This is a genomic window from Escherichia sp. WS1152, assembly GCF_046487665.1.
GTDB classification, from domain to species: Bacteria; Pseudomonadota; Gammaproteobacteria; order Enterobacterales; family Enterobacteriaceae; genus Escherichia; species Escherichia coli.
The window spans coordinates 288,357-346,027 of record NZ_JBJQJA010000002.1 but is presented as its reverse complement, the minus strand read 5'-3'; the positions used below and the strand labels follow the sequence as shown (position 1 = coordinate 346,027).

Annotated in this window: 54 protein-coding genes and 1 pseudogene (2 of these 55 cut by a window edge); 20 read left to right on the top strand and 35 right to left on the bottom strand. The window is 51.6% G+C overall.

All coding sequences use genetic code 11. The features are described from left to right. Together ACJHW7_RS05565 and ACJHW7_RS05560 are read right to left on the bottom strand one after the other, a co-directional pair. A protein-coding gene (locus tag ACJHW7_RS05565) for a nicotinamide mononucleotide deamidase-related protein YfaY (RefSeq protein WP_021557005.1) crosses the window boundary here: on the bottom strand, positions 1–959 show its 5' portion. 244 nt of this gene lie to the left of the window's left edge; the window shows 959 of its 1,203 coding nt (coding positions 1–959); it begins with the start codon at positions 957–959; its stop codon lies beyond the left edge, outside the window. A 99-nt stretch (positions 960–1,058) separates the two neighbouring features. Then, positions 1,059–1,601 carry a YfaZ family outer membrane protein gene (locus ACJHW7_RS05560; RefSeq protein WP_001301623.1) on the bottom strand — a complete coding sequence of 181 codons (543 nt, stop codon included), beginning with the start codon at positions 1,599–1,601 and terminating at the stop codon, positions 1,059–1,061. 278 nt (positions 1,602–1,879) lie between these two features. Between ACJHW7_RS05560 and nudI the strand changes: the two genes are divergently transcribed. Then, entirely contained in the window at positions 1,880–2,305 is a 426-nt protein-coding gene (gene nudI / locus ACJHW7_RS05555; RefSeq protein ID WP_001249884.1) for a nucleoside triphosphatase NudI, read from the top strand. 38 nt (positions 2,306–2,343) lie between these two features. Here the strand turns inward: nudI and ais are convergent, their stop codons facing one another. Beyond that, positions 2,344–2,946 carry a lipopolysaccharide core heptose(II)-phosphate phosphatase Ais gene (ais, locus tag ACJHW7_RS05550; protein ID WP_001297077.1) on the bottom strand — a complete coding sequence of 201 codons (603 nt, stop codon included), beginning with the start codon at positions 2,944–2,946 and terminating at the stop codon, positions 2,344–2,346. Positions 2,947–3,253: 307 nt separating this feature from the next. On the opposite strand from ais, the gene arnB reads away from it, so the two are divergent. The 7 genes from arnB to arnF are packed head-to-tail and all read left to right on the top strand — an operon-like array spanning position 3,254 to position 10,604. After that, the gene (gene arnB / locus ACJHW7_RS05545; RefSeq protein ID WP_001307305.1) at positions 3,254–4,393 is read left to right on the top strand and encodes a UDP-4-amino-4-deoxy-L-arabinose aminotransferase; all 1,140 of its coding nucleotides are present in this window, start codon (positions 3,254–3,256) and stop codon (positions 4,391–4,393) included. 3 nt (positions 4,394–4,396) lie between these two features. Beyond that, positions 4,397–5,365, top strand: coding sequence for an undecaprenyl-phosphate 4-deoxy-4-formamido-L-arabinose transferase (gene arnC, locus ACJHW7_RS05540; RefSeq protein ID WP_000461657.1), 969 nt, complete (start codon positions 4,397–4,399; stop codon positions 5,363–5,365). Next, on the top strand, positions 5,365–7,347 hold the full coding sequence (gene arnA, locus ACJHW7_RS05535) for a bifunctional UDP-4-amino-4-deoxy-L-arabinose formyltransferase/UDP-glucuronic acid oxidase ArnA (RefSeq protein WP_000860245.1): 1,983 nt from the start codon (positions 5,365–5,367) through the stop codon (positions 7,345–7,347). Before arnC ends, arnA begins: the two co-directional genes overlap by 1 nt. Continuing rightward, on the top strand, positions 7,344–8,234 hold the full coding sequence (gene arnD, locus ACJHW7_RS05530; RefSeq protein WP_000169728.1) for a 4-deoxy-4-formamido-L-arabinose-phosphoundecaprenol deformylase: 891 nt from the start codon (positions 7,344–7,346) through the stop codon (positions 8,232–8,234). Before arnA ends, arnD begins: the two co-directional genes overlap by 4 nt. Beyond that, positions 8,234–9,886, top strand: a complete 1,653-nt coding sequence (gene arnT / locus ACJHW7_RS05525; protein ID WP_000844046.1) for a lipid IV(A) 4-amino-4-deoxy-L-arabinosyltransferase — start codon at positions 8,234–8,236, stop codon at positions 9,884–9,886. The genes arnD and arnT overlap by 1 nt, the downstream gene beginning before the upstream one ends. Then, complete coding sequence (gene arnE / locus ACJHW7_RS05520; RefSeq protein WP_000638031.1) at positions 9,883–10,218, top strand: 4-amino-4-deoxy-L-arabinose-phosphoundecaprenol flippase subunit ArnE; 336 nt, start codon at positions 9,883–9,885, stop codon at positions 10,216–10,218. Before arnT ends, arnE begins: the two co-directional genes overlap by 4 nt. Then, the gene (gene arnF / locus ACJHW7_RS05515) at positions 10,218–10,604 is read left to right on the top strand and encodes a 4-amino-4-deoxy-L-arabinose-phosphoundecaprenol flippase subunit ArnF (protein WP_021557006.1); all 387 of its coding nucleotides are present in this window, start codon (positions 10,218–10,220) and stop codon (positions 10,602–10,604) included. The genes arnE and arnF overlap by 1 nt, the downstream gene beginning before the upstream one ends. Here the strand turns inward: arnF and pmrD are convergent. The 9 genes from pmrD to ACJHW7_RS05470 all read right to left on the bottom strand — a co-directional run bounded on the left by pmrD (position 10,598) and on the right by ACJHW7_RS05470 (position 18,869). After that, on the bottom strand, positions 10,598–10,864 hold the full coding sequence (gene pmrD, locus ACJHW7_RS05510) for a signal transduction protein PmrD (RefSeq protein ID WP_001299500.1): 267 nt from the start codon (positions 10,862–10,864) through the stop codon (positions 10,598–10,600). The genes arnF and pmrD overlap by 7 nt on opposite strands. A 109-nt stretch (positions 10,865–10,973) precedes the next feature. Then, positions 10,974–12,329, bottom strand: coding sequence for an o-succinylbenzoate--CoA ligase (gene menE, locus ACJHW7_RS05505; protein ID WP_021557007.1), 1,356 nt, complete (start codon positions 12,327–12,329; stop codon positions 10,974–10,976). After that, complete coding sequence (menC, locus tag ACJHW7_RS05500; RefSeq protein ID WP_001255621.1) at positions 12,326–13,288, bottom strand: o-succinylbenzoate synthase; 963 nt, start codon at positions 13,286–13,288, stop codon at positions 12,326–12,328. The genes menE and menC overlap by 4 nt, the downstream gene beginning before the upstream one ends. Then, the gene (gene menB, locus ACJHW7_RS05495; protein WP_000640002.1) at positions 13,288–14,145 is read right to left on the bottom strand and encodes a 1,4-dihydroxy-2-naphthoyl-CoA synthase; all 858 of its coding nucleotides are present in this window, start codon (positions 14,143–14,145) and stop codon (positions 13,288–13,290) included. The genes menC and menB overlap by 1 nt, the downstream gene beginning before the upstream one ends. A 14-nt stretch (positions 14,146–14,159) precedes the next feature. Next, positions 14,160–14,918, bottom strand: coding sequence for a 2-succinyl-6-hydroxy-2,4-cyclohexadiene-1-carboxylate synthase (menH, locus tag ACJHW7_RS05490; RefSeq protein ID WP_000600534.1), 759 nt, complete (start codon positions 14,916–14,918; stop codon positions 14,160–14,162). Next, on the bottom strand, positions 14,915–16,585 hold the full coding sequence (menD, locus tag ACJHW7_RS05485) for a 2-succinyl-5-enolpyruvyl-6-hydroxy-3-cyclohexene-1-carboxylic-acid synthase (protein WP_001307912.1): 1,671 nt from the start codon (positions 16,583–16,585) through the stop codon (positions 14,915–14,917). Before menD ends, menH begins: the two co-directional genes overlap by 4 nt. Positions 16,586–16,673: 88 nt before the next feature. Further along, positions 16,674–17,969: an isochorismate synthase MenF gene (gene menF, locus ACJHW7_RS05480; RefSeq protein WP_001191390.1), complete on the bottom strand. Its 1,296-nt coding sequence runs from the start codon at positions 17,967–17,969 to the stop codon at positions 16,674–16,676. A gap of 78 nt (positions 17,970–18,047) precedes the next feature. Then, positions 18,048–18,353 (bottom strand): stress response protein ElaB, encoded by a 306-nt coding sequence (elaB, locus tag ACJHW7_RS05475; RefSeq protein WP_000070621.1) that lies wholly within the window; start codon positions 18,351–18,353, stop codon positions 18,048–18,050. Between the two features lie 54 nt (positions 18,354–18,407). After that, entirely contained in the window at positions 18,408–18,869 is a 462-nt protein-coding gene (locus ACJHW7_RS05470; protein ID WP_000574087.1) for a GNAT family N-acetyltransferase, read from the bottom strand. Positions 18,870–18,933: 64 nt separating this feature from the next. Between ACJHW7_RS05470 and rbn the strand changes: the two genes are divergently transcribed. After that, complete coding sequence (rbn, locus tag ACJHW7_RS05465) at positions 18,934–19,851, top strand: ribonuclease BN (protein ID WP_021557008.1); 918 nt, start codon at positions 18,934–18,936, stop codon at positions 19,849–19,851. Positions 19,852–20,038: 187 nt separating this feature from the next. Further along, positions 20,039–21,262, top strand: a complete 1,224-nt coding sequence (locus ACJHW7_RS05460; RefSeq protein WP_000989828.1) for an ElaD/SseL family deubiquitinase — start codon at positions 20,039–20,041, stop codon at positions 21,260–21,262. A 70-nt stretch (positions 21,263–21,332) separates the two neighbouring features. On the opposite strand, the gene ACJHW7_RS05455 is transcribed toward ACJHW7_RS05460, so the two are convergent. After that, on the bottom strand, positions 21,333–23,060 hold the full coding sequence (locus tag ACJHW7_RS05455) for a vWA domain-containing protein (protein ID WP_001244802.1): 1,728 nt from the start codon (positions 23,058–23,060) through the stop codon (positions 21,333–21,335). A gap of 187 nt (positions 23,061–23,247) precedes the next feature. Here ACJHW7_RS05455 and ACJHW7_RS05450 point away from each other — a divergent pair. Beyond that, positions 23,248–24,167: pseudogene (locus ACJHW7_RS05450) on the top strand (M28 family metallopeptidase). Positions 24,168–24,269: 102 nt separating this feature from the next. Next, complete coding sequence (locus ACJHW7_RS05445) at positions 24,270–24,773, top strand: YfbM family protein (RefSeq protein ID WP_000525361.1); 504 nt, start codon at positions 24,270–24,272, stop codon at positions 24,771–24,773. Positions 24,774–24,839: 66 nt separating this feature from the next. Here ACJHW7_RS05445 and nuoN read toward each other — a convergent pair whose 3' ends face one another. The 14 genes from nuoN to lrhA all read right to left on the bottom strand — a co-directional run bounded on the left by nuoN (position 24,840) and on the right by lrhA (position 41,433). After that, positions 24,840–26,297: an NADH-quinone oxidoreductase subunit NuoN gene (gene nuoN / locus ACJHW7_RS05440; protein WP_000156701.1), complete on the bottom strand. Its 1,458-nt coding sequence runs from the start codon at positions 26,295–26,297 to the stop codon at positions 24,840–24,842. A 6-nt stretch (positions 26,298–26,303) separates the two neighbouring features. Next, a complete protein-coding gene (gene nuoM / locus ACJHW7_RS05435) occupies positions 26,304–27,833 on the bottom strand; it encodes an NADH-quinone oxidoreductase subunit M (RefSeq protein WP_000926441.1) in 1,530 nt (509 codons plus the stop codon). A gap of 163 nt (positions 27,834–27,996) precedes the next feature. Next, positions 27,997–29,838 (bottom strand): NADH-quinone oxidoreductase subunit L, encoded by a 1,842-nt coding sequence (gene nuoL / locus ACJHW7_RS05430; RefSeq protein ID WP_001056618.1) that lies wholly within the window; start codon positions 29,836–29,838, stop codon positions 27,997–27,999. Then, a complete protein-coding gene (gene nuoK, locus ACJHW7_RS05425; RefSeq protein ID WP_000612644.1) occupies positions 29,835–30,137 on the bottom strand; it encodes an NADH-quinone oxidoreductase subunit NuoK in 303 nt (100 codons plus the stop codon). The genes nuoL and nuoK overlap by 4 nt, the downstream gene beginning before the upstream one ends. Then, positions 30,134–30,688: an NADH-quinone oxidoreductase subunit J gene (gene nuoJ, locus ACJHW7_RS05420; protein WP_000393511.1), complete on the bottom strand. Its 555-nt coding sequence runs from the start codon at positions 30,686–30,688 to the stop codon at positions 30,134–30,136. Before nuoJ ends, nuoK begins: the two co-directional genes overlap by 4 nt. An 11-nt stretch (positions 30,689–30,699) precedes the next feature. Further along, entirely contained in the window at positions 30,700–31,242 is a 543-nt protein-coding gene (nuoI, locus tag ACJHW7_RS05415) for an NADH-quinone oxidoreductase subunit NuoI (protein ID WP_000172749.1), read from the bottom strand. Between the two features lie 14 nt (positions 31,243–31,256). Beyond that, on the bottom strand, positions 31,257–32,234 hold the full coding sequence (gene nuoH, locus ACJHW7_RS05410) for an NADH-quinone oxidoreductase subunit NuoH (protein ID WP_000118507.1): 978 nt from the start codon (positions 32,232–32,234) through the stop codon (positions 31,257–31,259). Beyond that, positions 32,231–34,957: an NADH-quinone oxidoreductase subunit NuoG gene (gene nuoG / locus ACJHW7_RS05405; protein WP_001301902.1), complete on the bottom strand. Its 2,727-nt coding sequence runs from the start codon at positions 34,955–34,957 to the stop codon at positions 32,231–32,233. Before nuoG ends, nuoH begins: the two co-directional genes overlap by 4 nt. A gap of 52 nt (positions 34,958–35,009) precedes the next feature. Then, on the bottom strand, positions 35,010–36,347 hold the full coding sequence (gene nuoF / locus ACJHW7_RS05400) for an NADH-quinone oxidoreductase subunit NuoF (protein WP_000789502.1): 1,338 nt from the start codon (positions 36,345–36,347) through the stop codon (positions 35,010–35,012). Further along, positions 36,344–36,844, bottom strand: coding sequence for an NADH-quinone oxidoreductase subunit NuoE (nuoE, locus tag ACJHW7_RS05395; RefSeq protein WP_000545042.1), 501 nt, complete (start codon positions 36,842–36,844; stop codon positions 36,344–36,346). Before nuoE ends, nuoF begins: the two co-directional genes overlap by 4 nt. A gap of 2 nt (positions 36,845–36,846) precedes the next feature. Then, entirely contained in the window at positions 36,847–38,649 is a 1,803-nt protein-coding gene (nuoC, locus tag ACJHW7_RS05390; protein ID WP_000247878.1) for an NADH-quinone oxidoreductase subunit C/D, read from the bottom strand. Between the two features lie 93 nt (positions 38,650–38,742). After that, the gene (gene nuoB, locus ACJHW7_RS05385) at positions 38,743–39,405 is read right to left on the bottom strand and encodes an NADH-quinone oxidoreductase subunit NuoB (RefSeq protein WP_000386733.1); all 663 of its coding nucleotides are present in this window, start codon (positions 39,403–39,405) and stop codon (positions 38,743–38,745) included. A gap of 15 nt (positions 39,406–39,420) precedes the next feature. Further along, on the bottom strand, positions 39,421–39,864 hold the full coding sequence (gene nuoA / locus ACJHW7_RS05380) for an NADH-quinone oxidoreductase subunit NuoA (RefSeq protein ID WP_000062997.1): 444 nt from the start codon (positions 39,862–39,864) through the stop codon (positions 39,421–39,423). 630 nt (positions 39,865–40,494) lie between these two features. Further along, positions 40,495–41,433: a transcriptional regulator LrhA gene (gene lrhA, locus ACJHW7_RS05375; protein WP_000622284.1), complete on the bottom strand. Its 939-nt coding sequence runs from the start codon at positions 41,431–41,433 to the stop codon at positions 40,495–40,497. Positions 41,434–42,352: 919 nt separating this feature from the next. Between lrhA and alaA the strand changes: the two genes are divergently transcribed. Both alaA and yfbR read left to right on the top strand, forming a co-directional pair. Further along, positions 42,353–43,570: an alanine transaminase AlaA gene (alaA, locus tag ACJHW7_RS05370; protein WP_000074527.1), complete on the top strand. Its 1,218-nt coding sequence runs from the start codon at positions 42,353–42,355 to the stop codon at positions 43,568–43,570. An 83-nt stretch (positions 43,571–43,653) separates the two neighbouring features. Then, a complete protein-coding gene (gene yfbR / locus ACJHW7_RS05365) occupies positions 43,654–44,253 on the top strand; it encodes a 5'-deoxynucleotidase (RefSeq protein WP_000813854.1) in 600 nt (199 codons plus the stop codon). A 58-nt stretch (positions 44,254–44,311) separates the two neighbouring features. Here the strand turns inward: yfbR and ACJHW7_RS05360 are convergent, their stop codons facing one another. The 4 genes from ACJHW7_RS05360 to yfbV all read right to left on the bottom strand — a co-directional run bounded on the left by ACJHW7_RS05360 (position 44,312) and on the right by yfbV (position 47,924). Beyond that, entirely contained in the window at positions 44,312–46,144 is a 1,833-nt protein-coding gene (locus ACJHW7_RS05360) for an SLC13 family permease (protein ID WP_001012892.1), read from the bottom strand. Positions 46,145–46,230: 86 nt separating this feature from the next. Then, a complete protein-coding gene (hxpA, locus tag ACJHW7_RS05355; protein ID WP_001203399.1) occupies positions 46,231–46,881 on the bottom strand; it encodes a hexitol phosphatase HxpA in 651 nt (216 codons plus the stop codon). 10 nt (positions 46,882–46,891) lie between these two features. Continuing rightward, entirely contained in the window at positions 46,892–47,386 is a 495-nt protein-coding gene (locus tag ACJHW7_RS05350) for a YfbU family protein (RefSeq protein WP_000426124.1), read from the bottom strand. An 82-nt stretch (positions 47,387–47,468) separates the two neighbouring features. Next, on the bottom strand, positions 47,469–47,924 hold the full coding sequence (gene yfbV, locus ACJHW7_RS05345) for a terminus macrodomain insulation protein YfbV (protein ID WP_000106627.1): 456 nt from the start codon (positions 47,922–47,924) through the stop codon (positions 47,469–47,471). A 337-nt stretch (positions 47,925–48,261) separates the two neighbouring features. Between yfbV and ackA the strand changes: the two genes are divergently transcribed. The 3 genes from ackA to yfcC all read left to right on the top strand — a co-directional run bounded on the left by ackA (position 48,262) and on the right by yfcC (position 53,393). Continuing rightward, entirely contained in the window at positions 48,262–49,464 is a 1,203-nt protein-coding gene (ackA, locus tag ACJHW7_RS05340; protein ID WP_000095707.1) for an acetate kinase, read from the top strand. 74 nt (positions 49,465–49,538) lie between these two features. Beyond that, entirely contained in the window at positions 49,539–51,683 is a 2,145-nt protein-coding gene (gene pta, locus ACJHW7_RS05335; RefSeq protein WP_021557011.1) for a phosphate acetyltransferase, read from the top strand. Between the two features lie 189 nt (positions 51,684–51,872). Then, on the top strand, positions 51,873–53,393 hold the full coding sequence (gene yfcC / locus ACJHW7_RS05330) for a putative basic amino acid antiporter YfcC (protein WP_001274493.1): 1,521 nt from the start codon (positions 51,873–51,875) through the stop codon (positions 53,391–53,393). A gap of 32 nt (positions 53,394–53,425) precedes the next feature. Here the strand turns inward: yfcC and yfcD are convergent, their stop codons facing one another. The 3 genes from yfcD to yfcF are packed head-to-tail and all read right to left on the bottom strand — an operon-like array spanning position 53,426 to position 55,277. Further along, a complete protein-coding gene (gene yfcD / locus ACJHW7_RS05325) occupies positions 53,426–53,968 on the bottom strand; it encodes an NUDIX hydrolase YfcD (protein WP_000437935.1) in 543 nt (180 codons plus the stop codon). A 57-nt stretch (positions 53,969–54,025) separates the two neighbouring features. Continuing rightward, a complete protein-coding gene (gene yfcE / locus ACJHW7_RS05320; RefSeq protein WP_000772452.1) occupies positions 54,026–54,577 on the bottom strand; it encodes a phosphodiesterase in 552 nt (183 codons plus the stop codon). Positions 54,578–54,632: 55 nt separating this feature from the next. Then, the gene (gene yfcF / locus ACJHW7_RS05315) at positions 54,633–55,277 is read right to left on the bottom strand and encodes a glutathione transferase (RefSeq protein ID WP_000042440.1); all 645 of its coding nucleotides are present in this window, start codon (positions 55,275–55,277) and stop codon (positions 54,633–54,635) included. 135 nt (positions 55,278–55,412) lie between these two features. On the opposite strand from yfcF, the gene yfcG reads away from it, so the two are divergent. From yfcG to ACJHW7_RS05300, 3 genes are read left to right on the top strand one after another with little or no spacing between them, the layout of a single operon-like run. After that, positions 55,413–56,060, top strand: coding sequence for a GSH-dependent disulfide bond oxidoreductase (gene yfcG, locus ACJHW7_RS05310; protein ID WP_021557012.1), 648 nt, complete (start codon positions 55,413–55,415; stop codon positions 56,058–56,060). A 56-nt stretch (positions 56,061–56,116) separates the two neighbouring features. Next, the gene (folX, locus tag ACJHW7_RS05305; RefSeq protein WP_000068457.1) at positions 56,117–56,479 is read left to right on the top strand and encodes a dihydroneopterin triphosphate 2'-epimerase; all 363 of its coding nucleotides are present in this window, start codon (positions 56,117–56,119) and stop codon (positions 56,477–56,479) included. Between the two features lie 20 nt (positions 56,480–56,499). Then, the gene (locus ACJHW7_RS05300) at positions 56,500–57,393 is read left to right on the top strand and encodes a TIGR01777 family oxidoreductase (protein WP_021557013.1); all 894 of its coding nucleotides are present in this window, start codon (positions 56,500–56,502) and stop codon (positions 57,391–57,393) included. Positions 57,394–57,440: 47 nt separating this feature from the next. On the opposite strand, the gene rpnB is transcribed toward ACJHW7_RS05300, so the two are convergent. Then, on the bottom strand, positions 57,441–57,671 hold the 3' end of the coding sequence (gene rpnB, locus ACJHW7_RS05295) for a recombination-promoting nuclease RpnB (RefSeq protein ID WP_000156145.1). Its footprint extends 660 nt past the window's final position; only the last 231 of its 891 coding nucleotides appear in the window; the start codon falls outside the window, past its right edge; its stop codon occupies positions 57,441–57,443.

Genomic DNA, 57,671 nt, shown 5'->3' with positions numbered 1-57,671 from the left:
AAATGGTTGGCCCGCCGTTCTGTAATCCAGTGCGCAGTTTGCGCCAGGGTTTCTTCCTGTGAAGGAACCACTTCACACGCCAGCAGTGGAGCACCTGCGCGAGAAAGTTGCAAAGCCAATAAACCGCCGGTGAATTGCTCGCTCAACGTCAGGCTGAACTGGCGGTTTTGCAATTCGCGACTGATCTGCGCGGGCAGTCCTTCGGTGCCTTCGAAAATCACGCTCTGTCCGGCAACACGTTTAACGTCCAGCCACAGTTTTTCCATCGCCTGTTGCTCGCTTGCCGGTCCGGTGAGTTTCAGTTCGATGATCGGCATTGAGGAGCGATAGCCCATTGTTACGCCCGGCGGCAGTTGTAGAGTGTCCAGGCTTTGTGCCAGATCGCTTTCCGAACGACCAAAGGTAGTTAAACGCAGACAAACCGGCGGCTGTGGTAAAGAAAAACGCTCGCGCAGACGCGGCAGGATTTCGTGCTCGACCATCACCTTAAATTCTGACGGTACGCCGGGAGTAAAGAACATCAGGCAACGATTAAGCTGCACGGCAAAACCACAGGCGGTGCCTACCGGGTTATTGATAAATTCCGCACTGGCAGGCAGCTCCGCTTGTTTACGGTTGCTCGGTGCCATTACTCGTCCACGTTCGTGGAAATAGCGTTCCATCTCTTTGAGCCAGGCTTCATGCAGCACCAGGCCTTCACCTTTTGCTGTCGCAGCGGCGAGTGCGCTTAAATCATCGCTGGTCGGTCCCAGCCCGCCGTTAACGATCAGCACATCGGCGTGCTGACTACGTTCGCGAAGAATGGTGACTAAGTCATCAAGGTTATCCCCCACCGTATTGCGGCGAGATAATGGCAACCCCTGATGAAAGAAAAAATCGGCCAGCCAGGCAGCGTTAGTGTCAACGATTTGCCCGTGTAACACTTCATCCCCGGTGGATAGCATTTCCACTTTTAACATGGTTATCTCCTGCTTTTGTTATCGAATCACTATAACGCAAAGGGAGATAAGGCGTAGTAAGAAACTGAATGGCGCGACAGAATGCCGCGCCGGAAGGGATCAGAAACTGGCGTTAACCCCAACATACGGGCCGTCAGCCACGGCGTTGTCGCGGTTACCGTCTTTACCCGACAGATTCAGGTAGCGATAACCCGCCTCAATACTGACTGGACGCATAATGGTGTAACGCGCGCCAGCATTCGCTTCCTCATAACTTTTAATACCGCTGGAGAGTGAATCCGGAGAGTAGTAATACTCGCCAAACAAACGGAAGCTGTTGCCAATTTTCCACTGCAAACCACCTCCTACCGCTGCGGCATAACCTTCATCGCCATAATTGGGGTTGGTGTAAACGCCTTTTCCGCCAACGGTCGCCATTAACGGCCCGAGAGGCAGATTCAACCCCAGCCCCACGCCCGCGACGTCACCGTCGTCGTCGTTATGTGTCCAGTTACCGCTTAAAGCCAGGCCCGTCGATTCAGTCCCAAAACCGACACCAATATTGGTGTATTCTTTACCCGCCTGGCCGCTGATGCTCATTGCATTGACCGATGCAGAAACCAACAGCATTCCGGCCAGACCTGCTAGCGCAATTTTTTTCATTATCCCCTTTCCCACAAGCAATTAATCAAAATTCCCAAAGCTGCGGGATTGTACTGCCTGGCGCAGAGGATTCAATGAGCGAAAAAAGGGAGCTAGTCACTTATTGTAACTAAATACTTCTTAAATAATTAAACGCCGAAAAAATAAACACAGTTTACCGATACACACAAAAATAATAATAAGTGCAGTTATCATCGCAAAAGAGATTACTGTCACTTTCACATATTTCTGAGTTACCGTATTCTCATGGTTTCTATTTATTTATAAGGAATACCCCTGTGCGACAACGGACTATTGTATGCCCTTTGATTCAAAATGATGGTGCTTATTTGCTGTGTAAAATGGCCGACGATCGCGGCGTTTTCCCCGGTCAATGGGCGCTTTCGGGTGGCGGCGTGGAGCCCGGCGAACGAATTGAAGAGGCACTACGCCGCGAAATTCGCGAAGAACTGGGAGAACAGCTGCTTTTGACAGAAATCACGCCGTGGACCTTCAGCGATGATATTCGCACCAAGACGTATGCAGATGGTCGCAAGGAAGAAATTTATATGATTTACCTGATTTTTGACTGCGTTTCTGCCAACCGAGAAGTGAAAATAAACGAAGAGTTTCAGGACTACGCGTGGGTAAAACCTGAAGATCTGGTGCATTATGATTTAAATGTTGCCACCCGAAAAACGTTACGTTTGAAAGGTCTTCTTTAACAATGATGACAGCCATCACTGGCTGTCAGATTGAAAATTTAGTGGTTAACGAATTCCCCATCCAGATAAACTTTGCCTTTTTCCACATGCATGACTAAACCATCCAGATAATCAGGTTTAAATGTCGCATCACGCTTATTTTTAGCAATATATGTCAGGCAATGATTATGGGTGAAAATAACGATATTTTTATCAGGCGCTTTGCTTTGTAAGTCCTTAATTGCACTATAAATCTCATTACCGCACTGAAGAAGTCGTTTATCTACCGTCAGCTTTTTACCCGCGGAAAACCAGGTCGCCGACTGAATGGTCCGGACGGTATTACTGGAATAAAGATCGAAATCAGGGATGTCAGCGCTAAAAGCGTTGCCCAGTTCACGGGCATCCTGGGTACCTTTAACCGTAATACCTGTTTTATCTGACAAGCATTGATTGGTTGAACGATCGCAACGTTCAGCATGGCGAAACAAAACGACAACCGGGTGCTGCTGTGCCAGTCTGGCCAATGTTTTATTGTCGATACGTGGCAAACCATTGCTACTCCAGGCGGCATGAGTACCCAGTCCGGCAATTGCAGCGAGCGCCAGTAAAATGATGAAATATTTTTTTGACTTCAATGATGAGCGGCAAAAAGCTAACACGTAAACTCCACCTATAGACAAGCGCAACCAGACAATTACCGTAAAATTGAGCGACATTTCTGGCGATAATTAGCAGTTGGTGTAATATTAAAAATCCTACGATGTCGGCAAAATGCCTCAAAATTTTGCCAAATGCAAAGCCTAAATAAGAAAAAATATAAAAATTTCAATATTTACGTCTAATATTAGTTTCTTAAGGTTAAGTTAATATTCTATCCTTAAAATTTCGCTCCAAATGGCAAAATATACACAACACTCTTTATAGCAAATATAAGTGGACAGGTATTCAATGGCGGAAGGAAAAGCAATGTCAGAATTTTTGCCTTTTTCGCGACCAGCAATGGGCGTGGAGGAACTCGCTGCAGTTAAAGAGGTTCTCGAATCCGGTTGGATCACAACCGGTCCGAAGAATCAGGCGCTTGAGCAAGCCTTTTGCCAGTTGACGGGAAATCAGCATGCCATCGCGGTCAGTTCAGCCACCGCCGGAATGCATATCACGCTAATGGCGTTGAAAATTGGCAAGGGCGATGAAGTGATTACGCCTTCCCTGACCTGGGTTTCAACCCTCAATATGATTTCCTTGTTGGGTGCAACGCCGGTAATGGTGGATGTCGACCGCGATACGCTGATGGTCACGCCTGAAGCTATCGAGTCAGCCATTACGCCACGCACTAAAGCCATCATTCCGGTGCATTATGCCGGTGCGCCAGCAGATATTGACGCCATTCGCGCCATTGGCGAACGTTACGGCATCGCAGTTATCGAAGATGCTGCCCATGCCGTCGGTACGTATTACAAAGGGCGACATATTGGCGCAAAAGGTACCGCTATTTTTTCATTTCATGCCATTAAAAATATTACCTGTGCTGAAGGTGGCCTGATTGTAACTGATAATGAAAACCTTGCCCGCCAGCTACGGATGCTGAAATTTCACGGTCTGGGTGTCGATGCCTATGACAGACAAACCTGGGGCCGTGCACCGCAGGCTGAAGTCTTAACACCGGGCTATAAGTACAATCTGACCGATATTAACGCCGCGATTGCCCTGACACAGTTAGCAAAATTAGAGCACCTCAACACCCGTCGGCGCGAAATTGCCCAGCAATATCAGCAAGCACTGGCAGCTCTCCCCTTTCAGCCATTAAGCCTTCCCGCCTGGCCGCACGTTCACGCCTGGCATCTGTTTATTATTCGTGTCGATGAACAACGTTGTGGTATCAGTCGCGATGCGTTGATGGAAGCGTTAAAAGAAAGAGGCATTGGTACCGGGTTACATTTCCGCGCCGCTCACACACAAAAATATTATCGCGAGCGTTTTCCCACGCTGTCGTTACCGAATACCGAATGGAATAGCGAACGCATCTGTTCTTTGCCGCTGTTCCCGGATATGACTACCGCCGATGCCGACCGTGTCATCACAGCCCTTCAGCAACTCGCAGGACAATAAGCCATGTTTGAAATCCACCCTGTTAAGAAAGTCTCGGTGGTTATTCCCGTTTATAACGAGCAGGAAAGCTTACCGGAATTAATCAGGCGCACCACCACAGCCTGTGAATCGTTGGGGAAAGAGTATGAGATCCTGCTGATTGATGACGGCAGTAGCGATAATTCCGCGCATATGCTGGTCGAAGCCTCACAAGCGGAGAACAGCCATATTGTGTCTATTTTGCTTAACCGCAATTACGGGCAACATTCAGCGATTATGGCGGGATTCAGTCACGTTACCGGCGACTTAATTATTACCCTTGATGCCGATCTCCAGAATCCGCCAGAAGAAATCCCCCGCCTAGTGGCAAAAGCCGATGAAGGTTACGACGTGGTAGGGACTGTACGCCAGAACCGCCAGGACAGCTGGTTTCGTAAAACAGCTTCGAAGATGATTAACCGGCTTATTCAGCGCACCACCGGCAAAGCGATGGGTGACTACGGTTGTATGCTGCGCGCCTATCGCCGTCATATTGTCGATGCGATGTTGCACTGCCATGAACGTAGCACCTTTATCCCGATTCTGGCGAATATCTTCGCCCGCCGTGCCATTGAAATTCCAGTACATCATGCCGAGCGTGAGTTTGGTGAATCCAAATACAGTTTTATGCGCCTGATTAATTTGATGTACGACCTGGTGACCTGCCTTACCACAACGCCGCTACGTATGCTGAGTCTGCTCGGCAGCATTATTGCGATTGGAGGTTTTAGCATTGCGGTGCTGCTGGTGATTTTACGCCTGACCTTCGGACCACAATGGGCGGCAGAAGGCGTCTTTATGCTATTTGCCGTGCTGTTTACTTTTATTGGCGCTCAGTTTATCGGCATGGGATTACTCGGTGAATATATCGGCAGGATCTACACCGATGTCCGCGCCCGCCCCCGCTATTTTGTTCAGCAAGTTATCCGTCCATCCAGCAAGGAAAATGAATAATGAAAACCGTCGTTTTTGCCTACCACGATATGGGATGCCTCGGTATTGAAGCTCTGCTGGCTGCCGGTTACGAAATTAGCGCCATTTTTACCCATACCGATAATCCCGGTGAAAAAGCCTTTTATGGTTCGGTGGCTCATCTGGCGGCGGAAAGAGGCATTCCGGTTTATGCGCCGGATAACGTTAATCATCCGCTGTGGGTGGAACGCATTGCCCAACTGTCACCAGAGGTGATTTTCTCTTTTTATTATCGCCATCTTATTTGCGACGAGATTTTGCAGCTCGCTCCCGCAGGTGCATTTAATCTGCACGGTTCGCTGTTACCAAAATATCGTGGTCGCGCGCCGCTGAACTGGGTGCTGGTGAACGGTGAAACGGAAACGGGCGTTACATTGCACCGAATGGTAAAACGTGCCGATGCTGGGGCCATTGTGGCGCAACTGCGCGTTGCCATTGCGCCAGACGATATCGCTATTACGCTGCATCATAAATTGTGCCATGCCGCGCGCCAGCTACTGGAACAGACATTACCCGCCATTAAACACGGTAATATTCTGGAAATCGCCCAGCGCGAAAACGAAGCCACCTGTTTTGGTCGCAGAACGCCGGATGACAGTTTCCTTGAATGGCATAAACCGGCATCCGTACTGCACAACATGGTACGTGCCGTTGCCGATCCGTGGCCGGGTGCCTTCAGCTATGTTGGCAATCAGAAATTTACCGTCTGGTCGTCGCGTGTTCATCCTCATGCCAGCAAAGCACAGCCGGGGAGCGTGATTTCTATTGCACCGCTGTTGATTGCCTGTGGCGATGGCGCGCTGGAAATCGTCACCGGACAGGCGGGCGACGGCATTACTATGCAGGGCTCGCAATTAGCGCAGACGCTGGGCCTGGTGCAAGGTTCACGCTTGAATAGCCAGCCTGCCTGCACCGCCCGACGCCGTACCCGGGTACTCATCCTCGGGGTAAATGGCTTTATTGGCAACCATCTGACAGAACGCCTGCTGCGCGAAGATCATTATGAAGTTTACGGTCTGGATATTGGCAGCGATGCGATAAGCCGTTTTCTGAATCATCCGCATTTTCACTTTGTCGAAGGCGATATCAGTATTCATTCCGAATGGATTGAGTATCACGTCAAAAAATGTGATGTCGTCTTGCCGCTGGTGGCGATAGCCACGCCGATTGAATATACCCGCAACCCGCTGCGCGTATTTGAACTCGATTTTGAAGAGAATCTGCGCATTATCCGCTACTGCGTGAAGTACCGTAAGCGAATCATCTTCCCGTCAACTTCAGAAGTTTATGGGATGTGTAGCGATAAATACTTCGATGAGGACCATTCTAATTTAATCGTCGGCCCGGTGAATAAACCACGCTGGATTTATTCGGTATCAAAACAATTACTTGATCGGGTGATCTGGGCCTATGGCGAAAAAGAGGGTTTACAGTTCACCCTCTTCCGCCCGTTTAACTGGATGGGACCGCGACTGGATAACCTTAATGCGGCACGAATCGGCAGCTCCCGCGCTATTACGCAACTCATTCTCAATCTGGTAGAAGGTTCACCGATTAAGCTGATTGATGGCGGAAAACAAAAACGCTGCTTTACTGATATTCGCGATGGTATCGAGGCGTTATACCGCATTATCGAAAATGCGGGAAATCGCTGCGACGGTGAAATTATCAACATTGGCAATCCTGAGAACGAAGCGAGCATTGAGGAACTGGGCGAGATGCTGCTGGCGAGCTTCGAAAAACATCCGCTGCGCCATCATTTCCCACCGTTTGCGGGCTTTCGCGTTGTCGAAAGTAGCAGCTACTACGGCAAAGGATATCAGGACGTAGAGCATCGTAAACCGAGCATCCGCAATGCCCACCGCTGCCTGGACTGGGAGCCGAAAATTGATATGCAGGAAACCATCGACGAAACGCTGGATTTCTTCCTGCGCACCGTTGATCTTACGGATAAACCATCATGACCAAAGTAGGCTTACGCATTGATGTCGATACCTTTCGTGGCACCCGTGAAGGCGTGCCGCGTCTGCTGGAAATCTTGAGTAAGCATAATATTCAGGCCAGCATTTTTTTCAGCGTCGGCCCGGACAATATGGGCCGCCATCTCTGGCGACTGGTGAAGCCACAGTTTTTGTGGAAGATGCTGCGCTCAAATGCGGCATCGCTTTATGGCTGGGATATTTTACTGGCAGGTACGGCCTGGCCAGGTAAAGAGATTGGTCATGCCAATGCCGATATCATTCGTGAAGCGGCTAAACATCACGAAGTCGGCCTGCACGCCTGGGATCACCATGCCTGGCAAGCCCGTAGCGGTAACTGGGATCGGCAAACAATGATCGACGATATTGCACGCGGTCTTCGCACTCTGGAAGAGATTATCGGTCAACCGGTAACCTGTTCTGCCGCTGCGGGCTGGCGTGCCGACCAGAAGGTGATCGAAGCAAAAGAAGCGTTCCATTTGCGCTACAACAGCGATTGTCGTGGGGCCATGCCGTTCCGTCCATTGCTCGAATCAGGAAACCCTGGCACTGCGCAAATTCCGGTGACCTTACCCACCTGGGATGAAGTGATTGGTCGGGATGTGAAAGCAGAAGATTTTAACGGTTGGTTACTCAACCGCATCCTGCGAGATAAAGGCACGCCGGTTTATACCATTCATGCAGAAGTTGAAGGCTGCGCTTATCAGCATAATTTTGTGGATCTCCTCAAACGCGCAGCTCAGGAAGGCGTGACATTTTGCCCTTTAAGCGAACTGTTATCAGAGACGTTGCCGCTCGGACAAGTTGTTCGCGGAAATATTGCCGGACGTGAAGGCTGGCTGGGTTGCCAACAAATTGCGGGTAGTCGCTGATGAAATCGGTACGTTACCTTATCGGCCTCTTCGCGTTTATTGCCTGCTATTACCTGTTACCGATCAGCACGCGTCTGCTCTGGCAACCCGATGAAACGCGTTATGCGGAAATCAGTCGAGAAATGCTGGCATCCGGCGACTGGATTGTGCCCCATCTGTTAGGGCTACGTTATTTCGAAAAACCCATTGCCGGATACTGGATTAACAGCATTGGGCAATGGCTATTTGGCGCGAATAACTTTGGTGTGCGGGCAGGCGTTATCTTTGCGACCCTGTTAACTGCCGCGCTGGTGACCTGGTTTACTCTGCGCTTATGGCGCGATAAACGTCTGGCTCTACTCGCCACAGTAATTTATCTCTCATTGTTTATTGTCTATGCCATCGGCACTTATGCCGTGCTCGATCCGTTTATTGCATTCTGGCTGGTGGCGGGAATGTGCAGCTTCTGGCTGGCAATGCAGGCACAGACGTGGAAAGGCAAAAGCGCAGGATTTTTACTGCTGGGAATCACCTGCGGCATGGGGGTGATGACCAAAGGTTTTCTCGCCCTTGCCGTGCCGGTATTAAGCGTGCTGCCATGGGTAGCGACGCAAAAACGCTGGAAAGATCTCTTTATTTACGGCTGGCTGGCGGTTATCAGTTGCGTACTGACGGTTCTCCCTTGGGGACTGGCGATAGCGCAGCGGGAGCCTGACTTCTGGCACTATTTTTTCTGGGTTGAGCATATTCAACGCTTTGCACTGGATGATGCCCAACATAGAGCTCCGTTCTGGTACTACGTGCCGGTCATCATTGCCGGTAGCCTGCCGTGGCTGGGATTACTCCCCGGTGCACTGTACACAGGCTGGAAAAACCGCAAGCATTCCGCAACCGTCTATTTGTTGAGCTGGACGATAATGCCGCTGCTGTTTTTCTCCGTCGCTAAAGGTAAATTGCCCACCTATATTCTTTCCTGCTTTGCATCTCTGGCAATGCTGATGGCGCATTACGCTTTGCTGGCAGCAAAAAATAATCCTCTGGCGCTGCGGATTAATGGCTGGATTAACATCGCTTTTGGCGTCACTGGCATTATTGCCACATTTGTGGTCTCCCCGTGGGGACCAATGAACACGCCGGTGTGGCAAACCTTCGAGAGCTATAAAGTCTTTTGTGCCTGGTCGATTTTTTCGCTATGGGCATTTTTCGGCTGGTACACCTTAACAAACGTCGAAAAGACCTGGCCTTTTGCCGCGCTTTGCCCGCTGGGGCTGGCGTTGCTGGTAGGATTTTCAATTCCTGACAGAGTTATGGAAGGAAAACATCCGCAATTTTTTGTCGAGATGACACAAGAATCACTTCAGCCAAGCCGCTATATTCTTACTGATAGCGTCGGTGTTGCCGCAGGTCTGGCATGGAGCCTGCAACGCGATGACATCATCATGTATCGCCAGACAGGTGAGTTGAAATACGGCCTTAATTATCCGGATGCGAAAGGGAGATTTGTCAGCGGTGATGAGTTCGCAAACTGGCTTAATCAACATCGTCAGGAGGGGATTATTACTCTCGTGCTTTCGGTTGACCGCGATGAAGATATCAACAGTCTCGCCATTCCGCCCGCAGATGCCATCGATCGTCAGGAGCGTCTGGTGCTGATTCAGTATCGTCCCAAATGATCTGGCTAACATTAGTCTTTGCCAGCTTGCTTAGCGTTGCCGGGCAGTTGTGTCAGAAACAGGCAACCTGCTTTGTGGCGATAAACAAACGGCGCAAACATATCGTGCTGTGGCTGGGACTGGCGCTGGCTTGTCTTGGTCTTGCCATGGTGCTCTGGCTGCTGGTCTTGCAGAACGTACCGGTAGGCATTGCCTACCCGATGTTAAGTCTGAATTTTGTCTGGGTGACGCTGGCTGCAGTAAAACTGTGGCACGAACCGGTATCGCCGCGTCACTGGTGTGGGGTGGCGTTCATTATTGGTGGCATTGTGATCCTCGGGAGTACGGTGTAATGGGCCTGATGTGGGGATTATTCAGCGTCATTATTGCCTCAGTTGCGCAATTAAGCCTGGGTTTTGCGGCGAGTCATCTGCCGCCGATGACGCACTTATGGGATTTTATCGCGGCTCTGTTAGCTTTTGGCCTGGATGCCCGGATACTGTTACTCGGGCTGCTGGGTTATCTGCTTTCCGTTTTTTGTTGGTATAAAACGCTACATAAACTTGCGCTAAGCAAAGCCTATGCCTTGCTCAGTATGAGTTATGTGCTGGTATGGATTGCTTCAATGGTACTTCCCGGCTGGGAAGGGACTTTTTCGCTGAAAGTACTACTGGGAGTAGCCTGTATTATGAGCGGGTTGATGCTGATTTTCCTGCCCATGACAAAACAACGTTACTGAGTTTTCCGTGCCACTTTACACTGCCGTTCCCACTCATCGGGGCTATAACTGCTTGCCGAGAGGACTTTCACCGTATGCAGCTTTTCACGATTAATACAATAAAGCGCATTCTGCAAAGGCGAGAGTAAATCCCCCACTTTCACGGCGAAGTCACTCTTCACTTCGGCGATCATTTTTATCGCGCCGCCAGCATCGCAGAGCATAAGTACATGTCTGTTATCTTGTTTATTGCAGCACGATTTTTTGACCAGCCATTCCATTGCATTATCCTGTTTGCTAAGAGTTTTCACATCAATTTACAGATTAACAGATAAACTCTTTATCAACGGCAATGGAATGGCAGAAATGAGAAGTGAAACGGAGGGTTAATTATTGCTGACGTTGCACCCACTCTTTTAGCGCCTGACGTGAAATTTTAATACCGCCGTTTTTCAGTTCAGGCGGCAACGTTAACCAACGCACCGGTTGCTGAAAACGGGCCAGCTTATCTTTCACCCATTCACTAAGATCAACGCTCTCGTGGTCATACTCCATCACCGCCACCGGTCGATGACCAAACTCCTTGTCGGCAACGGGGACGATAAACACCTGCAAAACCGCAGGATGTGCAGCAATTACGCGCTCGACTTCTTCCGGCTGAATACCCTCTCCGCCACTGAAGAATAGATTGTCTAAACGTCCGACAATGGTCAGCTTGCCATTATGCATCTCACCGCGATCGCGCGTAGCGTACCAGCCTTCGTCATTAACCAGTGAAACCAGTTGCCCGTTACGCCAGTAACCTTCTGCCATACTGGCAGCCCGCAGCCACACTTCATTATTAACGATTTTCACTTCCCGACCCGGCAGCGGCGAACCAACGTCTGCCAGGCCGTCGGCTTCTTTCGCACACACCGTGGAGGCAAACTCGGTCAGACCATAGCCGCAAAAGCAACGAATCCCCTGCTCGCGCGCCTGTTCCGTCAACTCGACCGGGATAGCCGCGCCGCCAAGTAACACCGCTTTCAGGGAAACGGAACTGCGGTTAACCAGCAAACGCCAGAGTTGTGTTGGCACCAGTGAAGCGTGAGTACAGCCTGCCAGCATTTGCTCCAATGGCTGTTTATCACGCACCGTCATCCGCGCACCAGCGTATAACCAGCGCCACATAATTCCCTGACCGGAGACGTGAAACAACGGCAAAGAGAGCAACCAGTCATCGTGATCGCCAAACGGAATCAACGATAACACCCCTTCGGCACTGGCAAGATGGGCCTGATAAGTATGGACAGCGGCTTTCGGCAACCCGGTAGAACCCGAGGTCAACGTCATTGAGCACAGACGCGTCGGCTGCCACGTAGCGGCATGTGCGCCTTCAACCCGCTGAATGTGCAGCGACGTTAATGCCGGAAACGTGTTTTCCCCATCCGGCACCAGCGCAAATTGCAGCGTCAGATTGGGCAGCAATTCTTCAAGCAACGGTTGCGGCAGCTGAGGGTTCACGGGCAACACCCGCGCCCCGCATTGCAGTAACGCCAGCCAGGCGAGCAGCGTTTGCGGCGTATTCCACGCCCGCAACATCACGCCGCTGCCCTCAACCACACCCTGCACCGCAAATCCGGAGGCTAATTCATCGACGCGAGCACAAAGCTCGCGCCAGTTGAGTTGCTCGTCATTAAGACGTAAGGCGATGGCTTCTCCCCGCACTTGCCGCCAGTGACGCCACGGCCAGTCAGAGAAGATCATAACAACCGCTCCAGTGCATCAACTTCCACGACAGGCAGCGTGCTACCCGGCCAGCGACGTACCTGCTGCGCCTGCATTAGATCCAGCGTGTCCAGCCCTGGAATGGTGTCCGGCGTTAACCAGGCAGCAATCCGCGCCAGTTGCGTTAAGCCTAAGCTCGATTCAATGGAAGAACTGATCACCGCCGTCAGCCCCAGCGCGTGCGCCGCCTGTACCTGCTCGCGAACTTTCTCCAGACTGCCCGTGAGCGTGGGTTTGATAACTACCGCGCGCACGCCCTCTTCAGCCACAAAGGCAAAATCCGGCTCGCGCAGGCTTTCGTCCCAGGCAATGGCAATGCCGGTTTCACGGGCAAACGCTCGCGAATCATCGCGGGTTTTGCACGGCTCTTCGAGAAACGCGATGCGGTGGCGATAATCCGGGTTAACATATTTGGCAAACTGCTGACCTTTCAGCGGTGTCCAGGCGCGATTTGCGTCAAGACGCAAATGCAGATCCGGAATTGCCTCCAGCAACAGATTCACCACCATGCCGTCGCGCACCGCTTCGTACAATCCCACTTTGACCTTCGCCACTTTCTCGCCTGGCATATCTGCAAGTTTGAGGATCAGATCGTCCGGATCGCCATTACACAGTGGTGCCGTACGGTAATTGGCCGCCTGCGGGAGCGTATCTGCCAGCTCCGCCAATGCACAACTTACGCCAAAGGCAACGGAAGGCATCTGCGGTAATTCGCAATCGCCTGCCAGCCAGTTATTTACCCAGGCAAGCAGCACACTTTGCGCCTCTTCCCAGGTTTCCTGACTGAAGCCCGGCAGTGGGGAGATCTCCCCCCACCCTTCGCGCTCGCCTTCACGCAGGCAAACATACAGCCCGTCGCGGGTTTTTAACCGCCTGTCGCGCAGAACCACCCCCGCGTCCATGGGGATCTGCCAGCGGTATACCTGCGCGCTACGCATTACGGATTCCGTTTGAATTTGCTGAAGTCAGGCTGACGTTTCTGGTTGAAGGCGTTGCGACCTTCCTGACCTTCTTCCGTCATGTAGAACAGCATGGTGGCGTTGCCCGCCAGCTCCTGCAGACCTGCCTGACCGTCACAGTCGGCGTTCAGTGCAGCTTTCAGGCAGCGCAGCGCCATCGGGCTGTTTTGCAGCATTTCGCGGCACCAACGGACGGTTTCTTTTTCCAGATCCGCCAGCGGTACCACGGTGTTCACAAGGCCCATATCCAGCGCCTGTTTTGCGTCGTACTGACGGCACAGGAACCAGATTTCACGCGCTTTTTTCTGCCCGACGATACGAGCCATGTAGGAAGCGCCCCAGCCGCCGTCGAAGGAACCGACTTTCGGGCCAGTCTGACCGAAGATGGCATTATCTGCCGCGATAGTCAGGTCGCACATCATGTGCAGAACGTGACCACCGCCGATGGAGTAGCCAGCCACCATCGCGACAACCGGTTTCGGACAGGTACGGATCTGACGCTGGAAGTCCAGCACGTTCAGGTGATGTACGCCGGAATCATCTTTATAGCCGCCGTAATCACCACGCACTTTCTGGTCACCACCGGAGCAGAACGCTTTATCGCCTGCGCCAGTCAGAATGATCACGCCGACGTTATCGTCATAACGCGCATCTGCCAGTGCCTGGATCATCTCTTTTACCGTCAGAGGACGGAAGGCATTGCGCACCTGCGGACGATTAATGGTGATTTTTGCGATACCGTCGGTGGATTTTTCATAACGAATGTCCTCGAAACCTTCGGAGCAGTCGTGCCATTCAACCGGTGCGTAAAGCATTGCTTCATCAGGATAAATCATATTGTGTCCTTTAGTCAGAAACGCAAGATCTGCGCCAGACTTGCGATTACGCCAGCGGGATTTTCCCGATGCGCGTTATGTCCGGCGCGAGGAATGACATGGCAGTCGGCAGCCAGTTCCGCCGCCAGGGCGCGGAATTTGCTGTCACGTTCACCACATAAATAATAAAACGCAAATGTGCGGGCGCTAAGGTTAGCACGTAAATCAGGCTGGACGGCGAGAGAAGTCGCCTCCAGCATGGCGGCAAGCGTTGCGCCATTATTGTTGCTGCGCAGCGCCACCAGCTCCCGGCGTTGATCGTCATTGAGCGAGGCAAAAACAGGCTGTTGATACCAGTCGGCAAATACCGCGGTTAATGGTTCGGAACGAAAACGCTGCGCCCATTGGCGATCGGAACGCTGACGTTCCGCGCGTTGTTCAGCATTTTGCAGCCCCGGATGACCGCCTTCGACAACAACCCCACAAAGCCCCGCCAGCCTCTGGCAAGCCGCCATCATCGCCACCCGTCCGCCAAGCGAGTACCCCACCAGCCAGAAGTTAAGGATGTTGTAACTAACCAAGGTTTTACGCAGTAAGTCGGTGACATCATCAAATCCATCGACGCTAATCGCCGCCGAACCACCGTGACCTGGGAGATCAACATACAACCGTGAGTAGTCGGCAAACACCTCGCCCACTTCTTGCCATTCGTGGCAATCGCCGGAAAAACCGTGCAAAAAAACCAGCCAGGGTAAACCTGGTTTGCCGTGTTTTGCCTGCGCGTGCAGGATCATAAATGGCTTACCTGCGCCAGAAGTTGCTGGAGCGTTTGCGCACCATCGGTGTCGTTAACCACCATTTCAATCACCGTGGTGGTTGGCGTGCGCCAGGCATCGGCAAGCGCCGTTTCAAGTTCCTGCCAGTTTTGCGGACGATGATATTTCAGCTCGAACATCGCGGCGGCGTGCTCAAAATGGACGTTTTGCGGCATCAGATAAAAACGCTCGCGCTCGCTTTTCGGCGTTGGCAGCAGCGAGAAAATTTGCCCGCCGTTGTTGTTCACCACAATTAATACCAGCGGCGCGGAAACCTGGCGCAATAACGCCAGCGCATTCAGGTCGTAAAGTGCGGAGAGATCGCCCACAATCGCCAGCGTCGGTTTGCCGCTTGCCCGCTGAACGCCGGCGGCAGTCGAGAGCAGCCCGTCGATACCGCTGGCCCCACGGTTGCTGTACACCGGGTAACCTGCCGGAAGTTGCGAAAGCGCATCAATCAGACGTACCACCAGGCTGTTACCGACAAACAATTGCCCCTGTTCAGGCAGATAGTCGCTGATGCGATGCGCCAGTTGCGCTTCGCCAAACGCATCGCGACGGGCAATAACCGCCTGCATTGCCTGTTCTGCCAGGCGCGGGATTTCAACGCACCAGGGCTGGCGTTTTTCTGCCGGATGCAGCTCCAGCCAGTCGGCAATATTGGCAATTAAGCGGCGTCCACGATGGTGTGCCGGATCAAGTCGCCCTTCAATGTCATCAACAATCCAGTACTCTTCGGGTTCACAGCTTGCCTGCCATTGCAGGAGCCGCTTGCCCGTCAGGCTGCTTCCCAGTTGCACCACAATTTGCGCCTGTTGCAGTTCACTGGTCGCTTTGGCATTGCCTAACCAAAGATCGGCACACGGCAGCGGCTGTCCGGTTTGCGACAGCACGTCGCCAATCAGCGGCCAGCCAAGAGTTTGCGCCCACAGCGCAGCTTTTTTGCCCTCTTCCGCACTCATGCGCCCGGCAACCACCACGCCGCGTTTTTGCCGCCAGAAGAACCAGTCGCGCTGTTTTTCACTTTCCAGACGAGGCGCTTCACGCAGCCACGGCTTATCATCCTGCCACCAGTCACCCAGACGCTGTTGCCAGCTAAGCCCAGTGTCGTCCATTTCGCCATACAGCGGTTCGGCAAACGGGCAGTTGATATGGACTCCACCAGCATGAAGCGTACCGAGAGCATGGTCGATGGTAGAAACCAGCCAACGTGCGGGGATATCCTGGGTCGGGCGCGGCAGTGAAATACTGTGCGTGGGGTGAGAGGCGAACATTCCCGGCTGACGAATCGCCTGATTCGCGCCGCAGTCAATTAGCTCCGGCGGGCGATCGGCGGTTAAGAGAATCAGTTTTTCTCCGGTTAACCCGGCTTCAATCAGTGCCGGATAGAGATTTGCCACCGCCGTACCGGAGGTGACAATCACCGCCACCGGCTGCTTGCTGACTTTCGCCAGCCCCAGCGCCAGATGCCCCAGTCCACGCTCATCGAAATGGGTGTGGTGAATGAATGCGGAATTATCCGCCGCCGCTAACGTTAACGGTGTAGAACGCGAGCCAGGGGCGATACAGATGTGTCTTACGCCGTGACGCGTTAATGCTTCCAGAATGACCGCCGCCCAGCGTCGGTTAAATGCGCTTACTGACATGAGTTTGTCCGGTATCAATATTGCGGCTAAGTATAAGGAGCTACAAAAATAGATTATTGATATGAATCGGTAATGATGCGACTCATTACTATTCCATTTGTAATAAAGTACGCAGCCCTGCCGCTTTGTTGTCGATTTCCTGCCACTCTTGCTCGGGGTCGGAACCACGGACAATGCCCGCGCCAGCATATAGCCGCACGACATTGCCGCTGATTTTTGCTGAGCGCAGGGAAACGCAGAATTCGCTTTGTTGTAATGAGAGATAGCCCGCAGAACCAGCGTACCATTCTCGGGTGAACGGTTCGTGACGGGCGATAAACTGTCGCGCCAGATCGCGCGGTAAACCAGCAACTGCTGCCGTTGGCTGCAACTGATGTAAACAGATCACATCATCCGCTTTGTTGAGTGAAGTCCAGATACAGCGGCGAAGATGCTGCACTTTACGCAGACGCAGTACCTGCGGCGGTAAAACATCCAGCGTCTGGGTATCGGCCTGTAATCGTTGGCAGATATCTTCCACCACCAACATATTCTCACGCTGATTTTTATCATCCGCCATCAGCCACTCACCTAACTGCTGCGCCTGCTTATCATCAGGATGATTTGCTACTGTTCCCGCCAGCGCTTCAGTACGCAGCGCTTTGTCACGCCGCCGCCATAACCGTTCCGGTGAAGAGCCAAGAAAAGCATTTTCGCCATCAAAGGCCATGTAAAAATGGTAGCAATTGAGATTCAGTCGACGACTGGCCGCCATCATCGCCGCCGCATTGACCGGACTTGCGAAATGCAGGTCAGTTGCCCGAGCAAGCACCACTTTGTCGAGCTCACCTTCGGCGATGGTTTTCGTTGCCAGTTCGATTAATTGCGTCCAGCCCGTTTTGTCCGGCCAGTGTTGTTCTCGCGTAGTGGTTAAATGTAACCCAGACAAGGGCTTGATACTCACCAGTGTGGCGATAAATTCTCTTGCCTTAATCGCATCGTGCTGAAGGGAGCTTTCGCTGAATAGCGTCAGCCGCAGCGTGGCTTTACCGCCACAGCGTCGCCATTCCAGGCGTGGTAAAAGTAAATTGCCCTGCGACGGGTCAAACGCATTCAGCCCCCAAATGCGTAAGTCGGCGTGTTCCGGGTGCTGGCGAAGAAAACGTTGTGCCTGGTCCAACGACGTAAAACGGGTAATCGCGCCCAGGACGGCAGCTTCTTCATCACCATTACGTTGTTGCCAGTAGAATTGCGGGTACGTTTGCTGACTGGCCAGCCAGCTCAAGGCATCAAAAGCGTCTTTGAGAGGGAAAGGAATATCGATAACCCGAATGCCGGGTGTCGCCGGAATCTCTTGCGACAAATGGCGCAGTAGATTTTCCAGCGCCGTAGTAAGTGATTGCACGCGGACCTCTCCCTGTTAAAAGCCTCACATTATACGGGGTACTACAAAAAAAATGCAGTACCCCGGTGTAGGGAGGTTTTAACGGCGTGCCAGCAACAGTCCTAGTACCAGCCCAACGGCCGCACCCACACCAATTCCCTGCCAGGGTTTTTCGTGGACGTAGTCATCAGCACGATAAACAGCCTGCTTCGCCCGATAGTAATAACTGTCTGAAGCCTGGCTAACCCGTTTTTTCACATCATCCAGCGCTTTTTCTGCACGCGCTTTCAGCTCAACATATTTCTGATCGGCGGGATCGCCAGAGGAGCGGAGCACCTCTTCCAGTGTTTCACTAAGCAGCGTCAGGTCGTCATCGATACGTGTATCACCAAACTGATTAGACATTCTCGTTCTCCATTTGCGTAAAACCTGTCACTAACTATAGACAAGGGTTATTGATTACGCCTGAATTACCTCGCGTGCCATCCCAATGTGTGGGATACCATCTTCTTCATAGATCTCCGTCACAGGGATAAAACCGAAACTCTGGTAGAAGTTTTGCAGATGCGCCTGCGCCCCAAGGTAAACAGGCTTATCAGGCCAGTGATGCGTGCAAGTGTCGAGGGTTTTACTCATCAGTTGCTGCCCCACTTTTTCGCCACGCAACGCTTCACTGACAATCACCCGACCTATAACGACCGGCTCAAGATCATCATCACTTTTCAGAATCCTCGCATACGCCACCAGTTCATCATTTTTCCAACCGAGAATATGGCGATTATCCCCTGTCAAATCATCACCATCGATATCCTGATAAGGGCAATTCTGCTCGACAACAAACACCGCGCAACGCAGTTGTAATAAGGCATAAAGCTGGGAAACCGATAATTCAGAGTGATGCAGATCTTGCCATTCAATCATAATGCTCTCCTTTTAGATGTATGCCTTATACTAGCCGGAATATTTTTTGAAACGTGATGAACTCATGGAATTAATTTTTTTAGGTACTTCGGCCGGTGTGCCAACCCGCACGCGCAATGTCACGGCAATATTGCTTAACCTGCAACATCCGACCCAGAGCGGTCTTTGGTTGTTTGACTGCGGTGAAGGCACCCAGCATCAGCTACTGCATACCGCCTTTAACCCTGGAAAACTGGACAAGATTTTTATCAGTCACCTTCATGGCGATCATCTCTTTGGTTTACCCGGCTTGCTGTGCAGTCGTTCTATGTCTGGTATTGTCCAACCCTTAACGATTTATGGTCCGCAAGGTATCCGTGAATTTGTGGAGACCGCGCTGCGGATTAGCGGCTCATGGACCGATTATCCGCTGGAAATTGTCGAAATTGGCGCTGGCGAAATTCTCGACGATGGCCTGCGCAAAGTGACCGCTTATCCAATGGAACACCCACTGGAATGTTATGGCTATCGTATTGAAGAACATGATAAACCGGGTGCATTAAATGCCCAGGCATTAAAAGCTGCTGGCGTGCCGCCTGGCCCACTGTTTCAGGAATTAAAAGCGGGCAAAACAATCACGCTGGAAGATGGAAGGCAGATTAACGGCGCAGATTACTTAGCTGCTCCAGTGCCAGGTAAAGCGCTCGCTATTTTCGGCGATACCGGCCCCTGCGATGCCGCACTTGACCTGGCTAAAGGTGTCGATGTCATGGTGCACGAAGCGACGCTGGATATAACCATGGAAGCCAAAGCCAATAGTCGCGGTCATAGCTCTACACGCCAGGCTGCGACACTAGCCCGTGAGGCTGGAGTCGGTAAGCTAATCATTACCCACGTCAGCTCGCGCTATGATGACAAAGGTTGTCAGCACCTGTTACGTGAATGTCGGTCAATTTTCCCGGCGACTGAACTGGCGAATGATTTGGCCATGTTTAACGTTTAACTCTGCTTATTATTAAAAACAGGGCGAAACTTGCCCTGTTATCGCAACCCGCGCTACATATATCCACTCACACGGGCATATTGAGCGATTTTTGATATTTATTCATCTCCTTACGCACTATATTCAGAGCAATAAGTTGCCTCTTTTTATCTTCATTCAGCACAACCTTTGCAACTAAAAGGAGCATATGATGGTTACAGTTGTCAGCAATTATTGTCAATTATCTCAAACCCAACTCAGTCAGACATTTGCAGAAAAATTTACTGTGACCGAGGAATTACTGCAGTCTTTAAAAAAAACAGCGTTATCCGGAGATGAAGAAAGTATTGAGTTACTGCATAATATTGCGTTAGGTTATGATGAATTTGGAAAAAAAGCTGAAGATATTCTTTACCATATTGTTAGAAACCCAACAAATGATACCCTATCGATTATCAAGCTTATAAAAAATGCCTGTTTAAAATTATATAATTTGGCACATACCGCAACCAAACACCCCCTCAATTCACATGATTCAGATAATCTCCTGTTCAAAAAACTATTCTCTCCTTCGAAATTAATGACAATTATCGGTGAGGACATTCCTCTCATATCAGAAAAACAGTCACTTTCAAAGGTACTTTTAAATGATAAGAATAATGAACTGAGCGATGGGACAAACTTCTGGGATAAAAATCGTCAATTAACCACAGATGAAATATCTTGCTATCTTAAAAAGATCGCCGCCAATGCAAAAAATACTCAAGTCAATTATCCTACTGATTTCTACCTCCCCAATTCCAACAGCACTTACCTGGAAGTCGCTCTCAATGATAATATTAAGAGCGATCCATCATGGCCGAAAGAAGTCCAGTTATTCCCCATAAATACTGGCGGACACTGGATATTAGTTTCGCTACAGAAAATAGTTAATGAAAAAAACAACACACAACAAATAAAATGCATCATATTCAATTCATTACGTTCACTAGGCCATGAAAAAGAAAATTCACTTAAGCGTATCATTAACAGTTTCAATAGTTTCAATTGTGACCCCACGAGAGAAACGCCGAATAATAAGAATATAACAGATCATTTAACTGAACCAGAGATAATATTTTTACATGCCGATCTTCAGCAATACTTAAGCCAAAGTTGCGGTGCATTTGTGTGCATGGCAGCCCAGGAAGTGATTGAACAAATGGAAAGCAATTCTGACAGCGCCCCCTATACGTTATTAAAAAACTATGCTGACAGATTTAAAAAATATTCAGCAGAAGAGCAGTACGAAATTGATTTTCAACATCGACTGGTAAACAGAAATTGTTATTTAGATAAATATGGCGATGCAAATATCAATCATTATTATAGAAACTTAGAAATAAAACACTCACAACCCAAAAATAGAGCATCAAGCAAAAGAGTAAGTTAACATCATTGTTAATTAATTCGACCAGTCAGCAAATATGCTGACTGGTCGAACATAGTTTGCTAAAAAGTCATCACTGACTGATGTCAGTCACACCATCCGCCAGTTCAATCAGGCGAATAAATTCCGCCCTGTAACCCTGTGGATCTACCCCTTTTGCCTGCTGAGCCCACTGTTTGATCTGCTGCCAGGAGGTATTGTTCAGGTATTCAGAACCGCGTAACTTTTGCCCATATGCAGCTACTGCTGCGCGAAAACGCATATCTTCAGAGGGCGCGTTTATTGTTGGCCCCAGCGGGAATTCAACTAACTGACTTTCTTTTCCCTGCGGGTATTTCCAGCGAATTTTTAACCAGGCCAGTTCTTTCGTTTTGTCCGATTTCGCTAATTTGTTATCCGGGGCATAGCGTAACTTATCAATTGATGCTTTTTGCCCGTTCAGCGTTAATTCAAATAACAACGTTATATGTTTGCCTGCGCCAATATCCCCCGCATCAACGTTGTCGTTATTAAAATCTTCCGCCCGAAGTTGGCGCTTTTCATAACCAATCTGACGGTATTCCGTTACCCACGCGGGGTTAAACTCAATTTGCGCTTTGACATCTTTTGCTACGGTAATCAACGTCTGCCGCATTTCACTGTTCAATACTTTCTGCGCTTCAGAGAGGGTATCAATGTAGCTGTAGTTACCGTTGCCAACATCGGCAATTCGCACCATCATTGCCTCGTTGTAATTGTCATCCCCCACGCCAAACGTCGACAGAGTAACACCGGACTCCCGCTGTTTTTTGATCATTAATTCAATCGATTTTGGATCGTCAATACCAACGTTAAAGTCACCGTCAGTGGCCAATAAAATGCGATTGATACCGCCCTTAATAAACCCCTTCGCCGCCTGCTGATAAGCCAGTTCCAGCCCGGCACCGCCATTGGTACTGCCTTCGGCATCCAGCGAATCAATTGCGGCATTAATTTCCGCCTTATGACTCCCGGAGATAGAAGGCAATGCAATACGGGAGTCGCCAGCGTAGGTCACGATGGCAATGTTATCCTGCTCACGAAGTTCTTTGACCAATAATTTCAACGAAGACTGGATAAGTGGCAAACGTTCATCAGAAATCATTGAACCAGAAGTGTCGATAAGAAAGACCAGATTAGAAGCTGGTAACTCTTCACTTTTGCGATCTTTCGCCAGGATATCAACTTTCAGCAATGTTCGCTGTTCATTCCATGGTGCAGGTGCCAATTCGTAGCGCATAGCGAAAGGTATTGGCTTAGAGGCCGGAATAGATTGTTTGTCTTTGATATCCCAATCAGACGGGAAATAATTGACTATCTCCTCCACCCGCACAGCGTCTGGCGGAGGTAACAGCCCTTGATTGAGGAAACGCCTTACATTCGCATAACTGCCAGTGTCAACGTCAAGACTAAACGTCGCCAACGGATTTTGCGCTACCTGCTTAACCGGATTATCATCGAACTGCTGGTAGCGAGCGGTTCCTGGATTTGCGATATGTGTAGCTTTTGCTTTAGCCGCTCTTGCAAATGTTGGCGCTTCCTGCAATCGCCCCTGTAAAGCCTGTTTGTCTGAATATTGTTGCACTTCTTGCTGGGCCAAGGCTTTCGCGGCGGCGGCGCTTTGCTCAGCCTCTTTTATTGCAGCTTGCTGCGCGGCAAGCACTTGCTGCTCTGTGGGAGTACTGGGTTGTTGTTGCTGACTTTCCTTATTCTCAGGTTGCGGCCCACATCCTGACAAAATCAAACTACTCATAAGCAACATGATTATATTTTTATTTCGCATATAAAATCCTTTTAAATAAACTCAGGCACCAGACATAAAATATACTCTTTGTATAATCCTGCTAATCTTAATAAAATACAATATCGAAACCCATAGCAAATAATGATTCAACAACGCAACCCATTAATAATTTGCATATAAAAAAATAATCTTTGCTTTTATTATATTATTTGTGTTTTTACTCCCTATGATTATTTTTTACCAACCCTGGGTCAATGCATTACCGTCAACGCCCCGACACGCAAGTCCTGAGCAATTAGAAAAAACAGTTCGTTATCTTACACAAACTGTGCATCCACGTAGTGCCGACAATATTGATAATCTGAATAGGTCCGCAGAGTATATAAAAGAGGTCTTTGTCAGTAGCGGTGCCAGAGTTACCTCGCAGGATGTCCCCATTACGGGTGGCCCCTACAAAAACATTGTTGCTGATTATGGTCCTGCCGATGGACCGCTGATTATTATTGGTGCGCATTATGACTCTGCCAGCAGTTATGAAAACGATCAATTGACCTATACGCCGGGCGCGGATGATAACGCCAGCGGTGTGGCAGGATTACTCGAACTGGCACGTTTGTTACATCAGCAAGTACCGAAAACAGGCGTGCAGCTGGTCGCCTATGCGTCGGAAGAACCGCACTTCTTTCGTAGCGATGAAATGGGGAGCGCGGTGCATGCAGCTTCGCTTGAGCATCCAGTGAAATTAATGATAGCACTGGAGATGATTGGCTATTACGACTCTGCGCCTGGAAGCCAGAATTACCCTTACCCGGCAATGTCCTGGCTTTATCCCGATCGGGGAGACTTTATTGCCTGGTCGGCAGAATACAGGATATCAACGCCGTTCGTCAGGTAAAAACGGCATTGTTATCATCCCGGGATTTATCTGTTTATTCTATGAATGCCCCATGGTTTATTAACGGTATTAATTTCTCTGACCGCCTTAATTATTGGCAACACGATATTCCCGCCGTAATGATTACTGACACCGCTTTTTATCGTAATAAACAAAACTACTTGCCCGGTGATATCGCAGACAGATTGAATTATCAGAAAATGGCTCAGGTGGCGGATGGTGTTATAACCTTGTTACACAACAGTAAATAATAAAAATTTCTCGAGGCGGGTCCAGAAACAGCGACATGTACATTTTATTTTCCCTCGTCTGTTTTAAGATGCGAAACATAAAATTCAATGGAGGAAAAATAAATGGGAATGATTGGTTATTTTGCAGAAATTGACTCAGAAAAGATTAACCAACTGCTTGAGTCTACTGAAAAACCTTTGATGGATAATATACATGACACGCTTTCAGGATTACGCCGACTGGATATTGATAAACGCTGGGATTTTTTACACTTTGGGCTGACAGGCACCTCTGCGTTCGATCCAGCGAAGAATGATCCGCTGAGTCGTGCCGTGCTTGGTGAACACAGCCTCGAAGATGGTATAGATGGTTTCCTGGGATTGACATGGAATCAGGAGTTAGCCGCGACAATCGACCGACTGGAATCACTGGATCGAAGTGAGCTGCGTAAAAAGTTTTCCATTAAGCGACTCAATGAAATGGAGATTTATCCGGGAGTGACCTTTTCAGAAGAGTTAGAGGGGCAACTCTTTGCTTCGATCATGCTTGATATGGAAAAGCTGATTAGCGCGTATCGACGTATGCTGCGACAAGGGAATCATGCGCTGACGGTTATTGTTGGGTGATGGTGTCAGGGCACCAAAAAAAACCGCCGAACATGTCGGCGGCTTTCTGACTTACAAACTGATAGCTTACATCAGCGGCATTGCTAACCGCACAATGCTAATCAGCGGTTGTGGCCATACACCCAGTACCAGTACCAACAGTGCAGAGATCAGCACAACGATACCGCCCGCGCTGTACTGCCAGTTTGATGGTGCATCGCGACCCGGTTGTTCCGGTGCGTGCAGGTACAGGCTCACCGCCACGCGCAGGTAGTAGTAGAGGCCGATTGCCGAACCGACAACCACGGCACCCACCAGCCACCACAAGTGTGCCTGGACACCGACCGCCAGCACGTAGAACTTACCGATAAAGCCCAGCGTCATCGGGATACCGGCCAGAGACAGCATCATCACCGTCATCACTGCCGCGAGGATCGGACGATGCCAGAACAGACCGCGGTAAGAGAACAGGGAATCAGCATCCGGGCCACGATACGGGCTGGACATCAGACTGACCACGCCGAACGCGCCGAGGCTGCTGAACAGATAACCGGCCAGGTAAACCCCTACCGCTTCCATCGACATCTCGCCCGTTTGCAGCGCAATCAGCGCCACCAGCAGATAGCCGAGGTGAGAGATAGATGAGTAACCGAGCAGACGTTTGATATTGGTCTGGCTCAGCGCCATCAGGTTACCGAAGATGATGGAGGCAAAGGCGATAATCGCCAGCACCACACGAATCGCTTCGCTGTCACCCACCGGTGCGTAGAGGAACAGACGCATCACTACACCGAAGATAGCGATTTTGCTCGCCGTCGCCAGGAAAGTGGAAACCGGCGCAGGCGCGCCCTGGTATACGTCTGGCGTCCACAGGTGGAACGGCACCAGAGAGAGTTTGAAGCCGAGGCCAACAATCATCAGACCGAAACCTGCCAGCAACAGCGGCTCGTTGAGCATACCGTCGCCGAGGTTTTTACCCAGCGCGACAAACGACAGGTCGCCAGACTGCGCATACACCAGCGCCATACCGAACAGCAGGAAAGAAGACGCTGCGGCAGAAAGGATGGTGTATTTGATACTGGCTTCCAGCGAACGTTTCTGGCGGAAAGCGTAACCGACCAGGCCAAACAGCGGCAAAGAGATCAGTTCAATACCGAGGAACAGAGACGCCAGATGGTTGGCATTCGCCAGCAGGATCCCGCCCAGGGCGGCAATTAACACCAACAGGTAGAACTCATCCTTGTTGTCGTTATAGCCTTCAAGCCACGGGTAGGCGAAAGTACAGGTGGCGAGGCTCGCCAACAATACCAGCCCGGTGTAAAGCATGGCGAAACCATCAACGCGCATCAGCGGCGTAACGTCCATAGCGCCCGCCTGGCCAACAAACCAGAGCGAAACCAGCGCCGCGTTAAGCCCAATAACCGAGAGCGTAGCGTTGAGGAAATGATTGCGTCGCCACGCAATGGAGAGCATCACAACCACCACCGTCAAGCCGACGATCAGCAACGGTAGCAGTGCGATCAGGTTTTGTGGAGTTATTGTCATGGCGATTTACGGCCTTGTAGTAGTAACGGAATTAACAAACCACTGCTGGATATTGCCAATCGCGGAGTGCGAGGTATCCAGAATCGGCTGCGGATAGAAGCCCAGCAGTACCAGCAGCACCACCAGCAACAGGATCATAAACAGCTCACGCAGCGACATCCCTGGCAGTTCCTGGCTGGCAATCTGGCTTTTCGCTTTACCGAAGTAAGCGCGATGTAACATCGCCAGCGAATAAACAGATGCAAAGACCAGCCCAAAGGTAGAAATAACGGTAATCACCGGGACAACCTGGAAGCTGCCGAACAGAATCATAAATTCGCCGACGAAGTTACCGGTGCCAGGCATCCCAAGCGTTGCCACCGCAAAGAACAGCGACAGTGCTGGCAGCCATTTCATCTTACTCCACAGACCGCCCATCATGCGCATGTCGCGGGTATGGATACGTTCATAAAGCTGACCGCAGAGAATAAACAGACCCGCCGCCGACAAGCCGTGCGCAATCATCTGGATTACCGCGCCCTGGTAGGCCAACTGGCTGCCGGTGTAGATAGCAATCAGCACGAAGCCCATGTGGGAAACCGAGGTGTAGGCGATCAGACGTTTGATATCGGTCTGGGCGAAGGCCATCCACGCACCGTAGAAGATGCCGATAACACCCAGCCACATAGCGATTGGCGCGAACTCTGCCGACGCGTTCGGGAACAGCGGTAGGGAGAAACGCAGCAAACCGTAAGCGGCAGTTTTCAGCAAGATCCCCGCGAGGTCAACGGAACCGGCGGTCGGAGCCTGGGAGTGCGCATCCGGCAGCCAGCCATGCAGCGGAACCACCGGCATTTTGACTGCGAAGGCGATGAAGAAGCCCAGCATCAACAGATATTCCACACCACTGGACATTGGCGTATTCAGCAGCTCTTCATAGTTGAAGGTCCAGACGCCGGTCGCATTGTAGTGAACAAAAACCAGCGCCAGGATGGCGATCAACATCACCAGACCACTCGCCTGGGTGTAAATGAAGAACTTGGTTGCCGCCGTGATACGCGTTTTACCGTCAGAGGCTTTATGCCCCCACAGTGCGATCAGGAAGTACATCGGCACCAGCATCATTTCCCAGAAGAAGAAGAACAGGAACATGTCGATGGCAAGGAACACGCCGATAACGCCGCCCAGGATCCACATCAGGTTGAGGTGGAAGAAGCCCTGATATTTTTCGATCTCTTTCCACGAACAGAGTACCGCCAGCACACCGAGCAGACCGGTCAGCACGACCATCAGCAGCGACAGCCCGTCAATGGCGAGATGGATAGAGATACCAAAACGCGGGATCCACGGCATGTCGAATTCAGACTGCCACTGCGGAATTCCGGCGGATTGCGTCAGTGAATAACCGCCCTGCAACCACAGTTGCAGCGACAGCGCCAGCGTCAATCCCATGGTGATCAGCGCGATCCAGCGCGGCACCTTGACGCCAAAGCGTTCGGTCTGCCAGCACAGGAAGCCGCCGATAAAGGGAATTAATATTAGCCAGGGTAGTAACATGGCGATCTTTATTCCTTGTAAAAGTCCCGTCAGGACCGGATTTTCAACGAATTCTCACGACAGAAAATTCTCTTCGGACTGGGGGTAGTGTCGGATGCACCGCGAAGGAGGCTTATCCGACCTACGTTCTTATATGCCCAGGGGCAATCCCACAATCCTTAACTCAACGCAGTACCATCAACAGTGCCAGCACCACGACCGCACCGATGCTCATGGATGCCACATACCAGCGCAGGTAGCCGTTCTCGCTTAACAGCAGACCTTTACCTGCAAAGCGGGAAAGAACCGCCGGAATGTTCATCATTGAGTTCAGCGGATCGCGTTTCAGCAACCAGGCAATACCCAGGAACGGCTTGACGAACACTTTGTCGTACAGCCAGTCAAAGCCCCAGGCGTTGTACCACCAAGTGCCCAGCAGACGGCCCGGCGCACTGTTGGCGATGGAGGTCACCAGAGTACGTTTACCCAGCCACAGCCAGGCAGCCAGCAGAATGCCGACCACCGCGACCACGCCAGAGGTAATTTCCAGGGTCAACATGCTGCCGTGCGCCAGCTCCGTAGTTTGCGGAAGCACGCCCTGCAGCGGCGGTACAATCAGTGCGCCAACGAAGGTGGAAAGGATCAGCAGCACAATCAGCGGCAGGCTGTGAGTTACCCCTTTCACGGCGTGAGCGTGAATTTGTTCTTTTCCGTGGAAGACGATGAAAATCATACGGAAGGTGTAGAGCGAGGTCATAAACGCACCGACCAGACCTGCCACCATCAGATTGATATGACCATTCGCCATCGCACCCGCGAGGATCTCATCCTTACTGAAGAAGCCCGCAGTGACCAGCGGCAGTGCCGACAGTGCTGCGCCGCCCACCAGGAAGCAGAGATAAACCAGCGGAATAGATTTACGCAGACCGCCCATCTTGAAGATGTTCTGTTCGTGATGGCAGGCCAGAATGACGGAACCGGATGCCAGGAACAGCAGCGCTTTAAAGAACGCGTGAGTCATCAAGTGGAAAATCGCCGCATCCCATGCCTGCACGCCAAGCGCGAGGAACATGTAGCCAATCTGGCTCATGGTAGAGTAAGCGAGAACACGTTTGATGTCGGTCTGTACCAGCGCGGCAAAACCGGCCAGCAGCAGCGTAACCGCCCCAACAATGCCCACCAGATGCAGAACTTCCGGCGTCATCAGGAACAGGCCGTGGGTACGGGCGATCAGGTAGACACCCGCGGTTACCATCGTTGCGGCGTGGATCAGCGCGGAGACAGGCGTCGGGCCCGCCATCGCGTCGGCAAGCCATGTCTGCAACGGCAACTGCGCAGATTTACCGACCGCACCGCCGAGCAGCATCAGCGTCGCCCACATCAGCATGTTATTGCCGTCAGCAAAGTGCGCTGGTGCCAGTTCCACCATTTCGCGGAAGTTCAGGGTGCCCAGTTCGTTGTAAAGAATGAACAGTGCGAAAGCGAGGAAAACGTCACCCACACGGGTCACGACGAACGCTTTCATTGCCGCTGCGCCATTCTTCGGATCGGTGTAATAGAAACCGATCAGCAGATAGGAGCACAGGCCCACGCCTTCCCAGCCGAGGTACATCAGCAGCAGGTTGTCGGCAAGCACCAGAACTACCATGCTGGCGATGAACAGGTTGGTGTAGGCGAAGAAGCGAGAGTAGCCCTCTTCACCGCGCATGTACCAGGAGGCGTACATGTGGATTAGGAAACCCACACCAGTGACCACCGAGAGCATGGTCAGCGACAGACCGTCCAGCACCAGGTTAAAACCGATGTTAAAGTCGCCTACCGACATCCACGTCCACAGCGGCTGGCTGTATGCCTGCTCGCCGTTAGCGAAAAAGTCGACGCCGATAAAGGCGGTTACCAGCGCCGCCAGGCCCACAGAGCCTACGCCGACGATCGCCGAGACGTTTTCAGACCAGCGCCCACGGGAGAACGCCAGCAGGACGAAGCCAATCAATGGCAAAATAATGGTTAAGGCAAGCATGTTCATCCGCGCATCTCACTTACTGAATCGATGTTCAGGTTCTGGCGACGACGGTGAAGTTGCAGCAGCAGCGCAAGGCCGATACTCGCTTCTGCCGCCGCGAGGCTGATGGCGAGAATGTACATCACCTGACCGTCGGTCTGGCCCCAGTAGCTTCCGGCGACCACAAAGGCCAGCGCGGAGGCGTTAATCATGATTTCCAGACCAATCAGCATAAACAGCAGATTGCGACGGATAACCAGACCGGTTAAGCCAAGAACGAATAAGATTGCCGCGAGGATCAGTCCATGTTGTAAGGGGATCATGCGTGCTCCTCCGTTTTTCTTTTCGCGCTGTCGTCTTTACGATTGCTCAGCACTTCACCCGCACGCTCTTCACGACCGACGTGGAAGGCCACAACCAGACCCGCGAGCAGCAGCATAGAAGCCAGTTCCACCGCCAGTACGTAAGGCCCGAACAGCGTAATACCCACTGCTTTAGCACTGATTGGCGTACCGTCGATACCTTGATCGTTAACACCGAGAATGGCGTAAACAATCACCACCAACATGATGGCTGACAAAATTGCCGGACCAATCCACACCTGCGGTTTCAGCCACTGGCGTTCTTGTTCGATTTCTGAACCGCCCAGGTTGAGCATCATCACCACGAACACGAACAGCACCATAATGGCACCCGCGTAGACGATAATTTCCAGCGCACCGGCGAAGTAAGCGCCCAGTGAGAAGAACACCCCGGAAATCGCCAGCAGCGAAATAATCAGGTACAGCAGTGCGTGTACCGGATTGGTATGGGTGATCACTCGCAAGGTCGCAAGTATGGCTATCAGGCCACAGATATAAAAAGCGAACTCCATTGCCCCTCTCCTTACGGTAACAGGCTCTTGACGTCGATAGGCTTGGCTTCGTTCTCTGCTTCGCCCTTATCTTTGCCGTCGATTGCCATACCTGCCATCCGGTAGAAGTTATACTCCGGGTATTTGCCCGGACCGGAGATCAGCAGATCCTCTTTCTCGTAAACCAGATCCTGGCGCTTGTATTCCCCCATTTCGAAATCCGGGGTTAACTGAATCGCCGTGGTCGGACAGGCTTCTTCGCACAGACCACAGAAAATGCAGCGTGAGAAGTTGATGCGGAAAAATTCCGGATACCAGCGACCGTCTTTGGTTTCTGCTTTTTGCAGCGAGATACAGCCGACCGGGCAGGCTACCGCGCAGAGGTTACAGGCTACGCAACGCTCTTCGCCGTCCGGGTCGCGGGTCAGAACGATACGACCACGATAACGGGGCGGCAGATAGACCGGCTCTTCCGGGTACATTCGCGTTTCGCGTTTGGCGAACGCGTGCAGGCCGATCATCCAGATACTACGAACCTGGGTGCCGAAACCTACTAACAATTCTTTTAAGGTCATGGTCTTATTGCCCCTTATTGCGCCTGCCAGAGAATGACAGCCGCCGTTACCAGCAAGTTGATCAGCGTCAGCGGCAGGCAGATTTTCCAGCCGAAGGACATTACCTGGTCATAACGCGGACGCGGTAACGACGCACGAATCAAAATGAACATCATCATAAAGAACGCGGTTTTCAGCGCGAACCAGATGAATGGCGGTAACAACGGGCCTTGCCAGCCACCGAAGAACAGCGTCACCATCAATGCAGAGATGGTCACAATCCCGATGTACTCACCCACGAAGAACAGACCGAACTTCATACCGGAATATTCAATGTGGTAACCATCCGCCAGTTCCTGCTCGGCTTCCGGCTGGTCAAACGGGTGACGGTGACACACCGCCACGCCCGCGATGGCAAAGGTAATAAAACCAAAGAATTGCGGGATGACGTTCCACACATGCGCCTGGCTGTTGACGATGTCGGTCATGTTGAATGAACCGGCCTGCGCCACCACGCCCATCAGGGAAAGCCCGAGGAACACTTCGTAGCTCAGGGTCTGCGCAGAAGCACGCATCGCACCGAGCAGCGAGTATTTGTTGTTACTTGACCAGCCCGCAAACAGCACCGCGTAAACCGCCAGACCGGCCATCATCAGGAAGAACAAAATCCCGATGTTCAGGTCGGCAACCACCCAACCCGGACTGACTGGCACAATCGCAAAGGCCAGCAGCAGCGAGGTAAACGCAATCATCGGTGCCAGGGTAAAGATGACGCGATCCGAGAATTTCGGGATCCAGTCTTCTTTAAAGAACATTTTGATCATGTCCGCAACCAGCTGGAGCGAACCACCCCAGCCAACACGGTTAGGTCCGTAACGGTTCTGGAACAGACCCAGCAGGCGACGTTCGCCAAAGCTCATGAATGCCCCGCAGGTGACAACCACCAGCAGGATCACCACCGCTTTGAGGATGGTCAGCAGGATCTCAATCAGTTCCGGTGATATCCAACTCATTGTTGTGCCTCCTTGAGATCCTCAAGATGCGCGCCAGCCAGCACCGGAGCAATGCCGGACATACCCATCGGCAAGCCCACCTGCCCTGCCGTCAGCCCTTCAGCGATTTCAACCGGCAGAGTGACCGTGTTGCCATCGTAACTAAAGGAGACGCGTGTACCTGCGTTTACACCCAACTTCGCGGCATCCGCTGGGTTGAGTTTGATGTACGGCTGCGGCATACGACACTGGAAGACCGGAGCACGCTGTGACAATTCATCGCTGCCAAACAGGTGGTAGTACGGCGCGATACGCCATTTCCCGTCCTGCGGCTGGAAGCGTGCCGGTACGCTGGTGAAGTAATCCAGACCATTTTCGCTGGTTTCAAACAGACGCACACCCGGATCGCCAAAGCGCAGTTTGCCGCCCACTTCGTCCTGGAATTTGTTCCACGCCTGCGGGGAGTTCCAGCCCGGAGCCCAGGCAAACGGCACTTGCGAACGGTGCGCGGTCGGCTGGTTGTTACCTTCCATCGAGAAGGTGAACATGGTGTCAATATCCTGCGGCTGACGCGGCTCATGAACGCTGATATTGGCGCGCATGGCGGTACGACCGCTGTAACGGTGCGGTTCACGGGCCAGTTTCTGCCCACGAATACGGAATGTCGCATCTGGCGCAGCATCTTTGATACCCGCCAGTTCCGGGATTTTCGCCACAACAGCGTCAATCACATGGTCGAGCTGCGTCCAGTCCACTTCACGGCTCAGCAAGGTGCTGTGCAGCGAGTGCAGCCAGCGCCAGCTTTCCAGCATGACAGTTTTGCTGTCGTAATAAGCCGGATCGTAAACCTGGAAGAAACGTTGGGCGCGGCCTTCGTTATTAATTACCGTACCGTCGCTTTCAGCAAAGCTGGCAGCGGAAAGCACCAGATGGGCGTTTTCCATGATCGCTGTGCGTTGATGGTCAACCACCATCACCAGCGGCGCTTTAGCCAGCGCAGCATTCACGCGGGTAGCAGAAGCGTGACGATGCAGATCGTTTTCCAACACCACCACCGCGTCGGCGCGTCCGGTTTCCAGTTCGGTTAACGCTTCTTCAAGCGAACCGCCACCCATAATGCCCAGCCCCATGCTGTTGACGGAACGGGCAATCATGGTGATACCGACGTCAGCGCCGCGACCTTTCAGGGCTTTTGCGACGTTAGCCGCCGCCTGAATCACCTCTAAGCTACCGGCGTTCGTCCCGGAGATAATCAACGGTTTCTTCGCACCCGCCAGTGCCTGCACGATGACGTCGATTTTGCTTTGCAGTTCAGGTTCAATACCGTCAACTGCTGGTGCAGAGTTATCCAGCGCATGGGCGATGGCAAAACCTAAACGCGCCTGATCTTCAACCGGTGCGCGGTAAGTCCACGCCGCGATATCATCCAGACGGGTGTCATCAACGTTGGTAACAAACAGCGGATGCTTCGCACGTTGACCGATGTTGAGGATTGCCGCAATCTGCCAGTCAGCCACTTTCTGTGCTGCCGCCATTTCGCGCGCTTTACCTTTCACAGCCTGACGCACTGCCAGCGCGACGCGCGCGCCGGTCTGGGTAACGTCTTCGCCCAGCACCAGTACAGCATCGTAAGATTCGATTTCGCGCAGAGCAGGAGTATAAATGCCGCCTTCACGCAGTACTTTCAGCGCCAGTTGCAGACGTTCCTGCTCACCGTGAGCGATACCGGTGTAGAAGTTTTCTTCGCCCACCAGCTCACGCAGCGCAAAGTTGCTTTCCACGCTGGCGCGCGGAGAACCAATGCCGATCACTTTCTTCGACTGACGCAGAATATCTGCTGCGCCCTGCATTGCCTGTTCGGCGTTGAGGGTAATGAAATCATCGCCACGACGCTGTACTGGCTGACGCGGACGATCTTTCAGGTTGACGTAACCGTAACCGAAACGACCACGGTCGCAGAGGAAGTAGTGGTTTACCGTACCGTTGTAACGGTTTTCGATACGACGCAGTTCGCCATAACGCTCGCCGGGGCTGATGTTACAGCCGATGGAACATTGCTGGCAGATGCTCGGCGCAAACTGCATATCCCATTTACGGTTGTAACGCTCGGAGTGCGTTTTGTCGGTAAATACGCCGGTCGGGCAAATTTCGACCAGGTTACCGGAAAATTCGCTTTCCAGCGTGCCGTCTTCCGGGCGACCGAAGTAGACATTGTCGTGCGCGCCATAAACGCCCAGATCTGTACCGTCAGCGTAATCTTTGTAGTAACGCACGCAGCGGTAGCAGGCGATGCAGCGGTTCATTTCGTGAGAGATGAACGGCCCCAAATCCTGATTACGGTGGGTACGTTTGGTGAAACGGTAGCGACGGAAGCTGTGTCCGGTCATCACGGTCATATCCTGAAGATGGCAGTTACCGCCTTCTTCACATACCGGACAGTCGTGCGGGTGGTTGGTCATTAACCACTCGACCACACTTTCACGGAACTGTTTCGCTTCTTCGTCGTCAATGGAAATAAAGGTGCCATCGGAAGCCGGTGTCATACAGGACATCACCAGGCGACCACGCGTGTCTTCCGCGTTTTGGTATTGCTTCACCGCACACTGGCGGCAAGCACCGACGCTTCCCAGCGCCGGATGCCAGCAAAAGTAAGGAATATCAAGGCCCAGAGACAGACAAGCTTCCAGCAGGTTGTCCGCTCCGTTGACCTCGTATTCTTTGCCGTCTACATGAATTGTAGCCATTAGCATGCTTCCAGTTTTCTCAGTCAGAGACTGAGCGTTAATCGAAATTCGGTTACCAGCGCTCTTTCAGCAGGTTCGGCTGAATCCCATTAATCAAATGGGTATTGCTGAACGGCTGTTTGATCCCCGCCTCAAATTCTTCGCGGAAATATTTGATAGCGCTCTGTAACGGCTCCACTGCACCAGGTGCGTGGGCACAGAAAGTTTTACCCGGGCCTAAGAATCGACACAGTTGCTCAAGTGTTTCGATATCGCCCGGCTGACCTTCGCCACGCTCCAGCGCACGCAGAATTTTCACGCTCCACGGCAGACCGTCGCGGCACGGCGTACACCAGCCGCAGGACTCACGGGCGAAAAACTCTTCCAGGTTACGCACCAGCGACACCATGTTGATCTCATGGTCAACCGCCATCGCCAGCGCCGTACCCAGACGGCTTCCCGCTTTACCGATACTTTCGAATTCCATCGGCAGGTCAAGGTGCGCTTCGGTCAGGAAGTCGGTGCCCGCGCCGCCTGGCTGCCAGGCTTTGAATTTCAGACCGTCACGCATACCACCGGCGTAATCTTCGAGGATCTCGCGCGCGGTAGTACCAAACGGCAGTTCCCACAGACCCGGATTTTTCACCCGACCGGAGAAGCCCATCAGCTTGGTGCCAGCATCTTTACTTTTCGAGATGTTCTGATACCACTCCACGCCGTTAGCGAGGATCGCCGGAACGTTACACAGGGTTTCGACGTTGTTGACACAGGTCGGTTTGCCCCATACGCCGGAGGTTGCCGGGAAGGGGGGTTTCGAGCGTGGGTTAGCACGACGTCCTTCCAGGGAGTTGATTAACGCTGTTTCTTCCCCGCAGATGTAGCGCCCTGCCCCGGTATGGACGAACAGTTCGAAGTCAAAACCTGTTCCCATAATGTTTTTGCCAAGCAATCCCGCTTCAGTGGCTTCGGCAATGGCGCGGCGCAGATTTACTGCCGCTTCAATATATTCGCCACGCAGGAAGATGTAGCCACGGTAAGCTTTCAGCGCAAACGCGGAGATGAGCATGCCTTCCACCAGTAGGTGCGGCAGTTGCTCCATCAACAGGCGGTCTTTATAGGTGCCTGGCTCCATTTCATCGGCGTTACACAGCAGGTAACGGATGTTCATGGATTCGTCTTTCGGCATCAGGCTCCATTTCAGGCCGGTAGAAAAGCCCGCGCCACCGCGCCCTTTCAGACCAGCGTCTTTTACCTGATTAACGATTTCGTCCGGAGACAGCCCGGTCAGCGCCTTACGCGCCCCTTCGTAACCGTTTTTGCTGCGGTATTCGTCCAGCCACACTGGCTGTTTGTCATCGCGCAGACGCCAGGTCAGCGGATGCGTTTCGGGAGTACGGATAATGTTTTTCATTTATACCGCTCCAGCAGTTCAGGGATCGCTTCCGGGGTCAGATGCGCGTGAGTGTCCTCATCGATCATCATGTTTGGCCCTTTATCACAGTTCCCCAGGCAGCAAGTTGGCAGCAGCGTAAAGCGGCCATCAAATGTCGTTTGCCCTGGTTTGATGTTCAGCTTTTTCTCGAGCGCCGCCTGAATACCCTGATACCCGTTGATATGACAGACCACGCTGTCGCAATAACGGATCACATGGCGACCAACCGGCTGGCGGAAGATCTGACTGTAGAACGTTGCCACACCTTCGACGTCGCTTGCCGGAATACCCAGCACATCGGCGATCGCGTGGATCGCACCATCCGGCACCCAGCCACGCTGCTTCTGAACGATTTTCAGCGCTTCAATGGACGCCGCACGCGGGTCTTCGTAGTGGTGCATCTCGTGCTCAATCGCTTCACGCTCTGCCGCACTCAGCTCAAAAGCCTCGGTTTGTGGTTGTTGATTCTCGTGCATAATTAGCGGTCCACATCTGACATAACAAAATCGATACTGCCCAGATAAACAATCAGGTCAGACACCAGGCTGCCGCGGATCGCCGCCGGAATTTGCTGCAAATGCGCATAACTCGGCGTGCGGATACGAGTGCGATAACTCATGGTGCTACCGTCGCTGGTCAGGTAGTAACTGTTGATCCCTTTGGTCGCCTCAATCATCTGGAAGGATTCATTGGCAGGCATCACCGGCCCCCACGACACTTGCAGGAAGTGGGTGATCAGGGTTTCGATATGTTGCAGCGTGCGCTCTTTCGGCGGCGGCGTGGTCAGCGGGTGATCCGCTTTGAACGGGCCTTCCGGCATGTTGTTGAGGCACTGCTCAAGAATGCGCAGACTCTGGCGCAGCTCTTCCACTTTCAGCATTACGCGGGTGTAGCAGTCAGAAACACCACCACCAACCGGGATTTCAAAGTCGAAGTTTTCATAGCCAGAATAAGGACGCGCCTTACGCACGTCGAAGTCGATCCCGGTAGCACGCAGGCCCGCGCCAGTGGTGCCCCACTCCAGCGCCTCTTTCGCGCCATAGGCGGCAACGCCCTGGGAACGACCTTTCAGAATGGTATTTTGCAGCGCCGCTTTCTCGTAAGACGCCAGACGTTTCGGCATCCAGTCGAGGAACTCACGCAGCAGGCGATCCCAGCCGCGCGGCAGGTCGTGCGCTACGCCGCCAATACGGAACCACGCCGGGTGCATACGGAAACCCGTGATCGCTTCCACCAGATCGTAAATTTTCTGACGATCGGTAAAGGCGAAGAACACGGGCGTCATTGCGCCGACGTCCTGAATAAAGGTCGAGATGTACAGCAGGTGGCTGTTGATACGGAACAGTTCGGAGAGCATAACGCGAATGACGTTAACGCGATCCGGCACGGTGATCCCGGCCAGTTTCTCTACCGCCAGCACGTAAGGCATTTCGTTAACGCAGCCGCCGAGGTATTCAATACGGTCGGTATACGGAATGTAGCTGTGCCAGGACTGGCGTTCGCCCATTTTCTCCGCACCACGGTGGTGGTAGCCGATGTCTGGTACGCAGTCGACAATCTCTTCGCCATCGAGCTGCAAAACGATACGGAAAGCACCGTGCGCCGACGGGTGGTTCGGACCGAGGTTGAGGAACATGAAGTCCTCGTTTTCGGTGCCGCGCTTCATCCCCCACTCTTCCGGTTTGAAGGTCAGGGCTTCCATCTCCAGATCCTGTTTGGCTTTGGTCAGCTCAAACGGCGAGAATTCGGTAGCGCGCGCCGGGTAATCTTTACGCAGCGGGTGACCTTTCCAGGTTTGCGGCATCATGATGCGGCGCAGGTTCGGGTGACCGTCGAATGTAATGCCAAACAGATCCCAGGTTTCACGCTCATACCAGTTAGCGTTCGGGAACAGTTTGGTGAAGGTCGGTACGTGCAGGTCGTTTTCTGCCAGCGCCACCTTCAGCATGATGTCGCGGTTACGATCAATAGAAATCAGATGGTAGAAAACGGAAAAATCCGCGGCAGGTAACCCTTCGCGGTGTGTGCGCAGACGTTCGTCCATGCCGTGTAAGTCAAACAGCATGACGTAAGGTTTCGGCAGTTTCTTTAAGAAATCGCCAACTTCCAGTAATTGTTCACGCTTGATCCACACAACGGGAACCCCGGTGCGAGTCGCCTGAACAGTAAAGGCATCCGGCCCAAAACGGTTGCGCAGTTCGCCAATTACCGGATCATCAAGATGATCGCGGGTCTGCCAGGCGGGTTCTTGCGCGGTTAAGTCGGTCATATTGTTCACCATTGCAAATGGTCCGTGGTGACTGTCGGCGCAGTAAGCTTCGCGAAATAGATTTAGGAATAAGCGAAGAAAAATCCCTTTGCCGACAGGCGCAAATTAAATCTCGTCAGGTGTACGCAGGTTGGTTACGGCAATGCGTTCACCGCGCTTGCGTTCGCGCTCTGATTGCATATTGGCGCGATAAACGCCCTGATCGCCAACCACCCAGGAGAGCGGACGACGTTCTTTGCCGATAGATTCCTGCAACAGCATCAGTGCCTGCATGTACGCTTCAGGACGCGGCGGGCAGCCCGGGATATACACATCAACCGGGATGAATTTATCGACGCCCTGCACAACGGAATAAATATCGTACATACCACCAGAGTTGGCACAGGCACCCATTGAGATAACCCATTTTGGTTCCAGCATCTGGTCATACAGACGCTGAATAACCGGTGCCATTTTGGTAAAGCAGGTTCCTGCAACCACCATCAGGTCAGCCTGACGCGGCGAAGCACGCAATACTTCTGCGCCAAAACGCGCCACGTCATGCACCGCGGTAAACGAAGTCACCATCTCAACGTAACAGCAGGAAAGACCGAAGTTATACGGCCAAATTGAGTTTTTACGACCCCAGTTAACCATGTCATTGAGCTTGCCCATAAACACGTTTTTGTTAACTTCTTGCTCCAGAGGGTCGGTTACGATCTCCTGCTTTTGCAGGGGGTAACGGTCGTTCTCACCGTTGGGATCTATGCGGGTGAGCGTATAATCCATCTTAATGCCTCGCGGTTAGCGTTGACGATTAGCGATACTGTTCGTTTCCGGGTTCATACGCTCGCGGCGTGAACGCGCGGGCGTCCAGTCCAGCGCGCCAATACGCACCAGATAAACCAGACCTGCCAGTAACACAAAAATAAAAATTGCAGCTTCCACAAAGCCTACCCAGCCGCTTTCGCGGATAGAGGTTGACCATGCGAACAGATACAGCGCTTCAACGTCGAAGATAACGAAGAACATGGCCACCAGATAAAACTTGGCGGACAGGCGTAAGCGGGCGGAGCCGACCGAGTCGATACCGGATTCAAACGGCACGTTTTTCGACCTCGCGCGTGCGCGACCGCCTAAAAACCAACCGCCTACCAGCATCAGGCAACACAGGCCAATGGCAACGATAAGAAAGATAGCGAATGCCCAGTGATGAGCGATGACTTCAGTGGATGTTGACATACTCATTGCTTACTCATCAAAAGTAGCGCCAGATTCACTGCTCTTCACGGCAGATGGACGCCACATCGATTCATGGGGAGGAATAAAAAAAACCTTACAATCACTGTAGAAATTCTTTTATACAGCTAATTGATGTGGTCTTTTACTCCTTTCTATAACCTTTTGTCAACTTTAACAAAAGTTTCTTCACATTAGTTTACATAATATCAACACCATTAGCATTTAATGCCCTTTCACCCCAGATCCTTGACGACTCCAGGATAATTAGATGTTGTTGAATCGTGTCCGTTGTGAAGCAATGGAAAAAATACGGGTCTATTTTGACAGGAATTTGTGTCGATTCCTCCCCCCAAAAGAGAGTATTTTCTTGATCTGTGACACGCTTTTGTCATTCCATAACAAAAACGCAGCAACAAATTTACGTATTTTTTAACATCATTGTAGCAGGTGATTTTTTTCAGGCGATTATTTGTGTGTACGGGGCGTGAATCTCTGGCGATTGAAAAATGAACAGTTTTGTACGTTCTGCACGATGTGAAGAAGGTTCTTTACTAAAAAAAAGCCGCTGGGGTTTAAAACACCCCCAGCGGCTCGTTTTTTACACTATTGTCTCAGGAATTATCTATCGTCCGTCGATTACTCGATATCCCTTTCAATCAACAATGAATCATCCCCTTCCGGAGCAGATATTGGGCTGTATTGCCACGGATTATGGTAGCTCTCCATCGCCTGATAGATCACCTGGGCCAGCTCATTATTACTGGACGGGTCATAGCACAGCAAATATTCGGTATCAGGTAGCGGCGGTAAGCCATCTACTCCACTCAGCACACGCAAGTCCGGACTCATCATCTCGACCGGCCTTGCCGTCACGCCAAGACCGGCTTTCACTGCCGCACGAACGGCCGGAAGCGTCGAGGCGACATAAGCCAGTCGCCAGGGAATATCTGCTTTATTAAGCGTCGCCAGCACCATATCGCGAAACGGACTTGGATCATCCAGCAATACAAGAGGGATCGGCTCACCTTTTTGCAATACGTATTCCGCTGCGCAGTACCAGTGTGTTGGCGAGGTACGCAGGTTCAATGCCTTAAACGCTGAAGGACGATGGGTGGTTACCATCAAATCCACTTCCTGGGATTCCAGCATTTCTGCCATATAGGCATTACGTTTAACGCGGACATCCAGCGCTAATTTCGGATAAACCGAACTCACGCGATTTAACAGGAAAGGTAAGATCGTATCGGCAGATTCATCTGAAGCACCGATAGTTAACACGCCCTGAAGATTACTGAACATTAATGATGAGCAGGCCTCATCATTAAAACGCAGGATTTTCCTGGCGTAACCAAGAAGTTGAATGCCATGTTCAGTTAACAGTTTGTTGCGACCGTGACGAGCGAACAGTTCTTTCCCAACGAGTTGTTCCAGACGCTGCATTTGCTGACTTACGGCGGACTGAGTACGACACACAGCGGCAGCTGCGGCAGCAAAAGTGTTCAGATCGGCAACAGCAACAAATGTTCTCAGCAGATCGAGGTCGAGGTTAATTATCGGACGATTTGCACTTATCATATATTATCACTTACTGGCGGCTCATACTGAGCTGGTTAATGCTGTGCACACACAAACAAGCAATTCCATTTGTAATGTGCCTCCCTGGCAGTTTCATCCGGAACCCGGACGAAAGTAAAAATGCATATGAGTTGCACTAAAAAAGCGACTCACATTGTTCCGTTATAATGCCTGAAGTAGATCACAGAATATATCTTCAGGGATCGCATATCTATTAAGTTACTCACTCTTTTCTATTTATGACATGCGCGTGTTTGTATAAATGTAAATGTGAGTCCTTGTTCCACTCTCGTGCAGCATCGCTGGTCATACGCGAACACGTACAAACAGCAATGGTGAGGCGGCATCAAGAGCAGGGATCCGTCATTTATGCGGGCATTTTACCCCAAAAACCTTTTATTTATAAGGGTCATTGCGAATTATCTGATGCAAAGTTATGTTATGTTAGGCAAAGTAATCTTCTATTATTAATAAGCACATCAAAACCTTTTTGAATATTAAATAATAATTAATTAGCATCATCCTCATTCATTAATTCCGCTTAACAATAGTTTCACACCTTGCCCCCATTGCGACACCTCGGAAATCATCACGCTGTTAAACTCTCCGTAATGCGGAAATATCATCATCGCGTTTCATTAGTGAATTCTTAAATGAGGCATTTTCACACAATTATCTTACAGATAAAAAAACCAGACTTACAATTAAGAATCAGAACAATTCACTATATAACATTACATGTAAAGCATATACACCTCATTATTTTGTCATTATTAAGTTATTAACAGCACAATCGAGCCTTCCCCTCTGGCAAAATCTTATTCTGCAGACCTTCAAAACACCGTCCTGGGGGAGTACATTGTTCTAAGCTGACTTCCACGGCAGGGAGTGGCGATAACAGCAAAAAAGGTCAAGATTCATGTCCCCCATTGAAAAATCCAGCAAATTAGAGAATGTCTGTTATGACATCCGTGGTCCGGTGCTGAAAGAAGCAAAACGCCTGGAAGAAGAAGGTAACAAGGTACTGAAACTGAACATCGGCAACCCAGCCCCGTTCGGTTTTGACGCGCCAGATGAAATCCTCGTTGACGTGATACGCAACCTGCCTACAGCTCAAGGGTATTGCGATTCCAAAGGTCTTTACTCCGCGCGTAAAGCCATCATGCAGCACTACCAGGCTCGTGGCATGCGTGATGTTACCGTGGAAGATATTTACATCGGCAATGGTGTATCGGAGCTTATCGTTCAGGCAATGCAGGCATTGCTGAACAGCGGGGACGAAATGTTGGTTCCTGCACCAGATTACCCACTATGGACCGCGGCGGTTTCGCTTTCCAGCGGTAAAGCGGTGCATTATCTTTGCGATGAATCCTCTGACTGGTTCCCGGACCTCGATGATATTCGCGCTAAAATTACGCCTCGTACGCGTGGGATCGTTATTATCAACCCAAATAACCCAACCGGCGCGGTATATTCCAAAGAGCTTTTAATGGAGATTGTGGAGATTGCACGTCAGCATAATCTCATTATCTTCGCCGATGAAATTTATGACAAAATTCTCTACGACGACGCTGAGCATCACTCAATTGCGCCGCTGGCACCTGACCTGCTGACCATTACCTTTAATGGACTGTCGAAAACGTACCGCGTTGCAGGCTTCCGTCAGGGATGGATGGTGTTGAACGGGCCGAAAAAACACGCCAAAGGCTACATCGAAGGTCTGGAAATGCTGGCTTCAATGCGCCTGTGTGCTAACGTTCCTGCGCAACACGCCATTCAGACCGCGCTGGGTGGTTATCAGAGCATCAGTGAATTTATTACCCCTGGCGGTCGTCTTTATGAGCAGCGTAACCGCGCGTGGGAATTGATCAACGATATTCCGGGCGTTTCCTGCGTGAAACCTCGTGGTGCGCTGTACATGTTCCCGAAAATCGACGCCAAACGCTTTAACATTCACGACGATCAGAAAATGGTGCTGGATTTCCTGTTGCAGGAAAAAGTTCTGTTGGTGCAAGGGACGGCATTCAACTGGCCGTGGCCGGACCACTTCCGCATTGTCACGCTACCGCGTGTCGATGATATCGAGCTGTCTTTGAGTAAGTTCGCGCGTTTCCTTTCTGGTTATCATCAGCTGTAATCTTAATTTCACTGCCGGAGATTGCATCCGGCAGTGTTATCCCGCCACAATGACCTGATGATGTCATCATACGAAAGGTCACTATGAAACAGAGCCATTTTTTTGCCCATCTCTCCCGCCTGAAACTCATTAACCGCTGGCCGCTCATGCGCAACGTGCGGACGGAAAATGTGTCCGAACACAGTTTGCAGGTAGCGATGGTCGCCCATGCGCTGGCAGCTATCAAAAATCGTAAATTTGGCGGTAATGTCAACGCCGAACGTATCGCTTTACTGGCGATGTACCACGATGCTTCAGAAGTGCTCACCGGCGATCTCCCTACTCCGGTGAAATACTTCAATTCGCAAATCGCTCAGGAATACAAGGCTATTGAAAAAATCGCTCAGCAAAAACTGGTCGATATGGTTCCGGAAGAGCTGCAGGATATCTTTGCGCCGTTAATTGACGAGCATGCATATAGCGATGAAGAAAAATCGTTGGTGAAACAGGCAGATGCACTGTGTGCATATCTGAAATGTCTGGAAGAACTCGCGGCGGGAAATAATGAATTCTTGCTGGCAAAAACGCGACTGGAAGCGACGCTTGAAGCGCGCCGCAGCCAGGAGATGGACTACTTCATGGAAGTATTTGTTCCCAGCTTCCATCTTTCGCTCGATGAGATTAGCCAGGATTCACCGCTGTAAGCAGCCGGAGTCTGCGTCGCATCAGGCAATAAGCGCCGGATGCGACATCAGGCTCTTGTCAAAACGGAAACAGCATCGGGATCATCACCACACAAACCGCCATCACGATAATGGTGAACGGTACCCCCAACTTCACAAAGTCACTGAAGCTGTAATTTCCCGGACCTAAAACCAGTGTGTTAACAGGTGAAGAAACCGGTGTCATAAAGGCGGCGGATGCTGCCATCGCCACGACCATCGCGAATGGATAAGGCGACACCCCCATCGTTTTGGCAGCAGCCAGCGCAATCGGAGCCATCAACACCGCCGTCGCGGTATTAGAGATAAACAGCCCAATAACCGCCGACAAGACAAACAAACAAGCCAGCATCATATGTGGCCCGTAACCACCGCCAATGTCCATCAGCCCTTTCACCGCCAGCGCGACACCTCCCGTTTTCTGTAATGCCACAGCAAACGGCATCATCCCAACGATCAAAATAATGCTCGGCCAGTGAATGGATTTATAGGCGCTTTCAGCATCTATACAGCGGAATTTCCCCATCAGCAGGCAGGCGATGATAGCGGCAACAGGATTAGGAATTTCATCTGTCAGCATTAACGCCACCATTAGCACCAGACAGAAAATGGCATGGGGTGCCTGGCTGTGCGCGGGCGATGCTTCACTCACCTCTTCCGGTAAGTTCAGCGCTACGAAGTCGCGGCCCTGTTTGGCCAGCATACCGATCAGTTTCCAGTTACCCACAACCAGGATGATATCGCCCAGCAGCAGAGGCTCATCCGCCAGCGAACCTTCCAGCGCCACGCCATTGCGCTTTAGCCCCACCACATTCAGTCCGTAGCGGGTACGAAAACCAATTTCGCGCACCGATTTACCAATAAGTTCTGACTCAGGAATTAATGAAATCTCTGCCATGCCCACATCAAGGGCCTGGTCAGAAAAATACTCGCCGCGCAGTACCATCGGCTCCAGCAATTGCTCACTACAAAATTGCCGGAGATCGACATCAGCCGCAGACATATCAATAAGCAAAACGTCACGCGCGCGAAATTCAGAAACCCCATTAACGTTCACGATAACGCGACGAAAACGCCGCCAGCGTTCAACACCGATGACGTTAGCGCCATAACGCTCACGTAATTTGAGATCGTCCAACCGTTGACCAATCATTGGCGATCCGGGGCGAATAGCCAGACGTCGCGCACGCCCGGTCAGTCGATATTCACGGATAAGATCGCGAAAGGTTCGACGCGTCCAGCCTTCGCGCTGCGGGGTCTGGGTATCCCCTTTCAGCATGAAACGCATCACTAACATATACAAAATACCCAGCACCAGCACGACCAGGCCAATAGGTGTTACGCTAAAGAAACTGAAGCCGTGATAGCCTTCACGCAGCAATTCACTATTGACTACCAAGTTCGGCGGCGTCGCCACCAGCGTCATCATGCCGCTAATCAGCCCGGCAAAACTTAACGGCATCATCAGACGTGACGGCGACGTTTGCATACGCATGGCAACGCTTAACACCACGGGAATAAAGATAGCGACAACGCCGGTTGAACTCATAAACGCGCCAAGCCCCGCGACGGTCAGCATCAACAAAACCAACATTTTGATTTCACTGTTGCCCGCAACTTTGACCAGCCATGTTCCCATTACGGTGGCAACACCGGTACGGACCAAACCATCGCCAATAATAAACAAGGCGGCAATCAGGACAACGTTAGGATCAGAAAAGCCGGAAAATACTTCTGGGACTGTCAGCGTTCCGCTTAATGCAAACGCGACAATAACAAACAAAGCGACCGCATCCATACGCACTCTGCCCGTCGCAAACAAGACGATGGCAACGGCCAGTAATGAAAGAACCCAAATCAATTCACCGTTCACAACTTATCCTTGTTAATTGAGGGGGATGACTTGATTCTGCCATAAAAAAGCCCCGACGAGACGGGGCTAAATCATGATCAGGTGTTTCACTGAATAATAACATCGCCATTTGGCTGTTTGGTCACAGTAATTTGCTCCAGACTGTGGAGGACCAAATCGACCTCATTCAGGCGCGGGGTATCTGCCGGAGCGTTAACCGCAATGACATGGCAACCCGCCGCCAGGCCAGAAAGCACGCCAGCGGGAGCATCTTCCACCACCACACACTCCTGCGGCGCAAGCCCCAGCAGCTGCGCGCCTAACAGATACGCATCAGGTTCTGGTTTTCCGCGCTTCACTCGCTCAGCGGTTACAAACACCTCTGGTGCGGGAAGCCCCGCTATTTTATGGCGCGCTCGCGCTACCGGCATGGAGCCAGAAGTCACAATGGCCCACGGAATACCTGCTTTATTCAAATGATTGAGTAAGGCGATTGCCCCCGGAAGCGCGGTAATACCTTCGGTTTCCGTGGCCTCGATTTGCTCCAGACGCGTAAACTCGGCGGCAATATCAGCCTCGGATTTGCCCGCCATAAAATGGCGCAGAGAGGTGATCGCCTGTTTACCGTGAATGAAAGCCAGCACCTCTTCCGGCGCTAACCCATGACGTCTGGCCCAGTTGCTCCACGCCCGTTCTACCGCAGGCAGGGAATCCACCAGCGTTCCATCAAGATCAAACAGAAAACCTTTGCACCGCACGCGGGCCTCCTCAGGCGTTGATAATTTGATTAATTTCGTTGGCGCTCAAATGGTACTGACGCGGGCAGGCATGCCACACATTAAGCATGCGCTGATATTTTTCCCACATTGGCGTCTGGGCGTTAAAACCGTGAGTTCCGGCGTCAAAATGGGTATAGCGCCCTTCCACATTAACCATAAAGCGGACATAACCGAGGTAACGTGCTTCAGTGGCGGCGTCAAAGCCGAGGAAGGTGACACGACGTTCATCGATGGATTGCTGGTCCTGCAAATTAGACCAGGAAACATGCAACGCATGATACATCTCCATAATGTCGATGATAGTGCGGCAGGTTTCTTCTTTCAGCTCGCCAAACTCGCGATCCAGTTCACGCATCTGTAATCCATAACCACGCTCAATGATTGTTTGCAGGCGACGGTAACGTTCAGCATTTGCCGGATCGAGCATAGTCATCATCTTGTACTGATTAGACAAAATAAGACGTTGCGCGTTAGTCATTTCCATTGTTGACTCCTGTATCACTCTATTACGGTGAAAAAAAAGAAGGCTGAGTATGCCTTCTTTTATATGCGTAATCAGGGGTCAATTACAAATCATCAAGGAAAGTTTTATCCAGTTGTTTGAAGGCGCGCTTAAGCGTGTCAGCTAATGCCTGGTAATCAGGCTTGCCTTCAACGGGTGCCAACACCTGTCCAGACTCCTGCAATTTACCGCGAACTTCATAAAACCAGTTGAGGATTGCAGGGGGTAATGGCGTTACAGAACGCTTGCCCAGCCACCACAATCCCTGCATGGGTAAACTTAAGGCGAACAGCGCAGTGGCAACTGCCGGCCCAAGCTGACCGCCCAGGGCAATCTGCCAGCAGAGAGTAAATACGGCGATCGGCGGCATAAAACGGATCGCATAACGCGTCATCTTGATAACGCGATTTTCGACAAAGACCGGGGCAAGGCGTTTTTCCAGCGGCCACGTCTTTGAGTAATGCTGTCCCCGGCGAAACAAGCTAAAAAAATTAACAGAACGATTATCCGGCGTTGACATGCTTCACCTCAACTTCACATATAAAGATTCAAAAATTTGTGCAAATTCACAACTCAGCGGGACAACGTTCAAAACATTTTGTCTTCCATACCCACTATCAGGTATCCTTTAGCAGCCTGAAGGCCTAAGTAGTACATATTCATTGAGTCGTCAAATTCATATACATTATGCCATTGGCTGAAAATTACGCAAAATGGCATAGACTCAAGATATTTCTTCCATCATGCAAAAAAAATTTGCAGTGCATGATGTTAATCATAAATGTCGGTGTCATCATGCGCTACGCTCTATGGCTCCCTGACGTTTTTTTAGCCACGTATCAATTATAGGTACTTCCATGTCGAGTAAGTTAGTACTGGTTCTGAACTGCGGTAGTTCTTCACTGAAATTTGCCATCATCGATGCAGTAAATGGTGAAGAGTACCTTTCTGGTTTAGCCGAATGTTTCCACCTGCCCGAAGCACGTATCAAATGGAAAATGGACGGCAATAAACAGGAAGCGGCTTTAGGTGCAGGCGCCGCTCACAGCGAAGCGCTCAACTTTATCGTTAATACTATTCTGGCACAAAAACCAGAACTGTCTGCGCAGCTGACTGCTATCGGTCACCGTATCGTACACGGCGGCGAAAAGTATACCAGCTCCGTAGTGATCGATGAGTCTGTTATTCAGGGTATCAAAGATGCAGCTTCTTTTGCACCGCTGCACAACCCGGCTCACCTGATCGGTATCGAAGAAGCTCTGAAATCTTTCCCACAGCTGAAAGACAAAAACGTTGCTGTATTTGACACCGCGTTCCACCAGACTATGCCGGAAGAGTCTTACCTCTACGCCCTGCCGTACAACCTGTACAAAGAGCACGGCATCCGTCGTTACGGCGCGCACGGCACCAGCCACTTCTATGTAACCCAGGAAGCGGCAAAAATGCTGAACAAACCGGTAGAAGAACTGAACATCATCACCTGCCACCTGGGCAACGGTGGTTCCGTTTCTGCTATCCGCAACGGTAAATGCGTTGACACATCTATGGGCCTGACCCCGCTGGAAGGTCTGGTCATGGGTACCCGTTCTGGTGATATCGATCCGGCGATCATCTTCCACCTGCACGACACCCTGGGCATGAGCGTTGACGCAATCAACAAACTGCTGACCAAAGAGTCTGGCCTGCTGGGTCTGACCGAAGTGACCAGCGACTGCCGCTATGTTGAAGACAACTACGCGACGAAAGAAGACGCGAAGCGCGCAATGGACGTTTACTGCCACCGCCTGGCGAAATACATCGGTGCCTACACTGCGCTGATGGATGGTCGTCTGGACGCTGTTGTATTCACCGGTGGTATCGGTGAAAATGCCGCGATGGTTCGTGAACTGTCTCTGGGCAAACTGGGCGTGCTGGGCTTTGAAGTTGATCATGAACGCAACCTGGCTGCACGTTTCGGCAAATCTGGTTTCATCAACAAAGAAGGTACCCGTCCTGCGGTGGTTATCCCAACCAACGAAGAACTGGTTATCGCGCAAGACGCGAGCCGCCTGACTGCCTGATTTCACACCGCCAGCTCAGCTGGCGGTGCTGTTTTGTAACCCGCCAAATCGGCGGTAACGAAAGAGGATAAACCGTGTCCCGTATTATTATGCTGATCCCTACCGGAACCAGCGTCGGTCTGACCAGCGTCAGCCTTGGCGTGATCCGTGCAATGGAACGCAAAGGCGTTCGTCTGAGCGTTTTCAAACCTATCGCTCAGCCGCGTACCGGTGGCGATGCGCCCGATCAGACTACGACTATCGTACGTGCGAACTCTTCCACTACGACGGCCGCTGAACCGCTGAAAATGAGCTACGTTGAAGGTCTGCTTTCCAGCAATCAGAAAGATGTGCTGATGGAAGAGATCGTCGCAAACTACCACGCTAACACCAAAGACGCTGAAGTCGTTCTGGTTGAAGGTCTGGTCCCGACACGTAAGCACCAGTTTGCCCAGTCTCTGAACTACGAAATCGCTAAAACGCTGAATGCGGAAATCGTCTTCGTTATGTCTCAGGGCACTGACACCCCGGAACAGCTGAAAGAGCGTATCGAACTGACCCGCAACAGCTTCGGCGGTGCCAAAAACACCAACATCACCGGCGTTATCGTTAACAAACTGAACGCACCGGTTGATGAACAGGGTCGTACTCGCCCGGATCTGTCCGAGATTTTCGACGACTCTTCCAAAGCTAAAGTAAACAATGTTGATCCGGCGAAGCTGCAAGAATCCAGCCCGCTGCCGGTTCTCGGCGCTGTGCCGTGGAGCTTTGACCTGATCGCGACTCGTGCGATCGATATGGCTCGCCACCTGAATGCGACCATCATCAACGAAGGCGACATCAATACTCGCCGCGTTAAATCCGTCACTTTCTGCGCACGCAGCATTCCGCACATGCTGGAGCACTTCCGTGCCGGTTCTCTGCTGGTGACTTCCGCAGACCGTCCTGACGTGCTGGTTGCCGCTTGCCTGGCTGCCATGAACGGCGTAGAAATCGGTGCCCTGCTGCTGACTGGCGGCTACGAAATGGACGCGCGCATTTCTAAACTGTGCGAACGTGCTTTCGCTACCGGCCTGCCGGTATTTATGGTGAACACCAACACCTGGCAGACTTCTCTGAGCCTGCAGAGCTTCAACCTGGAAGTTCCAGTTGACGATCACGAGCGTATCGAGAAAGTTCAGGAATACGTTGCTAACTACATCAACGCTGACTGGATCGATTCTCTGACTGCCACTTCTGAGCGCAGCCGTCGTCTGTCTCCGCCAGCGTTCCGTTATCAGCTGACTGAACTTGCGCGCAAAGCGGGCAAACGTATCGTACTGCCGGAAGGTGACGAACCGCGTACCGTTAAAGCAGCCGCTATCTGTGCTGAACGTGGTATCGCAACTTGCGTACTGCTGGGTAATCCGGCAGAGATCAACCGTGTTGCAGCGTCTCAGGGTGTAGAACTGGGTACAGGCATTGAAATCGTTGATCCAGAAGTGGTTCGCGAAAGCTATGTTGGTCGTCTGGTCGAGCTGCGTAAGAACAAAGGCATGACCGAAACCGTTGCCCGCGAACAGCTGGAAGACAACGTGGTGCTCGGTACGCTGATGCTGGAACAGGATGAAGTTGATGGTCTGGTTTCCGGTGCTGTTCACACTACCGCAAACACCATCCGTCCGCCGCTGCAGCTGATCAAAACTGCACCGGGCAGCTCCCTGGTATCTTCCGTGTTCTTCATGCTGCTGCCGGAACAGGTTTACGTTTACGGTGACTGTGCGATCAACCCGGATCCGACCGCAGAACAGCTGGCAGAAATCGCGATTCAGTCCGCTGATTCCGCTGCAGCCTTCGGTATCGAACCGCGCGTTGCTATGCTCTCCTACTCCACCGGTACTTCTGGTGCAGGTAGCGACGTAGAAAAAGTTCGCGAAGCAACTCGTCTGGCGCAGGAAAAACGTCCTGACCTGATGATCGACGGTCCGCTGCAGTACGACGCTGCGGTAATGGCTGACGTTGCGAAATCCAAAGCGCCGAACTCTCCGGTTGCAGGTCGCGCTACCGTGTTCATCTTCCCGGATCTGAACACCGGTAACACCACCTACAAAGCGGTACAGCGTTCTGCCGACCTGATCTCCATCGGGCCGATGCTGCAGGGTATGCGCAAGCCGGTTAACGACCTGTCCCGTGGCGCACTGGTTGACGATATCGTCTACACCATCGCGCTGACTGCGATTCAGTCTGCACAGCAGCAGTAATCTCGTCATCATCCGCAGCTTTGCGCTGCGGATATCTGGACCGGAAATAGTCACTATTTCCGGTTTTTTATTCTCTTAATTTGCATTAATCCTTTCTGATTATCTTGCTTAACTGCGCTGCATCAATGAATTGCGCCATTTCACTTTGCATACTTACCACTTTGTTTTGTGCAAGGGAATATTTGCGCTATGTCCGCAATCACTGAATCCAAACCAACAAGAAGATGGGCAATGCCCGATACGTTGGTGATTATCTTTTTTGTTGCTATTTTAACCAGCCTTGCCACCTGGGTAGTTCCGGTGGGGATGTTTGACAGTCAGGAAGTGCAGTATCAGGTTGATGGTCAAACAAAAACACGCAAAGTCGTAGATCCACACTCATTTCGCATTCTGACTAACGAAGCAGGCGAACCTGAGTATCACCGCGTACAGCTGTTCACGACGGGCGATGAACGCCCGGGCCTGATGAACTTCCCGTTTGAAGGGTTAACCTCAGGATCGAAATACGGGACAGCCGTTGGCATCATCATGTTTATGCTGGTGATTGGCGGCGCGTTTGGCATTGTGATGCGTACAGGAACCATTGATAACGGTATCCTGGCGCTTATTCGCCATACCCGCGGGAATGAAATTCTCTTTATTCCTGCGCTGTTTATTCTGTTTTCACTTGGCGGCGCGGTATTTGGTATGGGGGAAGAGGCCGTCGCCTTTGCCATTATCATCGCACCGCTAATGGTCCGGCTGGGCTATGACAGTATTACCACCGTCCTGGTGACCTATATTGCCACGCAAATCGGTTTTGCCAGTTCGTGGATGAACCCGTTTTGTGTGGTTGTTGCTCAGGGGATTGCCGGCGTTCCGGTGCTTTCTGGCTCCGGGTTGCGCATCGTGGTGTGGGTTATCGCCACTCTGATTGGCCTGATCTTTACCATGGTGTACGCCTCACGAGTGAAAAAGAATCCTCTTCTGTCACGCGTGCATGAGTCCGACCGCTTCTTTCGTGAAAAGCAGGCGGATGTTGAACAACGTCCGTTTACCTTTGGTGACTGGCTGGTATTGATTGTCCTGACCGCCGTAATGGTCTGGGTGATTTGGGGCGTGATCGTTAATGCCTGGTTTATTCCAGAAATTGCCAGCCAGTTCTTCACCATGGGTCTGGTGATTGGCATCATCGGCGTTGTTTTCCGCCTTAACGGCATGACGGTTAATACCATGGCTTCATCCTTTACCGAAGGGGCGCGAATGATGATCGCCCCTGCCCTGCTGGTGGGTTTCGCCAAAGGGATTTTGCTGCTGGTCGGTAATGGTGAAGCGGGTGATGCCAGCGTGTTAAATACCATCCTCAACAGCATTGCCAATGCCATTAGCGGTCTGGACAACGCTGTCGCGGCCTGGTTTATGTTGCTCTTCCAGGCGGTATTTAATTTCTTTGTGACATCCGGTTCTGGTCAGGCGGCGTTAACCATGCCGTTACTGGCACCGCTTGGCGATCTGGTCGGTGTTAACCGTCAGGTTACCGTGCTGGCATTCCAGTTTGGTGATGGCTTCAGCCACATCATTTACCCAACCTCAGCTTCGTTAATGGCGACGCTCGGTGTTTGCCGGGTGGACTTCCGTAACTGGCTGAAGGTGGGCGCGACACTGCTTGGACTGCTGTTTATTATGTCCAGCGTCGTGGTGATCGGCGCTCAGTTGATGGGCTACCACTAAAAATGTTAAGAGCCGCAATTGCGGCTCTTTTTTCATTCTGCCGTTTCAGTCTCTACGGCTTCATTTTTGGCATTGCGCTTCATCCACAACGCCAGCGCTTTCAGCGAGTCTGGAGTGAACTCATCGCAGCGTGCGGTGATTTCTTCCGGCGTCAGCCAGCAAACTTCACTGACTTCATCTTCCTGTAGAGCGAAGGGACCGTGAGAGACGCAGCTGAACAACGCGCCCCAGACACGGCAATTTTTATCTTCGAAATAGAACTGCCCGTGCTCGGCAAAGGGGACACCGGCAATGCCCAACTCTTCTTCCGCTTCGCGACGCGCGGATTCCAGCAGTTGCTCATCGGCCTGGACCACACCGCCTGCGGTCGCATCTAACATGCCGGGTAAAAAGTCTTTTGTCTCGGTACGACGCTGGACCAGAATTTTGCCCATGCCATCATGCACGACGATGTAAGTTGCACGATGACGCAGACACTGTGCCCGCATTTGTTCCCGGCTGGCTTGTGCAATGACTTCGTTCTCTTCATTGACAATATCCACCCATTCAGTACTTGCCAAACGACGCTGTTCCATTATCAGGAAACCTTCTTTTTCTGGCGCTCTTACGGCGCATTTTGAGTTGTGGGTAAATTACGGATTAATCGCTACCTGCGCAATGATACTTTGATCATTGAGTGCGATTACACTAAGTACGTCATTATCCAGCATGCCATAACTCGCCGGATTACCGCCTTTCGGAATACTCACCGAGCCGGGGTTGAAGTGGAAAATCTCCCCCCGCTGTTCTGCCACTGGCAGATGGGTATGACCGTACACCAGCACATCGTTCTGGTTTAAAGCAGGCAGATTTTCCGGGCCAAAAAGATGACCATGCGTCAAAAACAGACGTTGTTTTTCCAGTAATACCTGTTGCCACGGCGCGGTTATCGGGAAATGCAGCAGCATTTGATCCACTTCGCTGTCGCAGTTGCCGCGCACAGCGATAACCTTATGTGCCACTTCATTAAGCCGTTCAGCGACTTTGGCTGGCGCGTAACCCTCCGGTAAAGCATTACGCGGGCCATGATTCAACACGTCGCCAAGGATCACCAGCCACTGGGCACCGCTTTGGGCAAACAACTCCAGAACACGTTCCGTCGCCGGTAACGACCCATGAATGTCCGATGCAAACATCAGTTTCATCACTCACTCCTCGTCGAAAAAACGTAAGCTATGATACTGGATTCTGTCGTTGCTATCAGCCAGATTGCTTCGCCGAAAGTGCAATAAAACGCTGGACAGACGCTCGCTGCCACTGGAATGTCGCATAATCCACCAGGCGTTCTGGCACCTCATCGCCATGTAGTACCAGGCGGTTAATCATTAGCGCCAGATCAGTATCAGCAATGCACCATTCACCAAATAAATTCGGCTGACCCAGTGCTAACAAATGTTCTGCCATCGCGAACAGTTTCTCTGCACTGGCTTTTCCCTCGGCCGTTAGTGGCGCTTTTTTCGCCCCCGCAAAGACAACATCCGTCGGACGCTCTTCGCGGATGGGCATCAGATCGCTGCGCAACCAGGCCTGAATCTGTCGTGCACGCGCACGATTTTCTAAATCAAGCGGATAAATACGTTCCCAGGTCGGTGGCGCAAATCGATCTTCCAGATACTCCGCAATGGCAGAAGATTCACTCAACTCAAAATCATCGATTTGTAATAACGGCACACGGCGTGTCTGACCGTAACCTTGCCACGTCGGCTGCAAATGTTCACCGCTGTCGAGGTCGATGGTCTTGATATGAAACGACAGGCCTTTTTCCTGCAACGCCACCCAGGCGGATAACACATAAGGGGAGAAAAAGTGGGCATCTGACCAAAGCGTGATAGCGGGTTTACTCATTATGTCCTCGGCAATAAAGGGGGCTGGCTATCAAACTATAGAGCCTTTTTGTCACTGTCACGTGACGAATACTCACGTAAGTCGCCGCGCTTTCTATACTTGTGGTGTTCAGATGATTAAACAACCGGAGCTGCAATGATCGATCTCTATTTCGCCCCGACACCCAATGGTCACAAAATTACGCTGTTTCTCGAAGAAGCAGAACTTGATTATCGCTTGATTAAGGTAGACCTGGGGAAAGGCGGTCAGTTTCGTCCGGAATTTTTGCGCATTTCGCCCAACAACAAAATTCCGGCAATTGTTGATCATTCTCCTGCCGATGGCGGCGAACCGCTAAGCCTCTTTGAGTCTGGTGCCATTTTGTTGTATCTGGCTGAGAAAACAGGACTCTTTTTTAGTCATGAAACGCGTGAGCGCGCCGCCACATTACAGTGGTTATTCTGGCAGGTAGGCGGACTGGGGCCGATGCTTGGGCAAAATCATCATTTTAATCACGCAGCCCCCCAAACCATTCCTTACGCTATTGAACGTTATCAGGTTGAAACTCAGCGTCTGTACCATGTACTGAACAAGCGGCTGGAAAACTCGCCCTGGCTGGGAGGCGAGAACTACAGCATTGCGGATATTGCCTGCTGGCCGTGGGTTAATGCCTGGACTCGCCAGCGAATAGACCTCGCTATGTATCCGGCAGTCAAGAACTGGCATGAGCGGATCCGTTCGCGCCCTGCCACCGGGCAGGCACTGCTAAAAGCACAACTCGGTGATGAGCGTTCGGATAGTTAACAGAAACAGGTTCTCGTGTATTATTTCATCCTAAGTAAAACAACGGAGAACCTGCAATGGCACAACCTGCCGCTATTATTCGTATAAAGAACCTTCGTTTACGTACGTTTATCGGAATTAAGGAAGAAGAAATTAACAACCGTCAGGATATTGTTATCAATGTGACGATCCACTACCCCGCCGATAAAGCGCGCACTAGCGAAGATATCAACGATGCGCTGAATTATCGCACCGTAACGAAAAACATTATTCAGCATGTAGAGAATAACCGTTTCTCTTTGCTGGAAAAATTAACTCAGGATGTGCTCGATATCGCACGTGAACATCACTGGGTGACGTATGCTGAAGTGGAGATCGATAAACTGCACGCGCTGCGCTACGCCGATTCGGTATCCATGACCTTAAGCTGGCAGCGTTAATCGCCATATCGGGAGGCTGCATGAACATAGTGATCACCGGAGGGACGGGATTAATTGGTCGCCATTTGATTCCGCGTTTGCTGGAGCTGGGCCATCAAATTACGGTAGTGACGCGTAACCCGCAGAAAGCCAGTTCCGTTCTCGGCCCTCGGGTGACACTATGGCAAGGGCTTGCCGATCAAAGCAACCTCAACGGCGTTGATGCGGTAATCAACCTGGCCGGAGAACCGATTGCTGATAAACGCTGGACTCACAAGCAAAAAGAGCGTCTCTGCCAAAGCCGCTGGAATATCACGCAAAAACTGGTCGATTTGATTAATGCCAGCGACACGCCGCCGTCGGTACTCATTTCCGGCTCGGCAACGGGCTATTATGGCGACTTAGGTGAAGTGGTGGTTACCGAAGAGGAACCGCCGCATAACGAATTTACCCATAAACTCTGCGCCCGCTGGGAAGAAATTGCCTGCCGGGCGCAAAGTGACAAAACGCGAGTGTGCCTGCTGCGTACCGGTGTAGTGCTGGCACCGGATGGCGGTATTCTCGGTAAAATGCTGCCGCCGTTTCGTCTTGGCCTGGGCGGGCCGATTGGCTCTGGTCGGCAGTATCTGGCCTGGATTCATATTGATGATATGGTCAACGGCATTCTCTGGCTGCTGGATAACGAGCTGCGCGGGCCATTTAATATGGTTTCGCCCTACCCGGTACGCAATGAACAATTTGCCCATGCGCTCGGTCAAGCGCTGCATCGCCCGGCCATTTTGCGCGTCCCCGCAACCGCCATTCGGCTGTTAATGGGCGAATCTTCAATACTGGTATTAGGTGGACAACGCGCGCTGCCTAAACGGCTGGAAGAAGCGGGTTTTGCGTTTCGCTGGTACGATTTAGAAGAGGCGCTGGCGGATGTCGTTCGCTGATGTGGTTTACTGCAAACATCCGCCAGTTAACTCCCGGTGTTACAGGGTTAGTGGCTTTGCGCGATAAGATCGTCTGGTGAAAGTCGGGTCAGCGTCAGGATGACATCGTGGTCAAATCCTTTTTCCAGCATCTCCTGAGCAATACGCAGAGCTTCTTCGTGTTTGCCCTGCATTGCGCCTTCTTCACGTAATCTGTCAGCAATGGTCATCAGTTTCTCCTTTTCTTGTGGTGCGCGTTCTGTTATCTCACCAATAAATGCACGGAAACGCTGGGCATC

Bases quoted from the DNA above. Each gene is read 5' to 3' on its own strand.
- lrhA (WP_000622284.1), bottom strand. From the start codon at position 41,433: ATGATAAGTGCAAATCGTCCGATAATTAACCTCGACCTCGATCTGCTG.
- nuoK (WP_000612644.1), bottom strand. From the start codon at position 30,137: ATGATCCCCTTACAACATGGACTGATCCTCGCGGCAATCTTATTCGTT.
- yfbR (WP_000813854.1), top strand. From the start codon at position 43,654: ATGAAACAGAGCCATTTTTTTGCCCATCTCTCCCGCCTGAAACTCATT.
- arnF (WP_021557006.1), top strand. From the start codon at position 10,218: ATGGGCCTGATGTGGGGATTATTCAGCGTCATTATTGCCTCAGTTGCG.
- yfcD (WP_000437935.1), bottom strand. From the start codon at position 53,968: ATGGAACAGCGTCGTTTGGCAAGTACTGAATGGGTGGATATTGTCAAT.
- menE (WP_021557007.1), bottom strand. From the start codon at position 12,329: ATGATCTTCTCTGACTGGCCGTGGCGTCACTGGCGGCAAGTGCGGGGA.
- yfcE (WP_000772452.1), bottom strand. From the start codon at position 54,577: ATGAAACTGATGTTTGCATCGGACATTCATGGGTCGTTACCGGCGACG.
- arnE (WP_000638031.1), top strand. From the start codon at position 9,883: ATGATCTGGCTAACATTAGTCTTTGCCAGCTTGCTTAGCGTTGCCGGG.
- yfbV (WP_000106627.1), bottom strand. From the start codon at position 47,924: ATGTCAACGCCGGATAATCGTTCTGTTAATTTTTTTAGCTTGTTTCGC.
- arnD (WP_000169728.1), top strand. From the start codon at position 7,344: ATGACCAAAGTAGGCTTACGCATTGATGTCGATACCTTTCGTGGCACC.
- nuoB (WP_000386733.1), bottom strand. From the start codon at position 39,405: ATGGATTATACGCTCACCCGCATAGATCCCAACGGTGAGAACGACCGT.
- ackA (WP_000095707.1), top strand. From the start codon at position 48,262: ATGTCGAGTAAGTTAGTACTGGTTCTGAACTGCGGTAGTTCTTCACTG.
- menH (WP_000600534.1), bottom strand. From the start codon at position 14,918: ATGATCCTGCACGCGCAGGCAAAACACGGCAAACCAGGTTTACCCTGG.
- alaA (WP_000074527.1), top strand. From the start codon at position 42,353: ATGTCCCCCATTGAAAAATCCAGCAAATTAGAGAATGTCTGTTATGAC.
- folX (WP_000068457.1), top strand. From the start codon at position 56,117: ATGGCACAACCTGCCGCTATTATTCGTATAAAGAACCTTCGTTTACGT.
- yfcC (WP_001274493.1), top strand. From the start codon at position 51,873: ATGTCCGCAATCACTGAATCCAAACCAACAAGAAGATGGGCAATGCCC.
- yfcF (WP_000042440.1), bottom strand. From the start codon at position 55,277: ATGAGTAAACCCGCTATCACGCTTTGGTCAGATGCCCACTTTTTCTCC.
- nuoG (WP_001301902.1), bottom strand. From the start codon at position 34,957: ATGGCTACAATTCATGTAGACGGCAAAGAATACGAGGTCAACGGAGCG.
- ACJHW7_RS05445 (WP_000525361.1), top strand. From the start codon at position 24,270: ATGGGAATGATTGGTTATTTTGCAGAAATTGACTCAGAAAAGATTAAC.
- ACJHW7_RS05460 (WP_000989828.1), top strand. From the start codon at position 20,039: ATGATGGTTACAGTTGTCAGCAATTATTGTCAATTATCTCAAACCCAA.
- nuoH (WP_000118507.1), bottom strand. From the start codon at position 32,234: ATGAGTTGGATATCACCGGAACTGATTGAGATCCTGCTGACCATCCTC.
- arnT (WP_000844046.1), top strand. From the start codon at position 8,234: ATGAAATCGGTACGTTACCTTATCGGCCTCTTCGCGTTTATTGCCTGC.
- nuoJ (WP_000393511.1), bottom strand. From the start codon at position 30,688: ATGGAGTTCGCTTTTTATATCTGTGGCCTGATAGCCATACTTGCGACC.
- yfcG (WP_021557012.1), top strand. From the start codon at position 55,413: ATGATCGATCTCTATTTCGCCCCGACACCCAATGGTCACAAAATTACG.
- menD (WP_001307912.1), bottom strand. From the start codon at position 16,585: ATGTCAGTAAGCGCATTTAACCGACGCTGGGCGGCGGTCATTCTGGAA.
- nuoA (WP_000062997.1), bottom strand. From the start codon at position 39,864: ATGAGTATGTCAACATCCACTGAAGTCATCGCTCATCACTGGGCATTC.
- nuoE (WP_000545042.1), bottom strand. From the start codon at position 36,844: ATGCACGAGAATCAACAACCACAAACCGAGGCTTTTGAGCTGAGTGCG.
- nuoI (WP_000172749.1), bottom strand. From the start codon at position 31,242: ATGACCTTAAAAGAATTGTTAGTAGGTTTCGGCACCCAGGTTCGTAGT.
- nuoC (WP_000247878.1), bottom strand. From the start codon at position 38,649: ATGGTGAACAATATGACCGACTTAACCGCGCAAGAACCCGCCTGGCAG.
- nuoN (WP_000156701.1), bottom strand. From the start codon at position 26,297: ATGACAATAACTCCACAAAACCTGATCGCACTGCTACCGTTGCTGATC.
- nuoF (WP_000789502.1), bottom strand. From the start codon at position 36,347: ATGAAAAACATTATCCGTACTCCCGAAACGCATCCGCTGACCTGGCGT.
- ACJHW7_RS05350 (WP_000426124.1), bottom strand. From the start codon at position 47,386: ATGGAAATGACTAACGCGCAACGTCTTATTTTGTCTAATCAGTACAAG.
- arnA (WP_000860245.1), top strand. From the start codon at position 5,365: ATGAAAACCGTCGTTTTTGCCTACCACGATATGGGATGCCTCGGTATT.
- rbn (WP_021557008.1), top strand. From the start codon at position 18,934: ATGGAATTAATTTTTTTAGGTACTTCGGCCGGTGTGCCAACCCGCACG.
- elaB (WP_000070621.1), bottom strand. From the start codon at position 18,353: ATGTCTAATCAGTTTGGTGATACACGTATCGATGACGACCTGACGCTG.
- nuoL (WP_001056618.1), bottom strand. From the start codon at position 29,838: ATGAACATGCTTGCCTTAACCATTATTTTGCCATTGATTGGCTTCGTC.
- pmrD (WP_001299500.1), bottom strand. From the start codon at position 10,864: ATGGAATGGCTGGTCAAAAAATCGTGCTGCAATAAACAAGATAACAGA.
- ACJHW7_RS05470 (WP_000574087.1), bottom strand. From the start codon at position 18,869: ATGATTGAATGGCAAGATCTGCATCACTCTGAATTATCGGTTTCCCAG.
- menC (WP_001255621.1), bottom strand. From the start codon at position 13,288: ATGCGTAGCGCGCAGGTATACCGCTGGCAGATCCCCATGGACGCGGGG.
- ACJHW7_RS05560 (WP_001301623.1), bottom strand. From the start codon at position 1,601: ATGAAAAAAATTGCGCTAGCAGGTCTGGCCGGAATGCTGTTGGTTTCT.
- ACJHW7_RS05300 (WP_021557013.1), top strand. From the start codon at position 56,500: ATGAACATAGTGATCACCGGAGGGACGGGATTAATTGGTCGCCATTTG.
- menB (WP_000640002.1), bottom strand. From the start codon at position 14,145: ATGATTTATCCTGATGAAGCAATGCTTTACGCACCGGTTGAATGGCAC.
- arnB (WP_001307305.1), top strand. From the start codon at position 3,254: ATGTCAGAATTTTTGCCTTTTTCGCGACCAGCAATGGGCGTGGAGGAA.
- arnC (WP_000461657.1), top strand. From the start codon at position 4,397: ATGTTTGAAATCCACCCTGTTAAGAAAGTCTCGGTGGTTATTCCCGTT.
- ACJHW7_RS05455 (WP_001244802.1), bottom strand. From the start codon at position 23,060: ATGCGAAATAAAAATATAATCATGTTGCTTATGAGTAGTTTGATTTTG.
- nuoM (WP_000926441.1), bottom strand. From the start codon at position 27,833: ATGTTACTACCCTGGCTAATATTAATTCCCTTTATCGGCGGCTTCCTG.